The sequence below is a fragment of the Streptomyces sp. NPDC093089 genome (assembly GCF_044754405.1).
Classification (GTDB): domain Bacteria; phylum Actinomycetota; class Actinomycetes; order Streptomycetales; family Streptomycetaceae; genus Streptomyces.
Genome location: NZ_JBIVPA010000003.1, coordinates 228552 through 286222 on the forward strand (window position 1 = coordinate 228552; position 57671 = coordinate 286222).

Annotated in this window: 40 protein-coding genes and 2 pseudogenes (2 of these 42 cut by a window edge); 19 read left to right on the forward strand and 23 right to left on the reverse strand. The window is 72.1% G+C overall.

The window, feature by feature from the left end; all coding sequences use genetic code 11:
• Window positions 1-627, forward strand: partial view of an SAM-dependent methyltransferase gene (locus ACIQFX_RS07980; protein ID WP_402459932.1) — the 3' portion only. It extends 333 nt beyond the left edge of the window; only the last 627 of its 960 coding nucleotides appear in the window; the start codon falls outside the window, past its left edge; it ends in the stop codon at window positions 625-627.
• A 66-nt stretch (window positions 628-693) separates the two neighbouring features.
• On the opposite strand, the gene ACIQFX_RS07985 is transcribed toward ACIQFX_RS07980, so the two are convergent.
• Entirely contained in the window at window positions 694-1227 is a 534-nt protein-coding gene (locus ACIQFX_RS07985; RefSeq protein ID WP_402459934.1) for an EF-hand domain-containing protein, read from the reverse strand.
• A gap of 1051 nt (window positions 1228-2278) precedes the next feature.
• Here ACIQFX_RS07985 and ACIQFX_RS07990 point away from each other — a divergent pair.
• The 7 genes from ACIQFX_RS07990 (at window position 2279) to ACIQFX_RS08020 (ending at window position 11862) form a co-directional block, all read left to right on the forward strand.
• Window positions 2279-6187: a Pls/PosA family non-ribosomal peptide synthetase gene (locus ACIQFX_RS07990; RefSeq protein WP_402459937.1), complete on the forward strand. Its 3909-nt coding sequence runs from the start codon at window positions 2279-2281 to the stop codon at window positions 6185-6187.
• Between the two features lie 44 nt (window positions 6188-6231).
• Window positions 6232-7611 (forward strand): M1 family metallopeptidase, encoded by a 1380-nt coding sequence (locus tag ACIQFX_RS07995; RefSeq protein ID WP_402459938.1) that lies wholly within the window; start codon window positions 6232-6234, stop codon window positions 7609-7611.
• On the forward strand, window positions 7523-8494 hold the full coding sequence (locus ACIQFX_RS08000; protein ID WP_402459939.1) for an alpha/beta hydrolase: 972 nt from the start codon (window positions 7523-7525) through the stop codon (window positions 8492-8494). The genes ACIQFX_RS07995 and ACIQFX_RS08000 overlap by 89 nt, the downstream gene beginning before the upstream one ends.
• 94 nt (window positions 8495-8588) lie before the next feature.
• A complete protein-coding gene (locus tag ACIQFX_RS08005; RefSeq protein WP_402459940.1) occupies window positions 8589-9083 on the forward strand; it encodes a hypothetical protein in 495 nt (164 codons plus the stop codon).
• A gap of 661 nt (window positions 9084-9744) precedes the next feature.
• Window positions 9745-10329: a helix-turn-helix transcriptional regulator gene (locus ACIQFX_RS08010; protein WP_402459942.1), complete on the forward strand. Its 585-nt coding sequence runs from the start codon at window positions 9745-9747 to the stop codon at window positions 10327-10329.
• 195 nt (window positions 10330-10524) lie between these two features.
• Window positions 10525-10968 carry an SRPBCC family protein gene (locus tag ACIQFX_RS08015; protein ID WP_402460681.1) on the forward strand — a complete coding sequence of 148 codons (444 nt, stop codon included), beginning with the start codon at window positions 10525-10527 and terminating at the stop codon, window positions 10966-10968.
• Between the two features lie 249 nt (window positions 10969-11217).
• Complete coding sequence (locus ACIQFX_RS08020) at window positions 11218-11862, forward strand: dihydrofolate reductase family protein (RefSeq protein WP_376481490.1); 645 nt, start codon at window positions 11218-11220, stop codon at window positions 11860-11862.
• Between the two features lie 188 nt (window positions 11863-12050).
• Here ACIQFX_RS08020 and ACIQFX_RS08025 read toward each other — a convergent pair whose 3' ends face one another.
• Window positions 12051-13373 carry a DUF2254 domain-containing protein gene (locus tag ACIQFX_RS08025; RefSeq protein WP_402459945.1) on the reverse strand — a complete coding sequence of 441 codons (1323 nt, stop codon included), beginning with the start codon at window positions 13371-13373 and terminating at the stop codon, window positions 12051-12053.
• Between the two features lie 318 nt (window positions 13374-13691).
• Between ACIQFX_RS08025 and ACIQFX_RS08030 the strand changes: the two genes are divergently transcribed.
• Window positions 13692-14333, forward strand: a complete 642-nt coding sequence (locus ACIQFX_RS08030) for a universal stress protein (protein WP_402459947.1) — start codon at window positions 13692-13694, stop codon at window positions 14331-14333.
• A 205-nt stretch (window positions 14334-14538) separates the two neighbouring features.
• Here ACIQFX_RS08030 and ACIQFX_RS08035 read toward each other — a convergent pair whose 3' ends face one another.
• Window positions 14539-15150, reverse strand: coding sequence for a hypothetical protein (locus ACIQFX_RS08035; protein WP_402459949.1), 612 nt, complete (start codon window positions 15148-15150; stop codon window positions 14539-14541).
• Between the two features lie 746 nt (window positions 15151-15896).
• Here ACIQFX_RS08035 and ACIQFX_RS08040 point away from each other — a divergent pair.
• Window positions 15897-17747, forward strand: a complete 1851-nt coding sequence (locus tag ACIQFX_RS08040) for a glycoside hydrolase family 15 protein (protein ID WP_402459951.1) — start codon at window positions 15897-15899, stop codon at window positions 17745-17747.
• 12 nt (window positions 17748-17759) lie between these two features.
• Here the strand turns inward: ACIQFX_RS08040 and ACIQFX_RS08045 are convergent, their stop codons facing one another.
• From ACIQFX_RS08045 to ACIQFX_RS08075, 7 genes and pseudogenes are all read right to left on the reverse strand, one after another.
• Window positions 17760-19535 carry a cation:proton antiporter gene (locus ACIQFX_RS08045; RefSeq protein WP_402459953.1) on the reverse strand — a complete coding sequence of 592 codons (1776 nt, stop codon included), beginning with the start codon at window positions 19533-19535 and terminating at the stop codon, window positions 17760-17762.
• Between the two features lie 61 nt (window positions 19536-19596).
• Entirely contained in the window at window positions 19597-20655 is a 1059-nt protein-coding gene (locus tag ACIQFX_RS08050; RefSeq protein ID WP_402459955.1) for a cytochrome d ubiquinol oxidase subunit II, read from the reverse strand.
• Complete coding sequence (locus ACIQFX_RS08055; RefSeq protein ID WP_402459957.1) at window positions 20652-22133, reverse strand: cytochrome ubiquinol oxidase subunit I; 1482 nt, start codon at window positions 22131-22133, stop codon at window positions 20652-20654. Before ACIQFX_RS08055 ends, ACIQFX_RS08050 begins: the two co-directional genes overlap by 4 nt.
• 42 nt (window positions 22134-22175) lie before the next feature.
• Window positions 22176-23015 carry an SDR family oxidoreductase gene (locus ACIQFX_RS08060; protein WP_402459959.1) on the reverse strand — a complete coding sequence of 280 codons (840 nt, stop codon included), beginning with the start codon at window positions 23013-23015 and terminating at the stop codon, window positions 22176-22178.
• A gap of 170 nt (window positions 23016-23185) precedes the next feature.
• The gene (locus ACIQFX_RS08065; RefSeq protein WP_402459961.1) at window positions 23186-23329 is read right to left on the reverse strand and encodes a hypothetical protein; all 144 of its coding nucleotides are present in this window, start codon (window positions 23327-23329) and stop codon (window positions 23186-23188) included.
• A gap of 24 nt (window positions 23330-23353) precedes the next feature.
• Window positions 23354-24883 carry a gluconokinase, GntK/IdnK-type gene (locus ACIQFX_RS08070; protein WP_402460683.1) on the reverse strand — a complete coding sequence of 510 codons (1530 nt, stop codon included), beginning with the start codon at window positions 24881-24883 and terminating at the stop codon, window positions 23354-23356.
• A 1149-nt stretch (window positions 24884-26032) separates the two neighbouring features.
• A pseudogene (locus ACIQFX_RS08075) lies at window positions 26033-26671 on the reverse strand (cation:proton antiporter); the annotation flags it as partial.
• Between the two features lie 439 nt (window positions 26672-27110).
• Between ACIQFX_RS08075 and ACIQFX_RS08080 the strand changes: the two are divergent.
• On the forward strand, window positions 27111-27299 hold the full coding sequence (locus tag ACIQFX_RS08080; protein WP_402459963.1) for a hypothetical protein: 189 nt from the start codon (window positions 27111-27113) through the stop codon (window positions 27297-27299).
• A gap of 28 nt (window positions 27300-27327) precedes the next feature.
• Here ACIQFX_RS08080 and ACIQFX_RS08085 read toward each other — a convergent pair.
• From ACIQFX_RS08085 to ACIQFX_RS08100, 4 genes and pseudogenes are all read right to left on the reverse strand, one after another.
• Window positions 27328-28763: pseudogene (locus ACIQFX_RS08085) on the reverse strand (DUF2252 domain-containing protein).
• Between the two features lie 201 nt (window positions 28764-28964).
• Window positions 28965-29363, reverse strand: a complete 399-nt coding sequence (locus tag ACIQFX_RS08090) for an amidohydrolase family protein (RefSeq protein WP_402460685.1) — start codon at window positions 29361-29363, stop codon at window positions 28965-28967.
• Window positions 29306-29548 (reverse strand): hypothetical protein, encoded by a 243-nt coding sequence (locus ACIQFX_RS08095; protein WP_402460725.1) that lies wholly within the window; start codon window positions 29546-29548, stop codon window positions 29306-29308. The genes ACIQFX_RS08090 and ACIQFX_RS08095 overlap by 58 nt, the downstream gene beginning before the upstream one ends.
• Before the next feature lie 54 nt (window positions 29549-29602).
• Complete coding sequence (locus ACIQFX_RS08100) at window positions 29603-30577, reverse strand: hypothetical protein (RefSeq protein WP_402459965.1); 975 nt, start codon at window positions 30575-30577, stop codon at window positions 29603-29605.
• Window positions 30578-31053: 476 nt separating this feature from the next.
• Here ACIQFX_RS08100 and ACIQFX_RS08105 point away from each other — a divergent pair, with 476 nt between their 5' ends.
• The gene (locus ACIQFX_RS08105) at window positions 31054-31383 is read left to right on the forward strand and encodes a hypothetical protein (protein ID WP_402459967.1); all 330 of its coding nucleotides are present in this window, start codon (window positions 31054-31056) and stop codon (window positions 31381-31383) included.
• A 200-nt stretch (window positions 31384-31583) separates the two neighbouring features.
• Here the strand turns inward: ACIQFX_RS08105 and ACIQFX_RS08110 are convergent, their stop codons facing one another.
• Window positions 31584-32948: a chloride channel protein gene (locus tag ACIQFX_RS08110; RefSeq protein WP_402459968.1), complete on the reverse strand. Its 1365-nt coding sequence runs from the start codon at window positions 32946-32948 to the stop codon at window positions 31584-31586.
• A gap of 357 nt (window positions 32949-33305) precedes the next feature.
• Between ACIQFX_RS08110 and ACIQFX_RS08115 the strand changes: the two genes are divergently transcribed.
• Entirely contained in the window at window positions 33306-37040 is a 3735-nt protein-coding gene (locus ACIQFX_RS08115; RefSeq protein ID WP_402459970.1) for a S8 family peptidase, read from the forward strand.
• Between the two features lie 137 nt (window positions 37041-37177).
• Entirely contained in the window at window positions 37178-38176 is a 999-nt protein-coding gene (locus tag ACIQFX_RS08120) for a helix-turn-helix domain-containing protein (protein WP_402459972.1), read from the forward strand.
• 809 nt (window positions 38177-38985) lie between these two features.
• Here the strand turns inward: ACIQFX_RS08120 and ACIQFX_RS08125 are convergent.
• Both ACIQFX_RS08125 and ACIQFX_RS08130 read right to left on the reverse strand, forming a co-directional pair.
• Window positions 38986-40509 (reverse strand): aldehyde dehydrogenase family protein, encoded by a 1524-nt coding sequence (locus ACIQFX_RS08125; RefSeq protein WP_402459974.1) that lies wholly within the window; start codon window positions 40507-40509, stop codon window positions 38986-38988.
• Window positions 40510-40553: 44 nt separating this feature from the next.
• Window positions 40554-41792, reverse strand: coding sequence for a GAF domain-containing protein (locus tag ACIQFX_RS08130; RefSeq protein ID WP_402460687.1), 1239 nt, complete (start codon window positions 41790-41792; stop codon window positions 40554-40556).
• A 270-nt stretch (window positions 41793-42062) separates the two neighbouring features.
• Between ACIQFX_RS08130 and ACIQFX_RS08135 the strand changes: the two genes are divergently transcribed.
• Window positions 42063-42917 (forward strand): bifunctional 5,10-methylenetetrahydrofolate dehydrogenase/5,10-methenyltetrahydrofolate cyclohydrolase, encoded by an 855-nt coding sequence (locus ACIQFX_RS08135; protein ID WP_402459976.1) that lies wholly within the window; start codon window positions 42063-42065, stop codon window positions 42915-42917.
• 151 nt (window positions 42918-43068) lie between these two features.
• Here the strand turns inward: ACIQFX_RS08135 and ACIQFX_RS08140 are convergent, their stop codons facing one another.
• Together ACIQFX_RS08140 and ACIQFX_RS08145 are read right to left on the reverse strand one after the other, a co-directional pair.
• Window positions 43069-44568 (reverse strand): SWF or SNF family helicase, encoded by a 1500-nt coding sequence (locus ACIQFX_RS08140; protein WP_402459978.1) that lies wholly within the window; start codon window positions 44566-44568, stop codon window positions 43069-43071.
• Entirely contained in the window at window positions 44565-47567 is a 3003-nt protein-coding gene (locus tag ACIQFX_RS08145; protein ID WP_402459979.1) for an SNF2-related protein, read from the reverse strand. Before ACIQFX_RS08145 ends, ACIQFX_RS08140 begins: the two co-directional genes overlap by 4 nt.
• A 274-nt stretch (window positions 47568-47841) precedes the next feature.
• On the opposite strand from ACIQFX_RS08145, the gene ACIQFX_RS08150 reads away from it, so the two are divergent.
• On the forward strand, window positions 47842-48990 hold the full coding sequence (locus ACIQFX_RS08150; protein WP_402459981.1) for a fatty acid desaturase family protein: 1149 nt from the start codon (window positions 47842-47844) through the stop codon (window positions 48988-48990).
• A gap of 133 nt (window positions 48991-49123) precedes the next feature.
• On the opposite strand, the gene ACIQFX_RS08155 is transcribed toward ACIQFX_RS08150, so the two are convergent.
• On the reverse strand, window positions 49124-50500 hold the full coding sequence (locus tag ACIQFX_RS08155) for a tannase/feruloyl esterase family alpha/beta hydrolase (RefSeq protein ID WP_402459983.1): 1377 nt from the start codon (window positions 50498-50500) through the stop codon (window positions 49124-49126).
• A gap of 159 nt (window positions 50501-50659) precedes the next feature.
• On the opposite strand from ACIQFX_RS08155, the gene ACIQFX_RS08160 reads away from it, so the two are divergent.
• Window positions 50660-51256: an HD domain-containing protein gene (locus ACIQFX_RS08160; protein ID WP_402459985.1), complete on the forward strand. Its 597-nt coding sequence runs from the start codon at window positions 50660-50662 to the stop codon at window positions 51254-51256.
• A gap of 87 nt (window positions 51257-51343) precedes the next feature.
• Here the strand turns inward: ACIQFX_RS08160 and ACIQFX_RS08165 are convergent, their stop codons facing one another.
• The 3 genes from ACIQFX_RS08165 to ACIQFX_RS08175 form a co-directional block, all read right to left on the reverse strand.
• Complete coding sequence (locus tag ACIQFX_RS08165; protein ID WP_402459987.1) at window positions 51344-52288, reverse strand: hypothetical protein; 945 nt, start codon at window positions 52286-52288, stop codon at window positions 51344-51346.
• Window positions 52289-52386: 98 nt separating this feature from the next.
• Window positions 52387-52722, reverse strand: coding sequence for a hypothetical protein (locus tag ACIQFX_RS08170; protein WP_402459989.1), 336 nt, complete (start codon window positions 52720-52722; stop codon window positions 52387-52389).
• A gap of 136 nt (window positions 52723-52858) precedes the next feature.
• Window positions 52859-53503, reverse strand: coding sequence for a class I SAM-dependent methyltransferase (locus ACIQFX_RS08175; protein WP_402459991.1), 645 nt, complete (start codon window positions 53501-53503; stop codon window positions 52859-52861).
• Between the two features lie 151 nt (window positions 53504-53654).
• On the opposite strand from ACIQFX_RS08175, the gene ACIQFX_RS08180 reads away from it, so the two are divergent.
• Both ACIQFX_RS08180 and ACIQFX_RS08185 read left to right on the forward strand, forming a co-directional pair.
• On the forward strand, window positions 53655-54491 hold the full coding sequence (locus ACIQFX_RS08180) for an MHYT domain-containing protein (protein ID WP_402459993.1): 837 nt from the start codon (window positions 53655-53657) through the stop codon (window positions 54489-54491).
• Window positions 54492-54681: 190 nt separating this feature from the next.
• Window positions 54682-57671, forward strand: the 5' portion of a protein-coding gene (locus tag ACIQFX_RS08185) for a nitrate- and nitrite sensing domain-containing protein (protein ID WP_402459995.1). It continues 361 nt past the right edge of the window; the window shows 2990 of its 3351 coding nt (coding positions 1-2990); its start codon is at window positions 54682-54684; its stop codon lies beyond the right edge, outside the window.

Genomic DNA, 57671 nt, shown 5'->3' on the forward strand with positions numbered 1-57671 from the left:
GGGTCGGTCCTCGACGGTTTCCGTCAAGTGGTCCTGCTGGGCGCGGGACTGGACACGCGTGCCTTCCGGCTGGACCTTCCGTCCGACTGCGTGGTCTTCGAGATCGACAGGGCGGGTGTGCTGGCCTTCAAGCACCAGGTGCTCACGGACCTGTCGGCCGCGCCGAGGGTGAAGCGCGTCCCCGTACCGGTCGACCTACGCGCGGACTGGGTCACCGCGCTGACCTCCACCGGCTTCGACCCGGCCGTACCGAGTGTCTGGCTGGCCGAGGGGCTGCTGTTCTACCTGCCGAGCCCCGCCGAGACGTACCTCATCGACGCGGTGGACCGGCTGACCACCGGGGGCGGCGCCCTGGCCTTCGAGGCCAAGCTGGAGAAGGACCTGCTGGCCTACCGCGACAGCGCGATCTACACGGCCACGCGGGAACAGATCGGCATCGACCTGCTCGACCTCTTCGACCTGGGACCGCGCCCCGACTCGGCGGGCCACCTGACGGCCAAGGGCTGGTCCACGTCGATGCGCACGCCCTTCGACTACACCCGCCGGCACGGACGCGGCCCCCTCCCCGAGCCGAACGACGCCTTGGAGGGGAACCGGTGGGTCTTCGCCCGAAAGCCCGGGCCGTGACGCCCTTCGGGCCGGCGGTGCCCCGGGGCGGCCGACTCCGCCCCGGGCACTCGCGACGCGGCCGTGTCACATGGCCGGGGCGCCCACCAGCCGGTCGCCGGGAATCCCGGCCAGGTCCGGTGCGTAGTAGTCCTCGATGCCGGCGGCCCACGTGGCCACGGTGATGCGGTCCTCGGCGTCCGGGGCGAAGGCGTCGAAGAGCGCGTGGATGTTCGCCTCCTCGAAGCCGATCGCCGTCATCAGCGACACGAAGAGCGGGCGCTCGATCAGGCCGTCCCCGTCCGGGTCGCCGAGTGCGGAGAGAGCCTCGGCGAACTCGGTGACCGTGGGGCCGAAGCGCTTGGGGTCGAGTACGAAGGGGCGGAACTCGTCGACGGTGATCACGCCGTCACCGTTGGCGTCCAGCTCGGTGGCCAGCGTCGTCCACCAGCGGCGGAACGCGGTCCGGATGGCCTCCTTGGCTCCCGCGTCCGATGCGACCGCCGCCTCCAGAACGCGTCCCGTCATGAGGTCGAAGTCGCCGGAGTCGATGACTCCGTTGCCGTTGGCGTCGAAGAGGGAGAAGACCAGCTCGACCCGCTTGGCGGCCTCAGTACGCATGTTCGTCACCTGTCTCGTGCGGCCCGTCGGTCCCGGGCCTGGCTTGATGAGTGCTTCTACGTAACCGTGCTGGGGGGAGTGCCGTGACGGTGAGGCGGTCGCCGTTACCGGAAGGAGTGAGTTCACCGACAATCAGTCCCGGCGGCTCGGACCGGTCACCTGTGATCCAGGGTGATGCCTCCGCGTCATTTACGGGAGGAGGCGTGCTTGCTGGCAGCGTTTCCACTGGTGAGCCGGCCCTTCGTGGGGTCGGGGTGTGGCTACGCGCCGTTTCGGAGGGGTCTCTGGGCGAGTGCGCCTACGTCGCGGCCTTGCGCGTTCGCGCCCGTGACACCTCGCGGATCTCGTCCTCGACCGGTTGTGCGCTGTCGTGCCAACCCCTGGGCGCAGGAGGCCAACGCGGTCGGTCGGGTCGCTCGTAGCGTGAAGAAGTGCCGAGCCGCGGAGGTGGCGGGCACGTTACCGACTGCTTCGAGAGGACCCCTCATGTTCGACTCCATGGCACAGGCCCACCGGCCGACCGGCACCAACTCCTGTACCCGTTCCCCGGGAACGGACCCGGCCACCCGGCGTGACCGGCTTCTCCGGCTGGGCGCGCCGTCCGCTGCGGCGACCGGGCTGACGGCGACCGTCGCGCTGGCCGCCTTCACATTCCTCGTGGTGCACCTGTCCGGGGTTCGCCGGCCAGGTGCCGAACGGACTTGACGCGCCTTGCGTCACTCGGGGTCCGCGGTCTGCCAGTCGAGGCCGGGGCCTTCCGTGTGCCGTCTGGTTTTGAGGTCCGTGGCGCCTTCCGTCACGAGTGTCGGGTCCGGTGACGACGGGTCACCGAGCACGGATGTCGACGGCAGTGCGCTACCAGGCTTTGGCCGGAACCCCACGGAGAGCAGTCGCTTTACCGGATTTCCTCGGCAACGCGCAAGGGATTCGACAAGGAATTCCCCGTCGGCGCACTAGACTGGCGGGCTGTTTGGCGCCGGATCGGAACAACCCGGGCAGACCCGGGCTCCACCGGCGACCCGGACGTTCCGGGAGCGAGACGCGAGGGCCGATGTCAGCCACACCTGAGCGCGGTGAACTCACTCTGCTCGACAACGGGGAGACGCACGAAGAGTCCGGCAAAGCGGCCCGGTTCTCCGCCGGGCCCGCCGCCCCGCCCCGTACGCTCGTCGACATCCTCGACGCGACCGTCCTGGCGTACCCCGACGAACTCGCCCTAGACGACGGCTCCGCCCAGCTGACCTATCACGCGCTGGCAGCCGAGGTCGAGCGGCGGCGCCGCGCCCTCGCCGCAGCCGGGGTCGGGCTCGGCGACCGGGTCGGCGTACGCGTGCCCTCCGGGACCAACGAGCTGTACGTGGCCATCCTCGCCGTGCTCGCCGCGGGGGCCGCCTACGTGCCGGTCGACGCCGAGGACCCGGACGAGCGGGCCGACCTGGTCTTCGGCGAGGCCGGGGTGCGCGCGGTGCTCGGCGCCGGACAGTCCGTCGAGGTCACCGGGGACCCCGAGCCCGGCCACGCCCCCGCTGCCCGCCCCGGGCCTGAGCACGATGCGTGGATCATCTTCACCTCAGGCTCCACCGGCATGCCCAAGGGCGTCGCCGTCGGCCACCGCAGCGCCGCCGCCTTCGTGGACGCCGAGGCCGCGCTCTTCCTCAGCGAGGAACCGATCGGACCCGGCGACCGGGTCATGGCCGGGCTGTCGGTCGCGTTCGACGCCTCCTGCGAGGAGATGTGGCTGGCCTGGCGCCACGGGGCCTGCCTCGTGCCCGTCCCGCGCTCCCAGGTACGCAGTGGCGCCGACCTCGGTCCCTGGCTGGTGGAACAGGAGATCACGGTGGTCTCCACCGTGCCGACCCTGGCCGCGCTCTGGGAGCCGGAGGACCTGGGCGAGGTCCGGTTGCTGATCTTCGGTGGGGAGGCCTGCCCGCCCGAACTGACCCAGCGCCTGGTGACCGAGGGGCGCGAGGTCTGGAACACGTACGGTCCCACCGAGGCCACCGTCGTCGCCTGCGCTTCGCTCCTGACCGGTGGGGAACCGATCCGCATCGGTCTTCCGCTGAACGGATGGGAAATGGCAGTCGTCGACGAGTCCGGCGAGCCGGTGCCCATGGGCGGCAGCGGCCAGCTCGTGATCGGCGGCGTCGGCCTGGCCCGCTACCTCGACCCCGCGAAGGACGCCGAGAAGTACGCCCCGCTCGCCTCCCTCGGCTGGCACCGCGCCTACCGCAGCGGCGACCTCGTCCGCGCGGAGCCGGAGGGGCTCGTCTTCCTCGGCCGGGGCGACGAGCAGATCAAACTCGGTGGACGCCGCATCGAACTGGGCGAGGTGGACGCGGCGCTCCAGGCCCTGCCCGGCGTCGCCGGAGCGGCCGCCGCCGTCCGCACCGCGCGCAGCGGCAACCAGCTCCTTGTCGGCTACCTCGTCACAAAGGAGGGATGGGACCATGCCGCGGCGGTCGAGCGGCTGCGCGCCGAGCTGCCGGCGGCCCTCGTGCCGCTCCTCGCGCCGGTCGACGACCTGCCGACCCGTACCTCCGGGAAGGTGGACCGGAACGCGCTGCCCTGGCCGGTGCCCGACCTGGAGTCCACCGGCTCCGCCGAGCAGCTCTACGGCACCGAGGCCTGGCTCGCCGAGCGGTGGAGCGAGACCCTGGGCGTGACGGTCACCCGTGCCGACGACGACTTCTTCGCGATCGGCGGTGGCAGCCTTGCCGCCGCCCAGCTCACCACGCGGCTGCGCGCCCGCTACCCGAGCGCAGCCGTGGTCGACATCTACCAGCAACCCACCCTGCGCAAGCTCGCCCGCCACCTCGAGCAGTCCGTACAGGTCGGCGGCGCGGCCCGGACCGTCGCTCCCGTCCCGCTCCGGTTCCAGGTGACACAGTCGCTGCTCCTGCTCCCGCTGTTCACTCTGGTCGGACTGCGCTGGACGGTGGCGCTCCTCGCCCTGGGCAACGTCCTGCACCGGTTCGGGTCCTACCCCTGGGCGCCCACCGCCTCCTGGTGGCTCGTCGCCGTCGGCGCCACCCTGCTCTACAGCCCGCCCGGCCGGCTGGCCCTCGCGGCCGGCGGCGCACGCATCCTGCTGCGCGGGGTCGAGCCGGGACGCTACCCGCGCGGCGGAAGTGTGCACCTGCGGCTGTGGACGGCCGAACGACTGGCCGACCATGTCGGCGCGACCTCCCTCACCGGGGCCTGGCTGGAACGCTACGCACGGGCCCTCGGTGCCAAGATCGGCCCGGAAGTCGACCTGCACTCCCTGCCTCCGGTGACCGGCATGCTCAAGCTCGGACGCGGCTGCGCCGTGGAGTCCGAGGTGGATCTGAACGGGCACTGGCTGGACGGGGACCGGCTGGAGATCGGCCCGGTCAAGGTCGGCGCGGGCGCGGTCGTCGGCACCCGCAGCGTGCTCTTCCCGGGCGCGCGGGTCGGCAAGCGGGCCGAGGTGGCCCCGGGTTCCGCCGTGACCGGGCAGATCCCGACCGGTCAGCGCTGGGCCGGAGTACCGGCCGTAAAGCTCGGCAAGTCCAAGCGGAACTGGCCCAAGGAGCGCCCGCCGCGTGCCTTCCGCTGGCGCGCCGTGTACGGAGCGACCGGCTTCTGTCTCCCACTCCTGACCGTGCTCGCCGCCCTGCCGGCGCTGCTCGTCGTCAGCCTGTTCGTACCCGCGGACGCCCGGCTCGCCGAGGCCCTGCGCAGCGCGCTGACGGCCGTGGTGCCAGGAGCGCTCGCCTTCGGGTTCGTGTACGCGCTGCTCCTGCTCGTCTCGGTGCGTCTGCTCAGCCTCGGGCTGCGGACCGGGACCCATCCGACGCACAGCCGGGTCGGCTGGCAGGCCTGGACCGTCACGCAGTTGATGGACCTCTCCCGGGAGACCCTGTTCCCGTTGTACGCGGGGCTGGTCACTCCCGTGTGGCTACGGCTGCTCGGCATGAAGATCGGCCGGGGCGCCGAGGTGTCCACAGTGCTCGCGCTCCCGAGCCTGACGACCGTGGGTGACGGCGCTTTCCTCGCCGACGACACCCTGACCGCTCCTTGCGAACTGGGCGGAGGCTGGGTCCGCATCGGACATTCCGAGATCGGCCGCCGGGCGTTTCTCGGCAACTCCGGAATGACCGCGCCGGGCCGTAGCGTGCCCGACGAGGGGCTGGTCGGCGTCCTGTCAGCCACTCCGAAGAAGGCCAAGAAGGGCAGTTCCTACCTGGGCCTGCCGCCGGTCAAGCTGCCGCGATCCGCGGCCGGCGCGGATCGGAGCCGTACCTACGACCCGCCCGCCCATCTGCTGTGGGCCCGGGGCCTGGTGGAGCTGTGCCGGCTCGTCCCGGTGTTCTGCTCGGCCGCGCTCTCCGTCCTGACCGCGGCCGCGTTGTGCGCCCTGGTCGCGACGAGTGGCGTCGGGGCGGTGGGGGCCGCGGCGCTGTCCGGAGTGGTCCTGCTCGCCGCCGGGGCGACCGCCGGGGTGGTCTCCGTGGCCGGGAAATGGCTGCTGGTGGGCCGGCACCGAACGGGGGAGCACCCGTTGTGGAGCGGCTTCGTCTGGCGCAACGAACTGTCCGACACGTTCGTCGAGGTCCTGGCCGTGCCCTGGCTCGCCGGTTCGGTGCCGGGGACGCCGGTCCTCACCCTGTGGCTGCGTGCTCTGGGGGCCCGGATCGGCCGGGGCGTGTGGTGCGAGAGCCACTGGCTTCCCGAGACCGACCTGGTGCGGCTGGGCGACGCCGTCACCGTGAACCGCGGCAGTGTGTTGCAGACCCATCTCTTCCACGACCGGATCTTGAGGACGGATACTGTGGTCCTCCGCGAAGGCGCCACCCTGGGCCCGAACGGCATCGTCCTGCCCGGAAGCACGGTCGGGGCCCGCAGCACACTGGGACCCGCCTCTCTCGTGATGGCCGGGGAATCCGTCCCCGCCGACACCCGCTGGCTGGGCAATCCGATCGAGGCGTGGCGGTCCTGAAGGGGCTACGGCGTACGAGCACAGTGCAGGGAGCGGAAGCGGCAGTGAGCGGCCAGAGGACAACGGCGTCGGACTCGTACTTCCCGGCCAGCGGCGATCCCCGATACCGCGTGCACCGGTACGAAATCGCCCTGGACTACCGCCCCGGCCCCAACCGGCTGGCCGGAACGGCCCGGCTCAGCGCGATCGTCGGCCGGGCGCAGCTCACCGAGTTCGCCCTCGACCTGGCCGAGTTCAAGGTCGGCCGGGTCCAGGTGAACGGCCGGGTGCCCCGCTACACCCACCGGGGCGGCAAACTGCGCATCCGGCCGGCCAAGCCCCTCGCCGCCGGCGTCGCCTTCACCGTGGAGGTGCACTGGTCGGGCAACCCCAGGCCGGTACGCAGCCCCTGGGGCGGCCTCGGCTGGGAGGAGCTGTCCGACGGCGCGCTCGTCGCGAGCCAGCCGGTCGGCGCGCCTTCCTGGTACCCGTGCAACGACCGGCCCGCCGACAAAGCCTCCTACCTGCTCTCGGTCAACACCCCTTCTGCGTACGCGGTGGTGGCCGGCGGCCGGCTGCTGACGCGGACGACCAAGGCCTCCACGACCACCTGGGTGTACGAGCAGACCGCCCCGACCTCCAGCTACCTGGTCGGCCTGTCCATCGGCATGTACCAGACCGTGCTGCTCGGCGACCCCGGACTCGGCGGTGTTCCGCAGAGCGCCCACGTACCGGCGCATCTGCTGCCGAAGTTCTCCCGGGACTTCGCCCGGCAGCCTGCGATGATGCAGCTCTTCGAGGAACTGTTCGGCCCCTACCCCCTGGGCGAGTACGCGGTCGTCGTCGCCGACGAGGACCTGGACGTGCCGGTGGAGGCCCAGGGGCTGGCCCTGTTCGGAGCCAACCATGTGGACGGCGTGCGGGGTTCGGAGCGGCTCATCGCCCATGAGCTCGCGCACCAGTGGTTCGGCAACAGCGTGACCATCGCCGACTGGCGACACATCTGGCTGAACGAGGGCTTCGCGAAGTACGCCGAATGGCTCTGGTCGGAGCGCTCCGGTGGTCGCACCGCGCATGAACTGGCACTTGCCGCACACCGATTGCTGGCCGCGCAGCCGCAGGACCTGGTGCTGGCCGACCCCGGCCGCAAGCTGATGTTCGACGACCGCCTGTACCAGCGTGGGGGCCTGGCGTTGCACGCGATCCGCTGCGCGCTGGGTGACGGGGCGTTCTTCCGCATGCTGCGCGACTGGGCCGGCGTGAACCGCCACGGCGTGGTGACCACCGCGGGCTTCGCCGCCCATGTGGCCCGCTACGCGGCCGCCCCGCTGGACGGCCTGCTCTCGTCCTGGCTCCATGAGCCCTCCCTCCCCCCGCTGCCCGCCCCGCCGATCCCGGCCCGCCCCGGGAATCCGCCCACGATCGGCGGGCCGAGAGGAGTGTGAGACGAGCCGAGTCGAGGACGCCGGGGGTGGAGACCGCCTCCACGTGGCGCCCGTCGGGCCGACGAGGCCGGTGGGATTCCGGGTCTTCCGGCCGCGCGGCGTTTCCGCGCGGTCGCCCTTCGTCCTTTACGTCCACGGAGGACGGTGGATGCTCGGGGACGCGCACACCCACGCCCGGCTCATCGGTGAACCGGCGCGCGGAGCGGGGATCACGGCAGGCGTCCCCGAATGCAGTCGCACCCCCGAGGCGCGACACCCCGTCCCGATCGAGGAGTGTCACGCCCTGCTGACACGGACCGTCGATAACGCCGAGCGGCTGGGCCTGGACGCGGACCGGGTCGCGGTCGCCGGTGACTGCGCCGGGGCGACTCTGGCGACCACACTCGCGAGGGTGGCGAAGGAGAGCGGCGGTCCCGGCATCCAGGCGCAACTGCTCTGCTACCCGTTGACCGACGCCCGTTGCGCCACCCCCTCCCAGCGGCGCTTCGCCACCGGACACCTGCTCACCCGAGCAGCCCTGCGTGAGTACTGGCTGATCTTCGCGGGCGGCGCAGTACTGCTCGACGAGCCGATGGTGTCGCCCCTGAGGGCGAGCCTTGAGCAGCTCAGCGGCCTGCCGTCCGTACTGGTCGTCACCGCGGAGGCCGATGTGGCGCGCGACGATGCCGAGGAGTACGCGGAGCGAATCCGGGGATCGGGCGTCGACGTGACGACCGTACGGTTCCAGGGCACGGTGCATGACTTCGTGTCGCTCGAAGCCCTCCGCGACAGCGTCCCCGCTCGCGCGGCCGTACGGATGGGTGGGGCCTTTCTCCAGAAGCACCTGAACGGTGAACGGCCCGGCTCACCGTCGGGTCCGTCGTCGGACCAGTCGACCGACTGATGCGTGGGCACGGGAGCGACAGCAGGCTGATGCCATGCCGAGCGAGATGAGAAGGCCTCCCGAGAGCGATGACCGGCGGCGGGGCGCAGCCGTCATGACACCGAGCGGACGCGTGCTGTCGACCAGGACGGTCCCGCTCCACGAGAGTCTCGACTACTGGCACGGCGCTGTCCTCGCGCAGCTCGTGGGCATGGACATTGCCACGGACGGCGGCACCTGCGACGCCGAGATGCGTGCCGACCGCCTCGGCGGCCTGCGCGTCACCACGGTCGAGTGCGACCTCGGAACGGTCCACCGGTCACCCCGGTACATCGCCCGCGGGGACGGTCGGGAGGTCTTCGTCGCCGTCCTCGCCAGCGGCCGCGCCCACGTGGAACAGGACGGCCGCACCATGGAGATGCGCCCCGGTGACGCCGCCTTCTTCGAGACTGTCCGCCCGTTCCGTACCCATTTTCCCTATCGCTTTCAGCTGGACATCTTCGCCGTGTCTCGTGACCGTCCCGGTCTGTCCGAGGCTGAGCTGCACCGGATCACGGCGCGGACGCTGCGCCCGACTCAGGGACTCACGGCCTCGTCTCCCCGTTCCTGAGTCGCCTGGCGAACATCCGGCGGGCGTACGAGCAGCCGGTCGCCGATCAGCTCGCCGACAACGCCGTGGACCTGCTGTCCGTCGTGGCGACCGAGCAGCTGGGCCGACACTCGAGGGAACTGCCCGGTGCCGAGCGGGTCCTGCTGCTGAGTGTGCAGCGGTTCATCCGCTGGAACCTGGAGTCCCCGGGCCTCACACCAGGGACCGTCGCCAGGGCCCACGGCATCTCGGTCCGCACCTGCACCGCCTGTTTCAGGCCGAAGGCACCTCGATGGGCCGCTGGACGCGCGGGCTGTGCCTCCAGGGGTGCCGGCGGGAGTTGTCGGGCGTCCTCCAGGGCGCGGGAGGGGCCTCGGGCGCCGGGGCGACTCCGGGGGCGGTCGCGCGCAGCTGGGGCTCCACCGGACCGGCCGCTTTCGCGCGGGCCTTCCGACGGGAGTACGGCATGTCACCCACCGAGTGGCTGCGGGGCGAATGGTCCCGGCACTCCCCGCAGGGACCGCGGTGACATGACGGGACGCTCACACCTGGCGCCCACCCCGGCGCACCTGGTCTTCTCGACCGGGACGATGCCTCCCGAGGACCGGTCGGCCGCCTGGCGGCGTGCCCTGTCGGAGTGCTACGTCCCCGTGGAAGCCGGCATAGGAGCGGCTCCGGAGGAGTGGCCGCCTCTCTCACCGCGTACCGGACGGGCGCACTCCAGATCGCTGCCGAGACGTCGGGCGAGACGCCGGCGCTGCTGCTCCCGCTCGTGCACGGCCTCGTACGGGAGGCTCTCGGCCACGCTTCCCCGTACGGGCGCGAGGACCTCGCCCGTACCGTCGTGGGTCTCCTCGCCGCGTTGGCGGCGCACCAGGCGGCCGCTGCCCATCGGCAGGGGGATGCACCGTGCCCCACCTCCACGATCGAGCGGATCAAGGCCACGGCCGGGGCCCGGCTCGGCGGGCCTGAGCTGTCACCGCGCGTGCTCGCCGAGGAGCACCACATCTCCCCGCGCCATCTCCACGGGCTCTTCCAGGCCGAGGGCACCACGTTCGGCCGCCGGGTACGCGGGCGCCGCCTTTCGGGATGCCGTGCGGAGCTCGCACGCACCGACAGGGACCACCTCCCGGTGTCCGTGGTGGCCGCCCGATGGGGGTTCACCAGCCCAGCCCACTTCAGCAAGGCGTTCCGGGCGGCGTACGGGGAGCCGCCGAGCCGTTGGCGTGAGAGCGCCCGCGCCCGGCGGAACTCCGCGACGCCCTGACGGTGACCTGGTAACGGAGTCAGTCGAGCAGAATGGCGCGCAGGTTCGGTACGAGGTGCCGGATATCGGCGCAGCGTGGAGACGTGCACGGGGGACCGGCACCCACCCCGCTGCCCTGCGGCCGGGAGGCAGCAGTCGGATCTCTCTGGGATCCTGGCCGTGAAGCGTGCGCCGGGCACACAGCGAGGAGACGCAATGTCCGGAGAGTTCGAGTCCAGCGTCGAGGTCGACCGCCCGGTGGAGGAAGTCTTCGCCTACCTCGTCGACGGCCGCAACGATCCCGAGTTCAGCCCCAGGGTCCTGGAGATCACGAAGACTCCGGACGGCCCTACCACTGTCGGGACGGTCTTCCGCAGCACCGTGAAGGACGCCGGGATGAAGACCTCCCGCGAGTTCCGCATCACCAGCCTGGACGTGCCACGCACGATCCGCTGGAGTGAGCAGAGCAAGAACCTCATCACGGCCGAGGGAGGCTATGACCTCGAACCGCTGTCTGACGGCCGCACCCGGGTGCGGATCTTCAACGTGCTCGAAGGCCACGGACTTGGCCGAATCCTGCTGGGACCGGCGCTTCGCGCGGCTCGTAAAGATGCTCCCGACTTCGGTCTCCGGATCAAGGCCGCCGTCGAGCGGTCCTGACCCAGCGGCGGCCCGAGGCCGCGTGACATGCAGCTCCTGGAGCGAGGGTTCGCCCTCGAACGGTTCTTGTCGATGGGGATGTGAACCCGGCGACCAGTTCCGGTTTGGGCAGTGGTGGGCGAGATCGGACGAGCGTCCGCCCGACTGATGACCGTGCCGGAGGTGAACATCGCCGCTGTGAGGCCGACGCCCGGCGGCCGCCCACGAGTCGATCCCTGACGGACGTAAACGACTCACCAGGAGTAAGCCATGGGCCTCATCCAGATCGAACTGTTCGCGACCCTCGACCTCGTCGCGCAGGCGCCCGGCGGCCCGGATGAGGACCCCGTGGGCTTCCCGTTCGGCGGCTGGCAGGCGCCCCTGCTGGACGAGGTCGCCGGGGCGCAGATCCTGGCCGCGTACGAAGGCACGGATGCTCTCCTGCTCGGCCGGCGGACGTACGACATCTTCGCCGCCTACTGGCCGCACCAGGAGGGGGGCGAGGACAACGAAATCGCCACGCTCTTCAACAGGGTGCCGAAGTACGTGGCCTCGCGCGGAACGCCCGACCTCTCGTGGGCCGGGTCCACGCATCTCGGCCCGGACCTCGCCGACGCCGTGCGCGAGATCCGAGACCGGCACGAGCACGTGAAGGTCGTCGGGAGCCTGAACCTCGTGCAGACCCTTCTGCGCGAGAAGCTGTTCGACCGTCTCGACCTCTGGCTGCACCCCATCGTGCTCGGAGTGGGGAAGACGGTGTTCGACGCTGGCGCGGTGCCCAGCAACCTCACACTCCTCGCACCTCCGGTAGCCAGCCCGAAGGGCACCGTGTTCCTGCGCTACGGGCTTGCCGACGGCATGCCCGCCACGGGAGACATGAGCGCACCCGATCGCGGTGTTGGAAGCGACGACTGAAGCCCCTTGGATCCGTGTACGGCGAGGGGCGCCTGACGCATGTTTCACCAGGTCAGAAGCCCCATTCCCTGCCTCTGGAAGAATCCGGGCTTCTTCGGCGAGTAGCTGACCAGCAGATTCTTCGTCTGCTGGTGGTACAACATCGGCATGTGCCTGATCAGCGGAAACGATCGCCAGCGGGCATGAAGTCAGCCATGTGGTCCGGGAATGGTCCGGTTTCCGGTCGCGGCAGGGTGTTGCCCGCCGATGCCCTGGTGGTCGGCCTGCTCCGCGATGGCCCGGCGGGCGGGGTCGGCGAACTCGCGCTCGATCGCCTCCTGCAGGAGGAGCGACTGCGTGCGCACGGAGGAGTGCTGCGACGGCGGCAGGGCGTCGAGCAGGCCGTCGAGCATGGCCCGGAGCCTGCGGCAGATCTGCACGGACGAACCGCCGTAGTCACGGATCTCGCAGACGGCGAGCTCGAGGTAGTTGTCCCAGTCCCGGCCCGGGAGCACCAGCCGGGCGTCCCCGTCGCGATCGGCCAGTACGTAACGTCCGGGCAGCCGCGCGCCGCCGACCGTGTGCAGGAACCACTCGATGTAGTTGAGGACCTGCACCGCGGTCGTCGGGTCGTTCACCGCGGGAGAGAGGGCCCTGATCGCGATGTCCACGAGGACCCGGAGCGCGAAGGCGGGATCCTGTTCGATCGTGCGCTCGGCCCCGAGGGCGACGAAACTGTTCACCCGTTCCGGGTCGGGTCTGGACGTGCCCCCACGGACCTCCACCAGCACGGTTCCGGGCGGTACGAAGTCCCCGATCAGCCGGGTCACCACGAAGACGCAGTCGTGGCGGGCCGCCTCCGCGATCAGACCGCGCACGTCGAAGGCCTGAATGGCCCCGCCGCGCACGGTACGGATCTGCAGCACCGAACCGTCGGACGGTACGGCTCCGTCTCCGCGGGGCGCGGCGCCCCGGATCGCCGCGGCGCCTTCGGTGAAGACGGTCTCTCCCATGCGGGCGACCAACTCCGCGATGGCCACCGGCCGGAGACTGTGGGTGAACCGGTTGAGGTAGACGAGCAGGAGTACCAGGCTCACGGCCACCGCCGCGCCGGCCAGGGTGACCCCGAGGTCGGGGACCGATGCGGATTCGATGCTGCGCAGCAGGGAGAAGGCGAATGAGAACGTCCCCGTGAAGGTCGCCAGAACCGCCTTCTGCAGCCGGTCCCGGTACCACAGGCGCATGTACCGGGGGGAAAGGGTTCCCGTGGCCTGCTGCACCACCAGCACGCCGATCGTGACGACGAACCCGAGCAGCGCCACCATCGCGCCCACGATGGCGGTGAGCACGCCGCTCGCGGTCGCGGCGGAGTAGTGCCAGCCGCTCGGCGGCCAGTCCGCGCTGTCGACGGCGAGGGCGGCCTCGGCGAGAAGGGCGCCGAGGACGAGACCGATCATCGGCACGATCCACAGGCTGGCCTTGACGTACTGCCGCAACCTGAACCTGTCCGCCCAGGACGTCATGACACCCATGCCCAGGCCCTTCGCGGGAGGAGGAGGTGCGCTCGAGGCACGACCGACGCCGGGTTCCCTCGACGGGTTCCCTCCCTCTCACGGTAGGGCGATTCCCGGCCCCGCGCGCAGCGGACACGGAAAGCCGTGGACCCGCTTGCACCGGACGCAGACGCTGGACTGCGAAAGGACGGGCGTAGCAGTGGCATCCGCCAGACGGGGCACTTCGTCAGCGTCGCCGAACGCTCCAGGCACCATCGATTCAGCGGCTCGGTAGCTTCGTGACCAGGTGCCCTCGCACACGGATGCCCTTAGGCGCCCCTGCGATGCCGTTCGGCGATGGTCCGAGGCGAGGAGAGCAGCGTGTCCCTACCTGTCACTGCGGGAGTGGACGGCTCTCAAGGAAGCACGGCGGCGTTGGACTGGGCCGCCGCCGAGGCGGAACTGCGCGACGGTGGTCTACGGCTGGTGTACGCCACACGGTGGGCGGAGCATCAGCTGGGGGCGATGAAGGTGTCGCACGAAGACCGTGCCGGCGCGGCGGAGAGCGTGCTCGCCGTTACCGGGCGACACGTCGGTTCTCGGCATCCGGACCTCGCCCTGACCGCCGACGAGGTCGAGGACGCCCCCGTCAGCGTGTTGCTCGCCGCTGCCGAGGCGGAGCTGCTCGTCGTGGGCTCTCACGGGTTGGGTAGCGTCCGCGGCTTCATCATCGGTTCCGTGGGACAGGAGGTCGTCGCCGAAGCAGAGCGCCCGGTGGTTCTCGTTCGGTGGTGCACTGCAGGCCTTCGAACGACCCTAGGTTCTGAGCTGCGGCCCTTCGGCGCGGGTGGTGACCGGCGTGCCCTTGCGGTCGATCCGGTCACCGAAGTGACCGAAGACGACGCCACCGAGCTGTCGGGACGGGAAGCCGACCCAGAAGGTCGCGAAGGAGGCGAGCACGCCCGCGGCCGGCGACACCCCGGGGTCGTACAGGGCTGAGCCTTGTACGGGGGCGCTCACCCCTGTACGGCTCGGCCGTGTACGGCGCCCCGGCCCCGTACAGCCCCGTCGCCCGCAGCCTTGTCCTCAGGCGGTGTACGAAGGCGGAGTCCGCCACGCAGGGCCAGACCGCCGCCGAGCGCGATCAGGTGCGCCTCCGGGCCGAGGGCGGCACCGAGCGGGAGGCTGGCGAACGCCGCGATGATCACCCCGGGCAAGGCGCTGGCCGAGGCCTCGCCGGCGTGCAGGCCGTACGTCGGGACGTGGCCGCCAGCGCCGGCAGATGGGTCACCAGCAGGCCCACGACGATTCCGGCCACGGCGAGCAGGGGCAGCGGCCACCAGGCCGGTGGAGTGTCCCAGCCCAGTGCCCTCGGCAGGTCCGCCCACATCACGTGTTCGAGGTCGTGCAGGCCGGCGAGGAACCAGAAGGCAGCCAGCGAGAGGGGGACGCCGATGAGCGCGCTGAACACCAGGACCTTGCGATGGGCGGGCTTCCGCAGGAGGTCCCGCAATCGGTCGGCCTCCACGGGCTCTTCGGAGGGGGCCGCGGTGGACAGGGCTTCCACGGAGCGCAGCCGCGGGTACGGCGATCCGATGATGCTGACGGCTTGAAGGGCCAGCAGTGCGCCGATCGCCATGATCCCCAGGACCAGCACGGTGCCCGTGTGTTGGTCGAGGTCTCTGTCGAGGGGCAGCAGGAAGTAGGCCGTGGTGGCCGCCGTCACCACGGCCGCTGAACGCAGGAGGGGCAGGAGCAGGCGAACGCGCCGGGGACGGATCCGGCGGCCCTGTTCGCCTTCCCGCGGTGCGCTCACGGGGACCGAGGCTCCTTCCCGGCGACGAACCCGGCCACGCCGAGCGTCGTTGGCACCGGCCAGGGCTGGGCTTCCATACGGATCTCCTGCAGAGCGGTCCGCGGGTGGCCGCGAGCGGCGGAGCGTCCGTCGCCCGCCCAGCAAAGGTGCTCTCGCCGGGTCTCGCGACCGGAGCGACGCCGCATGTCCTCGTCCGGCGGCCGATGCGTCGTGTGGCGCCACCGAAGGACTTCGGCCCGATCGCGCTTGAGGATCTTCCCCGTGGCGTTGGTGGGCAGGACATCGAGGAACTCCGCCGGACGGGGTACTTGCGGCCCGCCGTCCGCTCCTTGCGCCGGCCGGTCAGCGCGTCCTTGGACGGCGTCGTTCCCAGAGCGAGCACCAGCATCACGACGTGCCGGGCCGCCGGTGCGGAACCAGCCGTCGCCGTCGTCGCGGAATGGTGCCCGCCACTGGGCGGCCAGCCCGTGCTGTCGGCGGTGAGGGCGAGCTCGGCGGGAAGGGTGCCGAGGACGAGACCGATCATCGGCACGATGCGCAGGCCGGCCCTGACGTATTGCCTCGCAGCCATCTGAATCTGGCTTCCCGAGCCGGCGCAGCGGCGGTCCCCGCCGGCTCCGGGCGGCGCCCTCGCCAGGACGGGCAGACACGGTCGGCCTAAGCTGATCGGGTGCCGCTCCGGTCCACTCCGTCCGGGGAGTGACGGTGCCCCGATTGTGGTCGACGGGGGCTGAAAGGGGTCCACCATGGACGACTATCCCCTGATCGAGGACCACGGTCTCATCGGTGATCTGCAGACCGCGGCCCTCGTGACGACCGATGCGACGATCGACTGGTTCTGCTGTCCGCGGTTCGACTCGCCCAGCGTTTTCGGCGCCTTGCTCGACCGGAACAAGGGCGGCCACTTCACCGTGCGGCCTGTCGCCGACACGTACACGACGAAGCAGCTCTATCATCCGGACACCGCCGTCCTGGTGACGCGCTTCATGACCGAGGCCGGGGCGGGGGAGGTCGTGGACTTCATGCCGGTGACCGGAACCACCGCGACCGACCGGCACCGCATCGTCCGCATGCTCCGCTGCGTACGGGGCAGCATGACGTTCGAAGGGGAGATCGCCCCGCGCTTCGACTACGGCCGCAAGCCGCACGAACTGCACATCTCCGAGCGTGGCGCCCTGTTCCGCTCGGAGGACCTGGACCTGGCCGTCCACGCCGTCCGTGAGCCGGAGGAAGAGCGGCTGCTGGCCATCCTCCCGGGCGACAACGACGACCTGCGCTTCTCCTTGAGCCTGCGGGCGGGGCAGCAGCGCGGCCTGGTCATGGAATCCGCCCCCGACGGGCCTCCGCGCGAGGTGCGCCTGGAGGAGTTCGAGCGCCTCTTCCACGAGACGGTCCGCTTCTGGCGCTCCTGGCTGGGACAGTCCACCTACTCCGGCCGTTGGCGGGAGGCGGTGGAACGGTCGGCCATCACGCTGAAGCTCATGACCTACGCGCCGACCGGCGCCCTGGTCGCCGCACCCACGGCGGGGCTCCCCGAGCAACTGGGCGGGGAGCGCAACTGGGACTACCGGTTCACCTGGATCCGGGACGCCTCGTTCTCGGTGTACGCCCTGCTGGGGATGGGATTCAAGGAAGAGGCGTCCGCGTTCATCAACTGGCTGCACGCGCGGGTGAAGCAGGAGGTCGGCCAGGAGAACGGTTCCGGGCCGCTGAACATCATGTACCGGGTCGACGGCTCGGCGGACCTGGTCGAGGAGACCCTCGGCCACTGGGAGGGGTACCGCGGCTCCGCTCCGGTCCGCATCGGCAACGGAGCGGCGACGCAGCTCCAGTTGGACATCTACGGCGAGGCCCTCGACAGCATCTACTTCGCACACGAGCACGGCATGCACCTCGACCACGGTGGCTGGAAGGCCCTGCACACCCTGCTCGACTGGCTGGTCGACCACTGGGACCAGCCCGGCGAAGGTCTCTGGGAGACGCGCGGGGGCCGGAAGGACTTCACCTACGGTCGCGTCATGTCCTGGGTGGCCTTCGACCGCGCCCTGCGGATCGCCTACGACGACGGTCGTCCCGCGGCCGGCGGACGCTGGGTCGACGCACGGGACGAGATCTACGCGCAGGTGTACGACCGCGGCTGGGACCCGGGGAAGCAGGCCTTCGTACAGCACTACGGCGACGACGTGCTCGACTCGTCGCTGCTGCGCATGCCGACGGTCGGCTTCATCACCCCCGACGACCCGATGTGGAAGTCCACCCTGGACGCGATGGAGCGCGAACTGGTCAGTGACAGCCTCGTCTACCGCTACAACCCCGAGGCGTCGCCCGACGGGCTGCGCGGTTCCGAGGGAACCTTCTCCCTGTGCACGTTCATGTACGTCGACGCCCTGGCCCGGGCCGGACGCACCGACATGGCCAGGCTGGTGCTGGAGAAGATGCTCACCTACGCCAACCACCTGGGGCTGTACTCCGAGGAGATCGACCTGACGGGACGGCAGTTGGGCAACTTTCCCCAGGCCTTCACCCATCTGGCCCTCATCGACGCAGCGATCACCCTGGACTCGATGCTCCGAGAGCCGCGGCGCGCCGGACCGTAGGCCGTGGGGCCCTCAGGGCGATGCTGCGGTCGTCGCGGGCCCGAGGAGGACGACGGTGTCACCCTCCTGCGGCACGGTCTCCCGTCTCTCCGTGACGGGATCCAGCCGGTGGTCCGCCCGCACCACGAAGAGCGTGTCGTACTCCGGCGGCAGCGGGGCGGCGGCCGGCTGCACCACGAACCGGGCACCCCGTCCGTAGCGTTCCGCGAGGACGTGCCGGACCAGGGAGCGGCCGAAGAGGATGTCGCCGCCGGTGTAGGGAGCGACCACGCCGTGGCTGTCGTGCGGTGGCCCCACCCGGTAGACGGGACCCTCGACGTTGTCCTGCATCACGATCGAGGCGAGCGCGTTGAAGTCGTCGTCGTCGGTGGCCAGGAAGACGGCCGTCACGCCCTCCAGACGAGCCCCGGGGTTGATGGCCGTGGCCAGCAGATCGCCCTTGGCGAGGTCGAGGCCCGCCTGTTTGATCTCCTCGCGTTCTTCGTCGAGTCCCGCCCACATCAGCACGTCGAGGCCGGCGGATCTCAGGGCCCTGCCCAGGTCGACCACCCACGGCTCGCCGCCCACCAGGAGGACGCGCGTGCCCTCCGCTCTGACGACGCCCAGCCGTCTGGCCACCGGGGCCGCCGTCAGCGAGTACAGGAGAACGGTTCCCACGATCACCAGGAAGGTGACGGGAAGGATCTCCTCGGCCCCGGTGACCCCCCGCTGCACCAGGCCGGCGGAGAAGGCCGAGGCCGTCGCTGCCGCGACGATGCCGCGTGGGTCCATCCACCCGACGAAGGCACGCTCCCCCCGTGAGAGATCCGTGCGCGCCGCGGCGCCGAAGGCCACGATCGGCCGGACGACCAGGACGAGGATCGCGATCAGTCCGAGCCCAGGGAGGAGTACCGGCACCAGGGACGCCGGGGACACGGTGGAGGAGATGGAGATGAACAGCAGTCCGATGATCAGCTGGACCAGAGTCTCCAGGAAGGGCCGGCGCGAGGGCATGTCGAAGCCGCGGATGTTGGAGACGGCCAGTCCCGCCAGGATGGCGGCGATGAGCCCGGTGTCGTCCCGCACGACGTCACAGCCCGCCGATACGCCGATCACGATGGCGAGCTGTGCCAGCGTTCCGAGGGTCTCGCCGAGTCGCAGGGTGCGCAGGGTGAACCACAGCAGAGCGGTTCCCACGACTCCGCCCACCATCCCGACGGCGAGGCTGAGTGCGAACTGACCCAGCTGGTAACCCCGACCGATGTCGATGCGGTGTGACGAGGCGACCGCGTGGAAGGTGAGGGCGCCGAGGATGGCGCCGATCGGGTCGGTCAGCGTCCCTTCCCAGATCAGGATGCGCCGTACCTTGTCGCTCGGCCGCACGAAGTCGAGGATCGGCCCCACGACCGTGGGCCCGGAGACGACGAGGATCATGCCGAGCATCGCGGCCACGCGCAGGGGCATGTCGAACATCGCCGGTGCCACCGCGCCGGTGACGAGGAAGGTGAGCAGCACGCCGTACACGAGCAGCCTGCCCACGATCCCTCGGGTGTGGTGGGCGAGCTTGCGCAGGTCGAGTCCCAGCCCGGCGTCGTAGAGGATCACCGCGACGGACAGCGACACGAGGGCGGAGAAGTCCGGACCCAGCAGTCTGTCCGGGTGGACGACGTCGGTGATCGCGCCGGCGGCGAACCCGACGGGAAGCAGGATGATCAGGGCGGGGACGCGCAGCTTGCTGGCCAGGATCTGCGATCCGGTGGCGAGCACCACCGTCAGGGCGAGGCCGAGAAGGATCTCGTCGTCGGTCACAGCGGCTTCCTTCCTCGGAGTCCGGGCGTGAGGGGCGTCCAGGACGCGTGCGAACGGGCGATCAGAGGTCGGGTGCCGCGTCGTCACCCGTGGTGCCGCTCCCCTTGCGCAGCTCGGTGTCGGTGAGCTCTTCGAGCTCACCGTGGGTGTCGAGCCAGTAGAGGAGGACCACGGCCGGCATGACCACGACCAGGGCCACCAGGGTGACGATCGCCAGCCACGTCAGCGTGGCGGGCGCGCCTGCGGCGTCGGCCACGGTCAGCGAGGTCGGCAGCAGATAGGGGCGCTGGGCCATACCCCAGGCGACGACGGCCGACGCGACGACGCCGATCGCCGTGACACGCATCCAGGTGCTCGGAGGCCGTAGGAGCATCACCAGGGTGGCGAGGGCGGCTGCTCCGGCCAGGACGACGAAGAACAGCCCGAGGCCGTGGGTGAGTCCGTGCCACACGTAGGGGGCGTCCTCGTGGGTGACGAACGCGGTGACCACTGCCAGGACGGTGAGCGCGGCGAGACAGCTCAGCGCCCGCCGCCTGAAGTAGCCGACCAGATCGGGCGCGTCGAACCTGCGGGCGTCCCCGGTGAGGAACACCGCCCCGAGGAACGCCGTGGTGACGATGGCGACCAGCCCGAACACGAGCGACGTCGGGCTGGTCCAGATGTCGGCCGAGGCCTCGGTGCCGGGAGCCACGCGTTCCGACGCGACCCCGCCGACGGCGGCCCCGAGGAAGAACGGCGTGACGACGGACGCCACCGCGAACAGGGCACCGTACAACCGTCGGCCGGCGAGCCGTCGGGTCGGCTTGCGGAAGGCGAATCCGGCGCCCCGCAGGACCATGCCCACGACGGCCAGGGCGAGGGGGAGCCACATCGCGGAGAACACGGTCTGGAACAGGACGGGGAAACCGGTCCACATGATGACGAGGACGAAGATCAACCAGACGTTGTTGACCTCCCAGACGGGGGCCATGGCGTGGTCGATGAGCCACCGGGGCCGCCGGCCGCGTTCCGTCCCGCCGGCCGTCAGGTCCCAGAAGCCGGCCCCGTAGTCGGTACCACCGGCGCAGGCGTACGCGGTCACGGCCAGGAGCAGCACCACGGCGATGAGGTCGGCGGTCACGAGCGGTCACCCCCGGGCCGCCCGGCTCCGTCTCCGGTGGGAGGGGCGTCTCCCACGGGAAGGGGGGCTCGCGGCCCGTAGGGGAGGTCGTCCTCCGGCGGACGGCCCGTCCCTGCGGCGGCCTGCTGCCGGTCGGCGAGGCGCCACCGCGTGCGCATCTTCAGCAGGATGACGAGGAACGAGCCGAAGAGGAACACGTACACCGCCATCACCACGCCGAGCATGATCCACAGGGTGGTGGAGCGGGTCGAGGTCACGGCCTCGGCGACCCGCATGTTCTGGTACACGATCCAGGGCTGGCGTCCCACCTCAGTGGCGATCCAGCCGCATTCGACGGCCACCACGGAGGCCACGCCCGCACAGGCGGCCGCTCGGTAGAACCACGCCGAGGCGGGCAGTCGGCGGTGCCTCAACCAGACGAACCCGTACCAGAGGGCGAGCAGCACCAGCACGGATCCGATCAGGACCATGGTGTCGAAGGCCCAGTGGGCGATGGTCGCCTGGGTGGCCGTCGGCCGCTGGTCGGCCGGGACGGAGGTCAGTCCGACCACCTCGGTGTCCGGGCTGAACCCGGCAAGGACCGAGTCGAGCAGGGGGATCTTGATGCCGCCCGAGACGGTGCCGTCCTCCTGCAGGCGCCCGAAGAGGTACTCCGGTACCCGGGTGTCGGTCTTCCAGACGATCTCCATGGCTGCGAACTTCACCGGCTGCTTGTGGAACACCGACCTGGCGATGGAGTCGCCGAGGACGAACTGCACCGGGGTGGCGACGGCGGCGATGGTGAACGGAACGGCGAAGCCGAGCCGGTGGTAGCGGTCCCGGCGGCCGCGCAGCCAGCCCGTGGCGTAGACGCCGGCCACCATGAACCCGGCAGTGATGATCATCGCGACGACGAAGTGCCAGTACTGCGGGCCGAACATCGGCGTGAAGATCGCCTTCCAGACGTCCACGTCGACCGGATTGCCCTCGGAGTCGAGCGAGAAGCCCTGCGGCGTGTTCATCCACGCGTTGGCGGCCAGGATGCCGAACGCTCCGAGCAGCGCGGCGAACGGCAGGGGCAGCCCGAGGAGGAAATGCGTCCGCGGTTTCAGCCTCCGCCATCCGTACAGGTAGATGGCGATGAGCACGGCCTCCAGGAAGAAGGCCCAGGCCTCGACGCCGAATCCGACGCCGAAGACGTCACCCCACCGCCCCATCAGGCCGGGCCACAGCAGACCGAACTCGAACGAGAGCACCGTGCCGGTGACGATGCCGAGTGCGAACTGCACCGCCATGACGGCCGACCAGCGCCGTGCCAGGAGCAGTGCCGTGGCGTCCTTGTGGCGCAGTCCGCGGTAGTGCATGACCAGGGTGATGAAGGGGAAGGCCACGCCGAGCGGTACCAGGATGATGTGGGAGGCCAGGGTGAAGGCCATGAGTTCCCGGGCCGGCAGCAGTTGGGCCGGGGCATCCGCCAGCAGGTGGAGCGACGTGGACATGCAAGCCTTCGCTGTTCGTGGACGTGACAGGCCGGGAGACGGTCACCCGCCGGTGGCGAATCCGGGGAAGAGCGTCATGCCGCCGTCGACGTACAGCGTGGTCCCCACCACGTAGTCCATGAGGTCGGACGCGAGCGCGACGACGGCGTTCGCGATGTCCTCGGGGTCGCCGATGCGGTCGTACGGGATGAGCCGCAGCAGGTCCTTCTGCGCTTCCGGCGTCTCCCAGGCCGCGCGGTTGATCGGCGTCCTGATCGCTCCCGGGGCCACCGCGTTCACGCGGATCTTCTCGGGTGCGAGCTCCTGGGCCAGGGTCTGCATCATCATCTGCACGCCGCCCTTGGACGACGCGTAGTTCACGTGCCCCGCCCAGGGGATGACCTGGTGCACCGAACTCATGCAGATGATCTTCCCGGCGGCCTTGGACACCTCGGGGTTCACGCCCCGGCGCCGGAACTCCTTGGTCGCCTCCCGGGCGCACAGGAACTGACCGGTGAGATTCACGTCGATGACCTTCTGCCACTGGGCGAGGGTCATCTCCGTGAGCGCGGAGTCACGCTGCAGTCCCGCGTTGGCCACGAGGATGTCGATGGTGCCGAACTCCTTCACCATCCGGTCCGTCATGGCGACGACCTGGTCCTCCTGGGACACGTCGGCCTCGTAGGCCGCCGAGCGGACCCCGAACGAGGCGATCTCCTCGGCCACCTCCTCGGCGGCCTCGCGGCCCGCCACGTAGTTCACGACCACGTCGGCTCCGGCTCGGCCCAGGGCGATGGCCGTGGCCTTGCCGATGCCCGAATTGGCCCCGGTGACCAGAGCCTTCTGGCCGTGCAGCAAACGCGCCGGGATCACGCTCTGCGGCGCTCCCACCGTGGAATCCATGCCGTCCTGCCTCCTCGCTGCGCGGTCGCCCTGCGCCCGGGGCCGGGGTGGCCGGGCAGCTCACGCAATCACCCGATGAGGCGGTCGGCATCTCCTCCGCATCGTCTTTGGACCGTTGAGCCCAGCGTCTTCGTCCGGACGGACCACCTACGGGCCCGGCCGCGCCGATCTCATCCCAGCCGGACCTCCGAGGCGGCCGCCACCACCCGCTCAGGTGTGAGATGGCGGAGCGCGCCGCACCGGCCGTCCACCGCCGGCGGCGCCGCCCGGCTCCGGAGCCGCTCGTAGAGCGCCCGGAAATCGTGCGCGGTCATGTCGCCCGTCCTCGACGGACGGTGTCACGCGTACCCCCAAGGGCTCAGCCCCCAGCGGAGCACGTGGGTCGCGCCCGGCTGCAGGACGGTGAGGTCCGTGCCGCTCCGGAAGGCGTCCGGTGGACAGGACATCGCCTCCAAGGCGACTCCCCGTCGCCGGCGCTCGGGTTCGGCCAGGGTGTCGCCCGTGTACACCTGCACCCAGCGAGTGCCCTCGCCCAGCCACAGATCGACGCCCCGCCGCCCGGAGGGGTGCGCCAGCCGCACGATCGCCCGCCCGTCGGGATCGCGGTCGAGTCCGGTGAAGGCGGTGTCCAGTCGCAGGTCGCCGATGGGGCGGGCGGTGCGGAAGTCGTACGGGGTGCCCTCGACGGGCTCCTGGCCGATCGGCAGGCCCCTGTCGTCGGTACGCAGCAGGGTCCGGGCCGGAACGGTCAGCACGGCGCTGTCGACGAGTTCGGTGCCGACCGTGAGGTAGGGATGCTGGCCCACCCCGTAAGGCGCGGGATCGGTACCGGTGTTGGTGGCCCGGACCGCCGTCCCGAGCCCGTCGGCCCCCAGCCGGTACTCGACACGGACATCGAGGAGGAACGGATATCCGGGCTGGGGACAGAGCGTCGTGCCCAGCGTCACCGAGTCAGCGGTGCGGGCGAGCAGTTCCCACAGGGTCCAGCGAAGCAGTCCGTGGATCGCGTTGCCCTTCTCCACCTCGGTCAGGGGGAGTTGCAGATCCCTGCCGTCGAAGCGGTAGCGTCCGCCGCCCACGCGGTTCGGCCAGGGGACGAGCAGTTGCCCGCGCCCGCCCGTGACGGTGGACCCCGTGGAGAACCCGTCGAGCAGCGGTCGGCCGTTCACGACGTAGTCGCGCAGGGCGCCGCCCAGCTGGACCACTTCCGCGCTCTGCTCTTCCCGGACCAACCGCCACGACGCGCCCGTGAGGCTGGGGGACGCGGAAGAACTCTCGCGTACGACGGCGCGGACGGCCCGCTCCGGGCCCGGCCCGTCCGCCGGAACCCCGACACCGGAGTCCCGGCGCATCAGCGACAGCACGGCTGTGACGACGGCCTCCGGAGGCTGGTCGATCTCCACCACCACCGGGTGCTCGTCGGGCTCCGGCTCCTGGAGGACCGCGAGCTGGCTGTCCAGCAGGGCCGCCGGGAAGAAATGACCGTGCCGCGAGGCCAGCCGGGACTCCAGCCGCTCGCGCGAGCCGTGCAGGTACACCAGAACAGTGTCGGGCCGCCCTGCCAGCAGCTTGTCCCGGTAGTGACGCTTGAGCGCCGAGCAGGTGACGACGGCCCGCTGACCGGTCGCGGTCGCCCGGTCCATCCACTCCCTGATCGCTTCGAGCCACGGCTCCCGGTCGCTGTCCGTGAGGGCATGGCCGGCAGCCATCTTGGCGCGGTCGGCCTCGGAGTGGAACTCGTCCGCGTCCCGGTACGCCCAACCCAGCCGCTCGGCGAGAAGACGACCCACCGTGGACTTGCCCGACCCGGCGACGCCGACGACGAGAACCAGTCGCGGCGACCCATCTGTCGTTTCTTCGCGAGCCATGGTCTGACAGGCTCCTCCATGTCGTCTGCCCGCCGAGACGTCTCCGTCCGGCGGGTCGGATATCTCCAATCTGGCCCCCGTCGTCCCCCGGCGCATGTCGGTACCCGCGACCTGCCACGTCTTTCCGCCCGGAATCGCGTGGTTCACGACTGACAAGCCTTTGCCGTGGCGAGGACTTGCCGTCATGGGACGTTCACGACGGCGTTCCCCGGTCGACAGACCCATGCCATGGAATCCCCTTCCCGTCCTTCCGCTTTCCGGCGCAGACGCCGGGAGCTGATCGCGGCGGTCATCGCGGTGCCCCTGCCGGGCCTCGACGCTCGTCGTTCCGCAGGCACCCGCACAAGCCGCTCGGGCCAAGCCCACCGCTCCCGCCAAGCCCTCGGCGACCCACCAGGTCGCCCTGGTCACCGGGGACGTCGACACGGTCACCACGACCGCCGACGGCGAGCAGATCGCCGACGTCGACCGGCCCGACAGCGCCGTCGGCTCCACGACCTGACCCGGGACCACCCCGGCCAGGTGCCGGACCGCGCCCTGGTCTACAAGCCGAGCGAGCGTGACCTCGCCCGGATCGACGCCCGCTACTACGCGGCGGCGGGCGGCCGGCTCGCGGAAGGCCACCGGCCCGACTTCAGCCTCAGCCCGTCCTTCGGCATGCCCGAGCTCGAGTGGCACCCGGGCACCCGCACGGAGTGGGTGACCCCGGGCCAGGTCCGGAGGGATTTCCACACACAGGGCGTCGACGGACCGCCGCCGTGGTCGATGGTGTCGGGCGACAACACGTACGCCGAGGGCAGCACCACCCGCCTGGACCGGTTCGCCCCGGCGACCCGGCCCGCCCGGAGGGAGTCCTTCGGCGCCTACGACTCCCGCCGGCAGAACTGCATGACGTGGAACGTGCAGGCCTGGGCCTCCGCCGGCGACACCAGGCCGGGCTCGCGGACGGACGGATGCCGCTGTCTCAGTCTCCGACCGGTCCGGCCGACCGAGCCTGCCGCGTGCCGGAGTGTCGGGTACGGGGGTGCCCTCGCGCAGGTCACGAGATGCGGCTGCGGCCTTCTCGTGCCAGTGGCCGTGGCGCTCGGCGAGGGACACGGCCGAGACGCCGTGCAGGAGGACGCTGAGACCGACGGTGATCGCGACGACGCTCCCCAGCATTTCCACCCCGGGGACGGGATCCTCCACCACCAGCAGCGCCAGGACCACGGAGGCCGGACCACGCGGCCCGAACCAGCCGATGTACGCCACGGTCGGCAGCCGCAGCCCGCTCCCGGCGAGGGAGAGAGCCACCGGCAGCATCCTGACCACGGTGAGGCTGCGCACCGCGTACAGGACGATCCGCCAGCTCAAGTGCTCCAGCGCGGGGCCGAGCAGCACGGCTCCGAAGACGAGAAGACTGACCGCGGCCAGGAGTTCGCCGAGGTCCTCGGTGAATTCGGCCGTGTGGTCGGAGTTCTGCTTGTCGACCCCGGTCGAGTGCTGCCGCATGGCGAACCCGCAGGCGAACCCGGCGACCCACGCGGCGATGAAGCCGCTGCGGTCCGTCACCACGGCAAGTTCGTACGCCCCGGCCGCCACGGCCGGCAGATAGAGGCGACGCCATGCCCGAGTGATCCATCCCTTGGCCCTGGACCACTGCAGGAGTGCGCCGTCCAGCCATCCGACCAGCAATCCCAGCGCGGTGCTCAGGACCAGAGCCTGCCAGAAGACGCCGACCACTCCTTCCTCCGCGTACTGGGTGCCGGGGATGGCTGCCAGGAACAGGAGGAGGAAGGGCAGGACCATGCCGTCGTTCAGGCCGCTCTCGACATTCAGTCCGTGACGCGCGAGCGCCGGAACGCGAGGGTGGGTGATCGCCTGTCCTGCCGAGAGCGGCGTCGGTCGGGGCGAGAACGGCACCGACTGCGGCGCCTGCCCAAGCACCACTACTCATGCCCCAGACCTCCGGATGATCGCCCGTGGGCCCCCTTCTACAGGTCGGCGATCCCCGCTCTGCCGACGTCGACGGGGGACACGCCGGACAGCGCCGTGCGGAACGACGGGTCGACGTCGGCCCCGTAGACGTGTGCGAGCACGGCGTAGCCAAGACTCGCCGGTACGGTCCGCCCGGGCGTGCCGTCTCCCGGTGGAGCATGTCGATGACCACGGCGGGTACTCCTCCTCGGCCCTCTGGCCGACCAGAGCGATCTCTCCTCCCCCTGCACGTGGAAGGAGAGCTCCGACCGTGCCTAGTGCGACGTCCTGGAACACCGGCGACAACTTCAGCCCCGCCGTATCCGGGGCCACCGCCGAGACGACTCGCCAGTGGAACGGCTTCAAGGCCGAACTGCGCACCGCCTCCCCGGACCACCGACGCGGCGAGCAGATGACCTGCGCCCTCGTCCACGACAAGCCGACTTCGAGCTGCCCCTGAGCGACATGGCGAGGCTGCCATCCGCGGCTCAGGACGCCGGCAGTTCCTCCGCGGGCAGCCGGCCTGCGCGCACCGCGTCCACCAGGGCCTGGTGGTCTCGCTCGTTCTGGTCGGCGTACGCCTCCGCGAAGGTGGCGAGGGCTCGGTCGAACGAGTCGCCGCCGCCCAGATACGCGGCGATCGCGATGCGGTCGCCGGACCGCGCGTGCGCACGAGCCCGTGTGACCCCGCACAGTTCGCCGAACGCCTGCATGTCCTTCGGCCGCATCCTCTCCGGCACGGCGATGCCTTTCCAGTCGCGCAACTGGCGGACGTAGAAGTCGCGCTTCTTGCCGTCGATCCCGTCCACTCGCTCCCAGCCGAGGAAGATGTCGCTCGTGGCCTGCATCAGCCGCTGGCCCGACACCACCCGCTCGCCCTGGTTGCGGTACCGGCTCGCGCCGACGTGTGCGGCCAGCACGGAGGCGTCGGCCTCCTTGGCCTGGAGGAAGAGCGGGTCCTGGTCGTCCCGGCCGAGCAGGAGGAAGATCCAGCACCGGGTGCCGACGCTGCCGACGCCGACCACCTTGTGGGCGACGTCCGCCAGTCGGTAGTCCTCCAGGAGGGTGCGCCGGTCGGAAGCGAGAGTGCGGCCGTACCGCTCGATCAGGCCGCGGAACTGGCGCTCGAGCGTGGCGCGCTCGACGTCCGGCAGCAGGTCGCCGACCGGGACGAGCAGTGGGGGGTCCGCCGAGATCCTGGGCCGATCGTCGACCGTCTCGGTGAGCTCGTCGAAAGCCTGCAGGCTGTCGCGGGTACGGGCCTTCGCCAGCGCGTGGGCCAGGTTCCTCCGACCGTGCTTCGTCGCATGGAGCCGGCCCGCTGCCGGGGACTCGAGGAGGTCCGCATCGATCTTCGCGTACCAGACGTCGATGGTGCGCATCCCCGCGAAGCGGATCATGGCCTCGCGATACGAACGAACCGTCGAACGGACGATTCGGGCACGCTCGGTGTCGTCGAAGTCGTTCGCCCGCCCCGCGATGACGAAGCTCGCGGAGAGCCGCTTGACGTCCCACTCCCAGGGGCCCGGCTGTGTCTCGTCGAAGTCGTCGATGTCGAACATCAGCTGCCGCTCCGGTGAGGCGAGCAGGTGGAAGTTCAGAAGGTGGGCGTCCCCGCACAGCTGGGCCGTGAGTCCCGAGCGCGGGGTGCCGGCCAGGTCGGATGCCATGATCGCGGCAGCCCCCCGGTAGAAACGGAACGGGATTCCGTCATCCGGCCGTAGCGGATAGGCACGAGTTCGGCCACTCGTGCCGCGGACTGCGCCTCCAGGATCGCCAGGGGATCCGTCCTCCCGGGCGACGGCTTGTACACGGCGTGGCCCGACCGCGGCGAGCGGCGCCGGGCCTTCCTGCCGAGGGTCGCGCGTTCCTTGGGTGTGGCGTGGGCCGCCGCGCGCATCGCAGAGGTCGGGTTCTGAGGCATTGAGGACTCTCCTGCCTGGTGCTGTGGCTGTCCGGGATGTCCGGCACAGGGCAAGCGGGAGCCTGAACGGCTCGGCAGCCTCCTCCGACGTCGGGCCGCGCCCGGCGTCGATGCCGGGCGGGCCGTCCGCTCTCAGCCCGGGCCTCGATCTCGGCATCCGCGATGGCGACGGCGAGTGCCGTGGCGGAACTCCCTTCAACCCTAGGTCGCATCCCGGCCTCTCGCCTGGGAGGCACGGCAGCGGGCTCGCGCTGCGGTCCGGCGGCGGCCCCCCTGCCACCGCAGCTTGGCCGCCACGCCGATCAGCACGAGGTCGATCAGCGGGGACTCGATGTGCGGGATGTCGTCGACCGGTACGGCGAAGTAGTCGTGGGACAGGACGGCGAAATCCGCGAACCGTCCTTCGCCTAGGACGGCCTTGTGTTCCTCCTCGCCGGTGAGCCGCGCCCCGCCGAGGGTGTACAGCTCCAGGGCCTGCTCCCGGGAGATCGACTGGCGGGCGGGTGTAGGGCCGCCCCGCCGACGGTGCGGCCGGTGGCCAGTCAGCGCAGGGTGGGCGCGGACGTAGTCCGGAACGCGCAGGTGCCGGGTGTCGTACAGGGTTCGGAGGCGCTGTGCCGGTCGCCGAGCCGGGCCGTGATGAGAGCACGTAGCAGTTCGATGCCCGGCCGGCCTGCCGCTTCCATGCTGTCCATGGAAGCGGGGGCGGGGCGGGCCTGGTGACGGGCGATGCGCCGTAGGCAAGGGGCGGTGAGGTCGGCGAGCGGGTCCTCCGTCTCGTACACGCTGACCGACCCGGACTCGGTCGGCGGGAGCCTGTACGAGGGGCGCCTGCCCCGTCAGGGGCAGGCGCTGGCAGGGTCGTCGTGGACGAGAGCGCAGATCATCTGGGCGCCGCGCCGGTGATCGGGGTACGTCTTGAGCAGGTCGGCCTTGAAATCGTTCCACTGGCGCGTGATCTCGGCGGTTGCTCCGGCCGTGGCGTGCCGGAAGTTGTCGTCCGTCTCGGAGCGGGCTGATGTGGCGGTGTCCTTGTTCAGCGCGCGGTTGTGGGAGACGCGGCCTTCGCAGTCGGCGGGTTTGACACCCGTCGAATCGACATCGGTGTAGCAGCCTGTGGTGAGGTCGACGGGAATGAGGGCGCGTGCGTCCCGGGTCCAGTCGGCGTCCTTCATGGCGCTGTAGCGGCCTATGGCGAGGAACGGCGCGACCTCGGTGCGCTCCAGTCCGGGTGGGTTTTCGAGCCCGACCTGACCAGGGGCGGCCCGGTCCGTCCAGTTGGAGTGCGAGTAGAAGTCCTCGATCTGGTGCCAGCCGCGGCCGAGCTGTTCGAGGACGTCGCACTTGGCCCGTTGGGGTTTCTCGTCCCATGTGCAGTGCGAGGCCAGGTCGCTCTGGTCGGCGCGCACCTTGCCGTGGGCGTCGACGAGGCCGTCGGCGGCCTCGACCGCGTTGCGGAAGCGGGTTACGGAGGTACGGATGCACGCGAGGAGCTCGGTGGTCGCCTCGTCCCGAGTGCGGGGGTAGGCGGGGGCGTAGCGGGGCTCGAGGTAGTCGGCGTTGTCGCAGTGCAGGGGGCCGACATCGAAGTATGGAGGGTGGTCGTTGGCGTTGATCGCCCCGTCGCGGGCATCGGCCATCTCGGTCAGCGTCATCGGCTGCCAGGGCAGTGCGGCCCTGGTGATGTCCTCGTGGTTGCCGCCGGTGAAGGCAGGGGCGGGGCCGGTCGGCACGGTGGCCAGAACGGCCGTCAGGATGGCCGCGAGCGTTGCGCAGGCCGTTCGGGGCAGGCCGGGCGGCAGACGGTGGGACATACGGGCTCCAGGCGTACTGAGGGCGTGGGCCGGCAGGGGAGCGTAGTCGAAGTAGGGCAGGCCGCAGGGTGGGGCAGCGCTGTCCCCGAGATCCTTCGTGGATGCGGGGCGAACGCGGTGGCAGCGTCGGTCCAGGCGCGGATGGGTTCCGAAGCTCTCCTGGTCGGCGCCTGCAAGAGGGCCCCTTGAGCGGGATCCCGGTCATGGTCTGGTGCGCTGGGCACGCAGGCCGTCGAACGGTTCCCCGGGAGCGGGAGTACAGCCATGCCTCCATGCTGCGCGTCCGCCCTCAGCCCCGCGACGCCGGCGCCCTCCTGCGCTCGGCGACGGTGGTGCGGTCGGTGGGGAGGGGTGGCGTAGCGGGTGAGGATCACGGTGACGACCGCGGGAGCGAGATCCAGGGCTGACGCCGCCACCACCCGGTGCCACGATGGAGGGGCAGAGGCTTTGCTGCCGGGCGCTTCAGGGAGGCAACCATGAGCCGCGAGTATCACTTTCATTGCGAGTACGCCGGCTGCTCGGTCACCGTGGGCCTGCGGATGGGTGGCACGCGGGAGCTGGAGCTCCTCGTGGACGGGAAGCAGGTCGCCACCGCCCGCGCCCATGGTCACCACGCCCAGACGACGGTGCTGACCACGATCCTGCCCACCGACCCGCCTCGCGGCATCGATGTCGAGGTGACGCTCCCGGGCATGCTCGGCGGCGATCCGGCCAGCACGCTGCTCGCCGGTGGCGAGCGCAGGCCCATGCCCGCCCGGGAGGTGCCCCGGCGGGCGCGGGCGACGGAGGCCGACTGGTACTCCTGACCGTGTCGGGGCGCCCCGGCTCGGCCGGGGTGGGCTCGCCGCAGGCAGCTCTGCAAGCCGGGGTCTGGGCAGGGGGGCCAAGCCCCTGTCCGGCTGGACTGATCGGTGCCAGGAAGGCACGCTGAGTGTGCGCTGCGGATTGTGTCAATCCCCGGGAAGTCTTGCGAATCGCGCGGGCCCATGGTGTACCTGACGGTAGATCACCGCGCCGGCGCTCCTTCGTGAGCGGGAGCCTGCGCCCCGCCGGTCGGTGGCGGGCTGAGCCGCTTCGACACGACATAGGCGACGACGACGGTGACGATGACGAGCGGCATGACGGTGAGGCCCTGCGATCCCAGCAGCAGGGTGGCCAACAGCACCGAGGTCAGAGGGAGCCCGAGCATGGTGACCGACATGGCTCCGATCCCCATCGCGAACGCAGGGGTGAGCCCCAGCCCAGGAAGGTGTGACAGTGCGATACCGCCCGCCGCACCCAGGAACATCGCCGGGAAGATCGGACCTCCCCTGAACGCGCTCAGTGAGGCGCAGTACGCCAGTCCCTTGCACGCGACGAGCAGGGTCAACGTACCGACGGAGTATTCCGCGCTGTTCGCGATCAGCGGGCCGAGGGCGGTCTCCCCCGAGTACAGCACCTCGGTCGCGGCTTTCCCTGTGCCTTCGGCGTAGGCGATGGCGAGCCCTGCGACCACCAGCCCCATCAGGACGGTGGCGGTCACCCGGCGCCGCTCGACACGGGGCTGCGCCAGGAGGGCGAGCCGCCGGATGCCCGTGCCGACGAGGGCCGCCACCAGTCCGATGACGAGTGCCCAGCCGAACTCGGCGACATCGGGCGTGTCGGCGTGCGGGACCTCCGGAAGTGCCAGGGAGTACGTGCCGAGACCGGTCCAGTTGTCCAGGCCGGTGAAGACGAGCGAGCCGATGCCGGCGGCGAGCAGGCCCGGCACCAGGACGACCCCGAGCATCGGCCCGCCGATTCCCGACGCCTCCATGAGGAGGAACGCCCCGGTGATGGGTGACCCGAGCAGAGTGCTGACCGCAGCGAAGCTTCCGGCCGCGCCGACCACGGCCCCGCCCCGCTCCGGCAGGTCCGGCTTGACCAGGCGTACGAGCCAGACGGCCGCGCCGCTGCCGAGGGCGATGAGCGGTGCCTCGGGGCCGATGACGGCACCGAGGGCCAACGAGGCCACGGCGGCGAGGAAGATGCCGGGAAGTTCGAGCGGCTTCGGTGCGCCGGCCATCGACAGCCCCTCCGCGGGCTTGTGACCGCCGATTCCGGGCAGGTATCGGATGGTCGCTCCGACCAGCAGACCTGCGACACCCAGCAGCGGCAGGGGCCACCAGGGAGGGGTTGCCTGGAAGCCCAGCGCCTTGGGCAGGTCGGTGTAGGTCCACGGCTGGAGTTCGTTGACCAGTGCGAGGAAGCCGTACGCGGCTGCGGAGATCGGCACTCCGAGCGCCGCCGCCATGACCAGGAGCCCGACGTAACCGCGGGTCCTGACCAGGGCGAAGGGATCCGGCGGCGGCTTGCCCGGTGCTCCGACGGGACTGTCGGCCGACACGCGCATCAGCTCCTTGGCTCGACATTCGTCGGGATCGCGGCGATTCGCCGGCGTCTTCCTGACGTGGTATCACGTGGCGGGCACCGCACCGAGCGGGCTCACCGCCTTTGTGCGGCGGTGGAGTGACGGCCGCTCAGGCGGACCGAGGTCCTCGTCGGGCGGCTCGCCCGATGGGGCCTGCGCCGTCGGTGAGCCGGTTCCGCCCCGGGTACGCGGCCATGCGGCCACCGCAGGACGCCCGCCCGGGGCTCGTCATGCTCCGTCCGGAATCCCACGATTCACGGCTGGCAAGCCTTTGCCATGGCGAGGACTTGCCGTCGTGAGGTCTTCACGACGGCGTTCACTGGTCGATAGACCCATGGCATGTCTTCCCCCTCTCATGCTTCCGCCTTCCGGCGCGGCCGCTGGCGGCTGATCTCGGTCGCCACCGCGGTGCCGCTGCTGGCGTCGGGGCTTGCGGTCCTGCAAGCGCCCGCACAAGCCACTCCGAGCAAGCCCACCGTTCCTGCCAAGCCCTCGGCTACCCACAAGGTCACCCTGGTCACCGGCGACGTCGTCACCGTCACCACGACGGCCGACGGCAAGCAGATCGCCGAAGTCGACCGGCCGGACAGCGCCGTCGGCGGCGTGAAGCTCCAGGAGATCAAGGGCGACCTGTTCGTCATCCCGGACGAGGCGGCGCCGCTGCTGGGCACGGACAAGCTGGACCGACGGCTGTTCAACGTCACCGACCTGATCGAGATGGGCTACGACGACGCGAAGTCGTCCGCGGTCCCGCTGATCGCGACGTACACCCGGCCGAAGTCCCGCGTGGCCGTCGAGCCCACGGCCCCCCGGGGCAGCAAGCTGACCCGAAAGCTCAAGGGCATCCGCGGTGCCGCGCTCAGCACCGAGAAGCGGCAGACCCGCACCTTCTGGAACACCGTCGCGCCGCAGGGCAGTCCGTCGCTGGGCGCGGGCGTGGCGAAGCTGTGGCTCGACGGTCGCGTGAAGGCCAGTCTGAAGGAGAGCGTGCCGCTGATCGGCGCGCCCGAGGCCTGGGCGGCCGGCTACAACGGCAAGGGCGTCAAGGTCGCGGTGCTCGACACCGGCATCGACGTCAACCACCCCGACTTCGCCGGCCTGATCGACGGCACGGCGAGCTTCGTGCCGGGGGAGGCCATCACCGACGTCAACGGGCACGGCTCGCATGTCGCCGGCACGATCGTCGGTTCGGGCGCCGCCTCCGGGGGCGACAACAAGGGCGTCGCCCCCGGCGCCGACCTGTTCGTCGGCAAGGTGCTCGGCGGCGCCGAGGGCTACGGTCAGGACTCCTGGGTCATGGCCGGCATGCAGTGGGCCGCCGAGTCCGGCGCGGACGTCGTCAACATGAGCCTCGGCGACTCCTACCCGACGGACGGCAGCGACCCGATGTCGCAGACCGTCGACGCGCTGTCCGCCCAGTACGGCACGCTGTTCGTCATAGCCGCCGGCAACTCCGGCCCGGAGAGCATCTCCGCCCCGGGCGCGGCTGCCTCGGCGCTGACGGTGGCCGCTACGGACAAGCAGGACCGGCTCGCGTCCTTCTCCAGCACCGGCCCGCTGGCCTACTCCGGCGGCATGAAACCGGACATCGCGGCGCCCGGCGTGGACATCACCGCGGCCCGTTCGCAGGAGATGACCGACGGCGGCGAGGGCCTCTACCGCACCATCAGTGGCACCTCGATGGCCACCCCGCACGTGGTCGGCGCGGCGGCGATCCTGGCCCAGCAGCACCCGGACTGGACCGGCGCGCAGCTCAAGGAACACCTGATGAGCACCGCCAAGGGCCTGGACGGCGGGTACTCGCCGTACGAGGTCGGCACCGGCCGTCTCGACGTGGCCGCCGCCGTGCGCACCACGGTCCGCGGCACCGGGTCGCTCTTCTTCGGCAACTACACCTGGCCGCACGAGCCGAGCGACGGCGCCGTCACCAAGGACCTGACCTTCACCAACTCGGGTTCCGCCGACGTCACGCTCAACGTGGCACTGACCGACGACGGCGGCGGGTTCACGCTGGGAGCCACCACGGTGACCGTCCCGGCGGGCGGCACCGCCGCGGTCCCGGTGACCGGTGACCCGCGGACCGCCTCGGCGGGCCGGCACGTCGGCTACGTGACAGCCACCGACGCGGCCACCGGGCAGCCGGTGACCCGCACGTCCGTGGGGCTGCTCAAGGAGGAGGAGCGCTACGACCTGAACATCAAGCTGGTCGGCCGGGACGGCAAGCCCGCCGCCGGCTGGGTCACGGTCAACCTGGCCGGCGACTTCTGGCCGTGGAACGTCTACGTCGACGGCTCGACCACCATGCGCATGGCACCCGGCCACTACAGCGTCGCGGCGTACGTCGACGTGGCCGGAGAGAAGGCGGACCGCTCGGGTCTGGCCGTGCTGGTCGACCCGGAGACCGTGCTCGAGGACGGCTCCGCGGACGTAGTGCTCGACGCGAGGAAGGCGCGCCTGCTGCAGACCGAGGCGCCGCAGCGCACTGAGGACCGCCAGCGCAAGGTCGACTTCAACATCCACTACAAGGGCCTCGACCCGTTCATGGACTACCGCAGTGCGTACGTGCTGCCGCCGACGTACGACGACGTCTACGTCGCGCCGACGGAGCCGATGAAGCAAGGCGAGTTCATGCTGACCACCCGCTGGCGCAAGGGCGAGCCGCAGCTCAGCCTGAGCACCATGGGCGGCCGGCTCCAGTTCGAGGCAATGGTGCAGGCGGGCAGCGCCCTGGGCACCGCCACGGACACGCTGGACGCCGTCTACGCGGGCAACGGCGCGGCGGCCTCATACGAGCAGGTCAAGGCCAAGGGCAAGGCCGTCGTCATCGAGCGCAGCGACGACGTCTCGCCGCAGGAGCGCACCGAGGCCGCGGTCGAGGCCGGTGCGAAGGCGCTGATCGTGGTGAACGACGGTGTCGGCGCCCTGATGGAGTACGTCGGCGAGTCGGCCATCCCGGTCGCCACCGTGCACCGCGACGCGGGCAAGGCCCTCATCTCGACGGCCAAGGCAGGCATCTTCAAGCTGACCGCGAAGCAGACCGAGTACACGCCTTTCGTCTATGACCTCACCCGGGAGTACGCCGGCCAGGTTCCGGACCGGGCCCTGGTCTACAAGCCGACCAAGGCGGACCTCGCCCGGATCGACGCGCGCTACTACTCGGCCACGGACGGCCAGTCGGCGCAGGGCTACCGCTCCGACTTCACCCTCAGCCCGTCCTTCAACTTCCCCGAGCGCGAGTGGCACCCGGGTACCCGCATCGAGTGGGTGAGCCCGGGCCAGGTCTGGAGGGAGTTCCACGCGCAGGGCGTCGACGGAACCCTGCCGTGGGTGATGGTGTCGGGCGACAATACGTACGCCAAGGGCAGCACCACCCGGCTGGACTGGTTCGCACCGGCGACCCGGCCCGGCCAGAGCGAGTCCTTCGGTGTGTACAACTCCCGCTGGCAGAACTACATGACCTGGAACGTGCAGGCATGGGCCTCCGCCAGCGACACCATGCGGCTGGGCGGCTTCCTGCAGTGGGGTGAGACGCCGACCCACCTGCAGGTCTTCCAGGGCGACAGGCTGATCCACGACAACCCGTACAGCACGGACATGCAGTGGGTGGAGGTGCCGGCGGGCAACCTGCCCTACCGCGCCGTCCTCGACGCGGAGCGGCCTGGTGACGTCTTCCGGCTGTCGACGCGCACCCACACCGAGTGGACGTTCATGTCCGACACCGTCGACTCGGACTTCTTCGAGCCGTTCCCGGTGCTGAACCTGGACTACCGGCTGGAGTCGGACCTGCACGGCGACGTCAAGGCCAACGCGACCCAGCAGATCGCACTCAAGCCGGTGTCCATGGGCCGCGGCACCGTGTCGGGCACCGTCACCACGGTGAAGCTCGACGTCTCGTACGACGACGGCGCCACCTGGCAGAAGGTGACCGTGACCAAGGGCGCCGACGGCTACTGGACGGGTTCGTTGAGGACGGCCAAGAAGCCCGGCGGCTTCATCTCGGTCCGCGCGAGCGCCGAGACGGACAGCGGTTTCAGCGTCAAGAACGAGATCATCCGGGCGTTCGGCCTGCGATGAACCGCACTGTCGGGCCCCGGGGAGGTGACTCCCCGGGGCCCTTCCCCTCGCACCTGCTCCCACCAGGGACTATTCAGGGTCTGCCGCCATGGCGCATACTCTCCCCCCTGCGGCAAGCGGAAGAGAGTCGATCGCCGATGTTGGATGTTCTGGGCCTCGAACCCGATGACGAGCGCGTCTACCGGGCGCTGCTCGGACGCCCGAACTCCACCGCGATCCTGCTGTCCGACCAGCTCGACCTCCCGCACGCTCACGTCGACAAGGCCTTGTCCCGCCTGGTGGAGTGGGGACTCGTGACCAGGTCGGCGGACGAGCAGTTCACCGCCGCACCGCCGGCCATGGCCCTCGGCGCTCTCATCAGCCAGCGCCGGGACGGGCTGCGCATGGCCGAGCATGCCCTGGTGACCTTCGCCGAGGAACACCGGGCGGCGATGACCGGGAGCAGCATCAGCGATCTCATCGAGGTCGTCACGGGCGTCGACGCCATCCGCCATCGCTTCCTCCAGGTACAGCAGGCAGCCCGTACGCAGGTTCGCTCCTTCATCACCGCACCGTTCGTCGCCCTGCCGCCCGACGAGAACACGGCCGAACCCATGGCCATCGGCCGCGGCGTGCAGTTCCGGGCGGTACTGGACCGGGCCGTGCTGGCAGAGCCGGGCATCCTCGACGACGCGATCGATTCCCTGCGCAAGGGCGTGCAACTGCGTGTCGCCGACCAGCTGCCGATGAAGCTCGTGCTCGCCGACGCCGACCTCGGCCTCGTCCCGCTCGCGGTCACACCGGACGGGGAGCCCGGCGCCGCGCTGCTGCACCGCAGCGGACTGCTGGACGCGCTGGACGCTCTGTTCGAGACGGTATGGCGCAGTGCCGACCCGCTCGCGCTGTCGGCCACGGTCGGAGCATCCGAACCCACCGTCGAGGTCGGTCCGCAGGGCCCGACCGAGCTCGACCGCAGGATCCTCGCGCTGCTCCTGGCCGGCCTGACGGATTTGGCGGCCGCGACACAACTCGGTCTGTCACCGCGCACGCTGCACCGGCGCCTGCGTCATCTCATGGACATGGCCGGAGTCCGGACCCGGATGCAGCTCGGCGCCTGCGCGGTGCGAAACGGCTGGGCGGAGCCCCTTCCCACGTGACCGGCAAGCGCCGGCGTCGCCCGATGGGCGCGCCGGCGCGCACCACGGGAGCCGTCCGGCCGACGCGGTTGTCCTGTCGGCTCGTCAGGCGAGGACGGCCACCGCCATCGGGCCTCGCAGAAGGTCTCGTTCGCTGTCCTGCCCTCAGAAGGTACGGCTGGTCGGCGGGCGGGCGTCGGATCTCACGCGCGGTGCACGTCAGCGCCGGACCCGACCGCGAGAACAACTGGCCACCCGCACCCGCAGGCAGCTTCAACCCAGTCGGCGAGGGTGGAGAGGTTCGAGTCGAGGGCGGTCGCGGCGCCGGCTCCGACCAGTCCCCAGGGCTGCAGCAGCCACGCCAGACCGGCTGCCATGACCGGGGACGCGTTGTCGATCCGGGCGGCCCAGCGCGGCGGGCCGTGCGGGCGGGGCGGACGGCGGTGCCGGTATGCGCCGGGCCGTCAAGGCCAAGCGAACGTAGCCGCCGGCCGCATTGGGAAGCACTCGGCCATCGGGCGCAACGCCAAAGCGATCGATGTGATTTCGCAGTGTGCCCACGAACAACGGCGGTATCGGCACGGGACTCCAATCGGCTCATTGAGGAGTCGATGCAGGAGTGGAGCCGGCGTAGTGGGGACAGCAGCCCCACGGGCTGAGCCGCAATCTGGCCCGTGTATGGCCCGGAACTGCTGGTCAGGACTGGGAGACGGGTGGGGTGAACTGGGAGCAGAGGCGCATTTCGACGCTCCCCCTATGGGAGTGCTGGGCGCTCCAAGAAGGCGCCTGACCAGTGCGAAACCCCAGGTCAGGCGCCTTCTTTCGTTCCGCTAGAAGAAGCCGAGCTTCTTCGGGGAGTAGCTCACCAGCAGGTTCTTGGTCTGCTGGTAGTGGTCGAGCATCATGCGGTGGGTTTCGCGGCCGATGCCGGACTGCTTGTAGCCGCCGAAGGCGGCGTGGGCGGGGTAGGCGTGGTAGCAGTTGGTCCAGACGCGGCCGGCTTGGATGGCGCGGCCGGCGCGGTAGGCGGTGTTGGTGTCGCGGGTCCAGACGCCGGCGCCGAGGCCGTAGAGGGTGTCGTTGGCGGTGCGGACGGCGTCGTCGAAGTCGGAGAAGGAGGTGACGGCGACGACGGGGCCGAAGATCTCCTCCTGGAAGACGCGCATGCGGTTGTCGCCTTCGAAGATGGTGGGTTGGACGTAGTAGCCGCCCGCGAGTTCGCCGCCGTGCTCGACGACCTGGCCGCCGGTGAGGATCTTCGCGCCTTCCTGCTGGCCGATCTCCAGGTAGGAGAGGATCTTGGCGAGCTGGTCGGCGGAGGCCTGGGCGCCGATCATGGTGGTGGTGTCGAGAGGGTGGCCGGCCACGATGCGCTCGGTGCGGGTGACGGCGGCTTCGAGGAAGTCGGCGTAGTGGCCGCGCTGGACGAGGGCGCGGGAGGGGCAGGTGCAGACCTCACCCTGGTTGAGCGCGAACATCGTGAAGCCTTCGAGGGCCTTGTCGCGGAAGTCGTCGTCCGCGGCCCAGACGTCGTCGAAGAAGATGTTCGGGGACTTGCCGCCGAGTTCGAGGGTGACGGGCTTGAGGTTCTCGGAGGCGTACCCCATGATCAGCCGGCCCGTCGAGGTCTCGCCGGTGAAGGCGATCTTGGCGACGCGGGGTGAGGAGGCGAGCGGCTTGCCGGCTTCCTCGCCGTAGCCGTTGACGACGTTGAGGACGCCGGGCGGCAGGAGGTCGGCGACGAGGCTCAGCCAGAAGTGGACGGAGGCCGGGGTCTGTTCGGCCGGCTTGAGGACCACGGCGTTCCCGGCGGCGAGGGCGGGGGCCAGCTTCCAGACCGCCATGAGGATCGGGAAGTTCCACGGGATGATCTGCGCGACGACGCCGAGGGGCTCGTGGAAGTGGTACGCGACGGTGTCGTCGTCGATCTCGCTCAGGGAGCCCTCCTGGGCCCGCAGCGCGCCCGCGAAGTAGCGGAAGTGGTCGATCGCGAGCGGGATGTCCGCGGCGAGGGTCTCGCGGACGGGCTTGCCGTTGTCCCAGGTCTCGGCGACCGCGAGCGCCTCCAGGTTGCTCTCCATGCGGTCGGCGATCCGCAGCAGGACGGTCGCCCGCTCGGCCGGGGCGGTCCGGCCCCACGCGGGTGCGGCGGCGTGCGCCGCGTCCAGGGCGCGTTCCACGTCCTCGGCGGTGCCGCGGGCGACCTCCGTGAACGGGCGGCCGTCGACCGGGCTGGGGTTCTCGAAGTAGCGCCCGCCCGCCGGGGCGACGTACTCGCCTCCGATCCAGTGGTCGTAGCGGGCCTGGTACGACATGAGCGCGCCCTCGGTACCGGGTGCGGCGTAACGGGTCATGGGCATGGCCTCCCTGGGACGCGCCGGCCGTCCCTGGCCGGCGCTCACGGCCGAGTGTGGTGGCCCGTACGTTGCAAGTCCGTTGCACCGGTCGACAGTTCCGCCTCCAGGGAGTCGAGCCGCGCCCGTACGGGGGGAAGCTGCGGTGCCGGCACGGCGGCGCAGAGTGCCCGCCAGACCACCACGTCGTCCTCGCCCCACGTGCTGTACGCCCAGTCGGCGAGCAGGCCGGGGTCGCCCCGGTCCACCAGCGCGGCCCGCAGTCGCCCCGCGAGCCGTTCCCGGAGCCGTACGACGCCGGGCGCGGTCGACGAGGGGAGCAGCGGACCGGGGTACTCGGCGGCCGCCGCGGCGACCGCCCCGGAGGCCAGCCTCCGGTCCACCGCGGTGAAGTCAGCCTCCACGGTGCCCGCGAGCCGGTACGGGCGGGAGCGCAGCACGTCGGGGCCGAGCAGTGCGCGCAGCCGGGACAGCTCGGCCCGCAGCGTGACCGGGGTGACCGACTCGTCCTCGTACAGCAGGGTGAGCAGCCCGTCGCCGCTCACACCCTCCGGGCGGTGGGCGAGGAGCACCAGGATCTCGCTGTGCCGGCGACCGAGCCGCACCCGCCGACCGCCCACCGAGAGCACGGCCTCGTCCCGGCCCAGGGCCGACAGCCGCAGGTCCCCGGTCGCGGGGGCGGGTGCGAGCAGCGCCAGCTGGGACTCGGCCGCGCGTGCGACGGCCTGGACGAAGCCGAGGCTGTGCGGGTGCGCGAGGCCGGCCCCGCCCGTGATGTCGACCGCGCCGAGGACCCGCCCGGTGCGCGGGTCGTGCACGGGTGCCGCGGCGCAGGTCCAGGCCCGGACCGAGTGGCGGAAGTGCTCGGCGGCGACGACCTGCACCGGACGGTCGACGGCGAGGGCGGTCCCGGGCGCGTTCGTGCCCGCCGCCGACTCCGACCACCGCGCCCCGGCCACGAAGTTCATGCCGCGCGCCTTGCGGAGGGTGTCCGGATGGCCCTCGACCCACAGCATCCGCCCGGCCGCGTCGCAGACGGCGAGCAGGTGCTCGCCGTCCGTCGCGTACGCCCCCATCAGCTCCCGGATCACGGGCATCGCCGCCGCGAGCGGATGGCCGGCGCGGTACGCCGTGAGCTCGTCCTCCTCCAGCTCCACCCGCGCCGCCCCGTCGGGACTCACGCGCGCGCGTACGGAACGCCGCCAGGACGCGGCGACCACCGGCCGGGTGTCCCCGGCGACCGGACCTGGTTCCGCTTCCCCCGCCACCCACGCATCGCTCAACTCGGCCTCCCCGTCGAGGTCGTCACGGTCCGTCCCGGCCATCGTGCTGCCCGTGCGGGCCGCCGACAAGCGGCCGGACGGCGTCGGACGGGCACCCTGTCCGGGACCCGCCCCACGGCCCTCACGTAGAGTGGGGCTCGGGCCGTGACTGGCGCTTGAGGTGGATCACCACCGGGGAGCGGCCCGGCGGGGCGCGTCACGACGGCGCGGGCCCGCGACTGCCGTGCGCCTGGGCGAACCACCCGTCAGAGACGACGCCCAGGAGTCGCCATGTCCACCAGCACCGCCACCCTCATGGACGGTACGGCCCTCGCCCGCCGCACGGTCGAGGAGACCGCCGCCCGCGCCGCCGAGATCACCCGCCGCACCGGCGTCACCCCCTGCCTCGCGACCGTCCTCGTCGGCGCGGACCCCGCCTCCGTGACGTACGTGAAGATGAAGCAGAACCGCTGCGCGAAGGCCGGAATCCGCTCCAAGCACGTCGAGCTGCCCGCCGAGACCACGACGGAGGAGCTCGTCGCCGCGATCACCGCGCTGTCCGAGGACCCGGAGGTCCACGGCATCCTCCTCCAGCACCCGGTCGGCCCGCACATCGACGAGCGTGCCGCCTTCGAGGCCATCGCCCCGGAGAAGGACGTCGACGGCGTCACCATGGCTTCGTTCGCCGCCATGGGCTTCGGGCTCCCGGGCTTCGTCTCCTGCACGCCCGGCGGCATCATGCGCCTCCTCGACGCGTACGACGTCGAGCTGAGCGGCAAGCGGGCGGTCGTCGTCGGCCGCAGCGCGATCCTCGGCAAGCCGGCCGGTCTGCTCCTCCTCGGCCGCGACGCCACCGTCACCTACTGCCACTCGCGCACCGAGGACCTCTCCTCCGTCGTCCGCGAGGCCGACATCCTCGTGGCGGCCGTCGGCAAGCCGAACTTCATCAAGGGCGAGGACATCAAGCCGGGCGCCGTCGTCATCGACGCCGGCTACAACCCGGGCAACGTCGGCGACGTCGACTTCGCCTCCGCCGCCGAACGCGCCTCCCTCATCACCCCGGTACCCGGCGGCGTCGGCCCCATGACCATCGCCGTCCTCCTCGCCCAGACCGTGGAGGGCGCCGAGCGTCAGCTCGGCCTGTAGGCCGCCCGCGCGGCCCGGGCGGCCCCGGTCGACGCGCCGCGGCGGAAGCCGGCGCGCCCGACCGGGACCGCCACAGGGGGCCGTGGAAAGGGGCGCGGGACCGGGGAGGGGAACCGGTTCTTCGGCCCGCACCCCGGTCGGCGATACGCGCCTACGCTCCCTCGTCCGGGGCGCCGCCCGCCGCCCGAGGCGTCTGCGCCGTCGCGAGGGCGACGGCCGGGTCACGGTCCGCAGGCCCCGCCGGGGACCATTGAACGCCCTCCTTGGCGTACGGCCACCAGCGACCGTCGGCGCCGAGCCGGAGCTGCGCCTCCGCACCCACGGCCGTCCACCGGGCGCCCGAGCGCCGCAGTACGGGCCGCTCGTCGTCCTCCCAGGCCTCCGCCAGCCGCGCGCCGGCCCGGACGAGTTCTTCCGCGTCCGGTGCCCACTCCTCCTCCAGTACGGAGAGGGCGGCGGCACCCCCGAGCCGCCACGCGCGCGTGGCCAGGTCCAGTTCCGCCGACGTCCTGCCGGAACCAGTGGCGAGTCGTGCCCTGATCCACGACACGGGCGAGCCCGCCGCGAGCCGTACGGCATCCTGGGCGGTCGTCAGCCGGGACCCGGCCGGATGCTCGCCGGCAGACCCGGACCCGGATACCGTCCATGACCCGGATACCGCCGATGACCCGGACCCGGACCCGGAGGTGGCCGAGGCCTCCGGGGACCCGAGCGCGGCGACCAGCATCCGGTGGGCACGGGCCGCCGCGTCCGCCGCGAGGAACTCCAGCGCGGTCGGGTCGACACCCGGCTCGGGATCGGTTTCCGTGTCCAGGCCGGGCGGTACGCCGGGGGAGGCGACGGCGACCGGAGGGGTGGGCAGCGGCGGGAGGAGGAACCCGTCCGCGTACGCCTCGGCCGCCGACACGCCCGGCATGCCACCCGCACCGGCCGGGGCGTTCGCCGCCGGCGTGTCGTCCCGGCTCCCGCCGCCGCGCGCCGACGCGCCGGAGGCACGCGCGGCACTGCGCGCCTGGAGCTGGTCGAGGAGGGTGCGTTCGCCGCGCCCCCGCATCAGCAGCAGGACGAAGGGGTCCTCGTCGAGCAGGCGCGCGACCAGGTAGCAGAGCGCCGACGTGTGGGGGCAGTGGTCCCAGGCCTCGCAGCCGCACTCCGGGTCGAGGTCGCCGATGCCGGGCAGCAGGTCGAGGCCGGCCGCCGCCGCGTCCTCCACCAGGTGGGGCGGCATCTCGCGGTCGAGGAGCGCGGCGATGTGCCCCGCGCTGTCCACGGCGAGGTCGAGCAGCCGCTCCCACTCGTCCTCGGAGAGCTCCCGCACGAGGACGTCGCTGCGGTACGCCGTACCGTCCCGGTCCTTGACGATCGCCGTGAGCCGCCCGGGCCGCACCGTCACGGCCCCCACGGCTCCCGCGCGCGCGTGCCGGCGTCCGGCCTTGAGCTGCACGTTGTCGAGCGCGGTGTCCTCCAGGGCCTTGAGCCAGGCCCGGCCCCACCAGGTCCGGGCGAACGCCGAGCCCTGCGTCGGCGGCAGCGCCGCGAACGTCCGCTCGTCGCCGCCGTGGCCACCGCCCGGCGCGCCACCGTGCCCGCCGAGGGAGCCGTCGGCGTGTCCGTACCCGGTCCCGTGCCCGGTGTCGCTCGTGTCGCTCATCGTCCGTCCCCTCGCAGTCGCACCAGCTCCGCCAGTTCGGCGTCGGTCAGTTCGGTCAGCTCCCGCGGGGCGTCCGAACCCGTCCCGAGCACGCTGTCCGCGAGCTCCTTCTTGCGGTCGAGCATGGCCGCGATCCGGTCCTCGACCGTGCCCTCGGCGATGAGGCGGTGCACCTGGACCGGGCGATCCTGCCCGATCCGGTACGCGCGGTCGGTGGCCTGCGCCTCGACGGCGGGGTTCCACCAGCGGTCGTAGTGCACGACGTGCTCGGCCCGGGTGAGGTTGAGCCCCGTCCCGGCGGCCTTCAGGGAGAGGAGGAAGACGGGGACGTCACCGTCCTGGAAGCGGGCGACCATCGCCTCCCGCTCGGCGACCGACGTGCCGCCGTGCAGGAACTGCGTCCGCACGCCCCGCGCCGCCAGGTGCGTCTCCAGGAGCCGGGCCATCCCCACGTACTGGGTGAAGACCAGGGTGCGCGCCCCTTCGGCGAGGATCGTGTCGAGCAGCTCGTCGAGCAGCTCCAGCTTGCCCGAGCGGCCCTCGATCCTCGGCCGCTCCTCCTTGAGGTACTGGGCGGGATGGTTGCAGATCTGCTTGAGCGCGGTCAGCAGCTGCATGACGAGGCCCCGGCGCTCCATGCCGTCGGCGGCGGCGATCGCCTCCAGGGTCTCCCGCACCACCGCCTCGTACAGTCCGGCCTGCTCCGGCGTCAGGGAGACGGCGCGGTCGGTCTCCGTCTTCGGCGGCAGTTCGGGCGCGATGCCGGGGTCGGACTTGCGGCGGCGCAGCAGGAACGGGCGGACGAGGGCGGCGAGGCGTTCGGCGGCGGCCGGGTCCGCACCGCCCTCGACGGCGGTGGCGAACCGGGTCCGGAACGCACCCAGGCTGCCGAGCAGCCCCGGTGTGGTCCAGTCGAGGATCGCCCACAGCTCCGAAAGGTTGTTCTCCACGGGCGTGCCGGACAGCGCCACGCGTGCGCGTGCCCCGATGGTCCGCAACTGCCTGGCCGTCGCCGAGTACGGGTTCTTGACGTGCTGCGCCTCGTCCGCGACGACGAGCCCCCAGTTCCGCGCGGCGAGCCGCTCGGCGTCGAGCCGCATGGTGCCGTACGTGGTGAGGACGAACCCGCCGTCGGCGAGCTCCTCCAGGTCGCGGGTGGCGCCGTGGAAGCGGCGGACCGGAGTGCCGGGCGCGAACTTCTCGATCTCCCGCTGCCAGTTGCCCATGAGGGAGGTGGGGCAGACGACGAGCGTGGGGCCCGCGGAGGCCGGGTCGGTCTGCCGGTGCAGGTGGAGTGCGATGACGGTGATCGTCTTGCCGAGGCCCATGTCGTCGGCGAGGCAGCCGCCGAGGCCGAGCGAGGTCATCCGGTGGAGCCAGTCGAGCCCGCGCAGCTGGTAGTCCCGCAGGGTCGCGGTGAGCGCGGCGGGCTGAGTGATCTCGGGCCGGCCGCCGTCGGGGTCGGCCAGCCGCTCCCGCAGCCGCTCCAGCCATCCGGTCGCCGCCACTTCGACGGCGCGCCCGTCGACCTCGGTCGTTCCGGTGAGAACGGCCGCGAGGGCGTCGACCGGGGTCACCTTGCGGTCCTGCTGCGTCCTCGCCCGGCGCACCTCGGCAGGGTCGACGAGGACCCAGCGGTCGCGCAGCCGGACGAGCGGCCGTCCGGCCTCGGCGATGCCGTCGAGCTCGGCCCGGGTCAGCTCGTGGTCGCCGACGGCGAAGCGCCAGTGGAAACCGAGCAGGGCGTCCGCGGACAGGAAGGAGGGGAGGGACGAGGAGAAGGACGCGGCGGAGGGCGAGGAGTCGGACGGGGAGGAGTCGGAGGAGGGTTCGGACGGGGAGGCGGACCAGGGGAAGGCGGTGGGGTGGTCACCCGCCCCCTCCCGGCCCGCGTCCGCGGGGCCGATCGTCGCGCTGGCGGTCAGCCGGTCCGAGAGTTCGCGCGGCCAGTGGACCTGGACGCCCGTCGCCGCGAGGGCGAGGGCGGCCGGTCCCAGGAGTTCCGCGACCTCCTCGTCGGCGAGTTCGACGGTGTCGGGGACGGCCGCGGAGAGCAGCGGGGCCAGCGGGGGCCAGGCGCGCGCCGCGCGCCGCAGGGCGAGCAGCGCGTCCATGCGGGCGCGTGGCCCGAAGGCCGCTCCCGTAGGGCCGGAGCCCGCCCAGACCTCCGCCGCGTCGGCGACGAGGGTCGGGTCGGCGACGCCGTGCAGCTGGAGCACCGCGCGGAAGGCCGGCGCGTCGTGTGCCTCGGCGGTGAAGCCGGGCAGTTCGAGGCGGAGCGAGAGCCGGACCCCCGCGTTGTGCACGGCCGCCACATCGGCGGCCCACACCCGCTGTTCGGGGATCGGCTGTGGCTCGTCGGCGGCGAAGGCGGGGCCGCCGGCCGCCAGCGAAGCGGCCGGGGTACGGGGGAGGGTGTCCGCGACCGCGTCCACGAAGGCGCGGAGCAGCGCCTCGGGCTCGGGCAGCAGCAGCGGTTCGTCCGGGGACAGCGGAACGGCGTGGGCCACGGGGGGCATCGACGCGGCGAGCGTGCGGAGTTCCGCCAGCTCCCGCGGACCGAGCGGGCCGACGCGCCAGGCGTCCAGGTCCCCGGCGGTGAGGCCGGGCAGGAGGAGGCCGCGGGAGGCGAGGTCGAGGGCGAGGAGCGACGCGGCGCCCCAGAAGGCCGCGGCCGGAGAAGCGGTGTCCGAGAACCGCGCGCGGAGGAGCAGCGGCAGCGCGTCCCGTACGGACACGGTGCAGGCGGGGACGGCCACGGCCTGGAGGTCGTCCTCGTCCACGACCGTCAGCTCGACGTGCGGCGATGCCTCGACCGGCAGGGCCTCGCCCTCCGGTGACCAGAAGGCGATCCGGCCGGCGCGGGGCGGATCGGCGGGAAGGAAGACGGCGGCGTGGCGGGCGAGTGCGGCGGAGTGCCCGAGGGCGGTCTCCTGAACGGGAGGCGGAGTGGGAGCGGGTTCGCGGGCCGAGTCATGGGGTCCGTGCGACAGCGACAACGCATTCCTCAAATTTGACTACCTGGGGACCGAGCGGCCGAGGCTACCTGACCGTCCGGTCTTGACGCGCCATCATCCCGCGTGATCCGCCTCACAGTCGACGGGGGTAGGGCTGGCCCCACCCCCGTCCCCGGGATCGCCCCCTCCTGGGGACGGGTGGTGACGCCATGGCCCCGGGTGATCACGGATCCGTACGTTCTCGGTAGGCGCCCAGCGGCCGAACGCGAGCCGAGCCGGGAGGCCCTGCCCCGTCCGACAGAAACCGGAGCCCCACATGTCCCAGGCCACCGTCCTGCCCCCGGCCGCCGCGCCGCCCGTGGCGCTCCCCTCCGCCACCACTGCTTCCTCCGCCACCACCGTTCCCACCGTCACCACCGGGAAGCCCGGCCGCGCCAGGGGCGCCAGTGAGTTCACCCCGCTCCTGCGGACGGTCAGGGAACAGGGCCTGCTCGAACACCGCCCCGGTTGGTACGCCCGCGGCATCGCCGTCAACCTGCTCGGCATCGCCGCCGTCGTGGCGGGCCTCGCCCTGATCGGCCCGTCCTGGTGGGCGCTCCTGCTCGCCGTCCCCCTCGCCCTGCTGTCCGCCCGCGCCGCGTTCGTCGGCCACGACGCCGGCCACGCCCAGATCACCGCGGACCGCAGGGCGAGCAGGATCATCCAGCTCGTCCACGCCAACCTGCTCCTCGGCATGAGCCGCGAGTGGTGGAACGACAAGCACAACCGCCACCACGCCAACCCCAACCACCTCGACAAGGATCCGGACGTCGCCGCGGACATCCTCGTCTTCGCCGAGCACCAGACGACGGGCCGCACCGGCCTCCGCGGGTTCCTCACCCGCCACCAGGCCTGGCTCTTCTTCCCGCTGACGACGCTGGAGGGCATCGCGCTGAAGGTGTACGGCGTGCGGTCCCTGCTGGCGAAGGACGGCCCGTGCCGCACCCGCCGCGACCGGCTCGTCGAAGGCGGCCTGCTCCTCGCCCACTTCGCCGGCTACACGGCCCTGCTCCTCACCCTTCTCACCCCCGCCCAGGCCCTGGTCTTCGCGCTCGTCCACCAGATGCTCCTCGGCGTGCACCTGGGCATGGCCTTCGCCCCCAACCACAAGGGCATGGAGCGGCCGGACGAGCACGAGGACGGCGACAGCTGGGGCCATCTGCGCCGGCAGGTCCTCACCTCGCGCAACATCCGCGGCGGCGCGCTGACCGACTGGTTCCTCGGCGGGCTCAACTACCAGGTCGAGCACCACCTCTTCCCGAGCATGCCGCGCCCCCACCTCCGGCTGGCCCAGCCCGCCGTCAAGGCCCACTGCGCGGCGCTCGGCATCCCGTACACGGAGACGGGCTTCGTCGACTCGTACCGGCAGGCCCTCGGTCATCTGCACGAGGTCGGCGCGCCGCTCCGGGTCGAGGGCGCGGAGTAGGGCCGGGACCAGGCGCGATGTGATCATGGGTCCGGGGGTGGGCCCCGGCGACCCGATCGCGGTCGAACTGTCGGCGGAGCCGCACCTCCCGTTGGAGCGCGTCTGATCCCTCGGGCCCGCCCGAGGCCCCCGCTCACTCCTCCAGAGCGCAGGAGTCGACCACGTCACCGCCCGCCGGCCGCGCGATCGTGCGGTCCGCGGGCGGAGCCGTACCCTCCTCGACCCAGCGCGTCAGCGCGTCGAACGCGGAGCGGTAGCACGGCAGGATCGGACGCAGCCGGTCCGGATAGGTGTCGTACAGGCCGTCGGTGTGGGTCCCGCCCTGCACCGTGTAGTAGCGGTGCAGCCCGCCCCGCCCGCGCGCGTCGATCATCCCCGCGTACACGTCGGAGTCGGTGGCGATGGGCAGCAGGGTGTCGAGGTCGCCGTGCAGGGTGATGAGCGGCTTGCCGATCCGGCCGGTCAGCGCGACCTTCGCGACCGCGCGGTGGACCGCCGCCGGCCGGGAGGCGTAGTCGTACGAGGCGTCCGAGACACAGGGCGCGAGGATCTGCTCCACCGTGCCGCCGATGGCGGAGCCCGGGCAGGCGGGGTCGTACGAGGGGTCGAACTCGGCCCGGAACATCTTCTGCGTCAGTCCCCAGTACGCCTTCTCGTGGTACGGCCACAGGAAGCGCGAGCCGGGCGCGAAGCCCGCCGCGATCAGGTCTTCGTCGGTGGCCAGGCCCTGGGACCTGGCCACCGTGACCGGCAGGCTGGTCAGGAGGTTGGGGCCGCGGGTGGTCCAGAGCACGCCCTCCCAGTCGACCCCGCCGTCGTACAGCTCGGGCCGGTTCTCCAGCTGCCAGCGCGTCAGGTAGCCGGCGTTGGAGATGCCCGTCATGTACGTGCGCCCGGGGGCCTTCCCGTACCGCTGCCGCACGGCCTTCTTGGCGGCCCGCGTCAGTTCGGTCACCCGACGGTTCCACTCGGCGACCGCGTCGCCCGGAGCCTGCCCGTCGGTGAAGAAGTTCGGGCCGGTGTTGCCCTTGTCCGTGGCCGCGTAGGCGAAGCCCTGCGCGAGGACCCGGTCGGAGATGAGCGCGTCCGTCGAGTACTGGCGCCGCGTGCCCGGCGCGCCGGTGACGACGAGCCCGCCGTTCCAGTGGTCGGGCAGCCGGATCACGAACTGCGCGTCGTGCGACCAGCCGTGGGTGGCGTTGAACCGCGAGTCGTCGGGGAAGTAGCCGTCGATCTGCACGCCCGGCACGCCCGAGGGGTTACGGGTCCCCTTCGCGGCCAGACCCGCCTGGTCCGCCATGTCGGTGTACGGCGTGCCGGCCAGCCCCGCCGTCGTCAGGTCCGCCAGGCACGCGGTCTGCTGGAACTCGGCACCGGGCACATGGAGACGGTCCTGCCGCGCGCAGTGCGCGGCGGCGCCCGTTTCGGCCCCGGCGGGGCTCGCGGGAGCGAGGACGGTGACCCCGGTCAGCAGCGCGGCGAACAGGGAGACGCCTGGGAACAGGCGCATGATGGGCCTCCGAGGGGACGACGTGACGTGTACAGCGCCACATCGTGCGGCGCGCCCCCACCGCTGGACCATGGTTTGGAACCACACCCCGGGCCGTCGCCTCATGTGGGGTGCCGAAGGGGTGCCGGTCGCCAGGCGGGCACTCGTTACGCTGCGGGGATGGAGATTCCCACGACGGACGAGATCCGCGCGCTGCACCTGAAGTACGCGCCCGACGAAGCGGCCTTCGAGCGCGTCTTCACCCACTGCGAGATCGTGTGGAAGGTGGCCCAGCAGTTGCTGCCGCGAGCGGACCGGGGCGTCGACCCCGAGCTCGTGCGCGCGGGATGCCTCCTCCACGACATCGGGGTCTACCGCCTGTACGACACCGACGGACGGCGCGACGGCCGGAGCTACCTCCTGCACGGGATGCTCGGCCACGACCTCCTCGCGTCCGAAGGGCTTCCGGAGGTGCTGTGCCGCTTCTGCTCGTGCCACACGGGTGTCGGCCTCACCAAGGAGGACGTCCTCAAGCAGGGCCTTCCCCTGCCCCCGGCCGACTACGTGGCGGTCACACCGGAGGAGCGCCTCGTGATGTACGCGGACAAGTTCCACAGCAAGAGCACGCCGCCGAGGTTCGTGTCCCCGGAGACGTACACGGTGGCCGTGAGCCGGTTCGGCGAGGACAAGGTAGCGGCGTTCGGGGCGCTGCGGACCGTGTTCGGCGACCCCGAACTCGACGGTCTCGCCGCCGCGTACGGGCACGCCGTGACCTGACGGGCCGGTGGTGTACGGCAGGCCGTGCCCCGACGTCGGCGTACGGCAGGCGTGACTCGACGTGCCGCACGCACCCTTCTGCAACGCTCAGGACGGGCGTACGGCCATCGCGGCGAGTCCTTCGAGGAGGGCGGCCAGCTGCGGGCTCCTGGGCACCGGCAGCACCTCGCGGGGCGCCTCGTCGAGGAGCACGAAGGCCATGTCGTCGGACCGGGCGGCCAGCGACCAGCCGGGGCCGTCCGCGCGGAGCACGCACGGACCGTCCTTCGGATCGGCGTCGGCCCGGACCCGCCCGATCGGCGGCGCCTCCTCCAGGTAGCCGCCGAGTTCCGCCAAGGCACGCCTGACACCGTCGTACGGGTCGGGGCCGCCGGCGGGGGACGACGCGTCGGCCTCCGAGGACCGGACTCCCGGCGCCCCGGTGCCACCCGTTCCCGCCCGGTCGTCGGATGCTTCCTGATGCGATGTCGGCCGGTCGGGGGATGCTTCCCCGCCGTCCGCCCCCGCCCGGTCCGCGGGTGCTTCGTCATCGTCCGTCCGGGACCGCCAGGCGGCCCACTGGAGCGCCACCTCGTCGGCGCCCAGACGGCGCTGGGCCGGTCCCCACTCCGTGCCGGAGGGCGGGACCAGCGGGTCGGGGTCGCCGGCCTGCGGCTCCGGGTCGTGCGGGGCCGGCACGCCGGGGGCGCGGCTGGCCAGGTCGAGCGGCCAGCCCGGCAGGCCGGTCACCACCGAACGCTCGTCGGGCGACAGGTCGTACGCCATGCCGCAGTCCCAGGAGGAGATGGCGACGGCGACGAGCGACACGTCGTCGACGACCACCGTCCACCGCGCGCCGAGCCCGTCCTGGCCGAACACGAGCCCGTACCCCTCCGCGTACGGTTGGAGCCCCAGCGCGGCGCAGGCCGCCGGGTAGTCGTCCCCGAGCACGCTCAGGAAGCGCTCGGGCGTCAGCAGTGCCGCGGTCAGCACGAACAACGCGTCCGCGTCGCCCTCGGCCCCTGCCTCGGCGATCGGGTCCGTCCCAGCCACGGCAGCCTCCCCATCCGGTCGTCGGCGCACCTTAACCAGTGAGTAACCCGCGCGTCGAGGGCTCCGCCATGGAACCTCGCCCCCTGGGGTCCCGCCGGTCAGGCGTCTCCCACAGGCCGGTGCGGCGCCTCCGCACGCAGGCCGAGCAGGGAACGGGCCACGGCGCCCGGTGTCTCGTTCCGCTCCCGCGCGAGGGTGAGGACGGCCCGGCAGGCCAGCTCGTTGACGCCGAAGGTGAGCATGCCGGGCGAGACCCAGCTCGCGGCCTCCTCCGCGCGGGCCGGGTCGTCCTCGGCGCACGCCGCCACGTACACGGCCGCCGCTTCGAACAGGTTGTGCCCCTGCCGGGCGCGCGGCGGCGCCGGCGCGGCGGCCGAGGGGGCCCGCCGTGCGGAGGGGAGGAGTCTGCGCAGTCTTTCCGGTACTCGTGCCACGGCCCGCCGCCTCTCCCGGGCACGACTGCCCGGCATGTCCACGGTAGACAGTGAAGTGCCGTGACAGAAGGGCGCGTTGGCACCCGCGATCCAGGAGCGGCGCCGGAGCCGGGAAGGTCACTCGGGGACGGGCGGCTCAGGCCTCGCGTACGGCCAGGGCCAGGTAGCGCGTGTCCTCGTCGACGTAGCTGACGAGCCGCCAGCCGGCTTCGGCGAGCACCGGGCGCAGCCGGGGCTCGGCGCGGAGGTCGTCCGGTGTGATCTGCCGGCCGTGACGGGCCGCGAGGGCGGCTCGGCCGATCGGGTGGAAGAGCGCCAGTCGGCCGCCGGGACGGACGACGCGGGCCAGTTCGCGCAGGTCGGCGACCGGGTCGGCCAGGTGGGAGACGAGTCCCGCGCCGAACACGGCGTCCAGGGCGCCGTCGCGCACCGGGAGCCGGCCGACGTCCGCGAGCAGCAGGGCCGCGGTCCCGTCCGCACCGCCGTTCCCGTCCCCGTCGCTCACGACGTTCCGGCCGCCGCGACCGGCCAGGACGGCCTGCTCGAGCATTTCCGGGGTGAGGTCGGCGCCCAGTACGGTGCCGGTGGGGCCGACGGCGGCACGGAGCGGCGGGAGGGCCCGGCCGGTCCCGCAGCCGGCGTCGAGCACGGCGTCCCCGGGGCGCAGGACCAGCTCTCCGACGGCGGCGGCGTACGCGGGTCCGTCGTCCGGGAACCGGCTGTCCCAGTCGGCGGCCCGGGCGCCGAAGAACTCTCGTACGTGTGTGGGGTCATCGCTCATGCGCTCATGATCGCGCACTCGGAGGGGTGAACGTTCTGTGTCCACGTTCGAGCTCGGCGTGATCGTTCGGGACCATCTCTCTGTCATATTCCATCAGCTTTCGAAATGCGCCCCTGGTGCGCCCCCCGTTGCGCACTAGCGTCCCGGAGCCATGGGACACCTGGACCACGCCACCTTCGGCTGGCTGACACCCGTGCTGTCGTACGCGATGGCCTGCATCGGCGCCGCCCTCGGGCTGCGCTGCACCGTACGGGCGCTCGACGCGACCGGACGGTCACGGCGGAACTGGCTGCTCACCGCCGCCTCCGCGATCGGCACCGGCATCTGGACGATGCACTTCGTCGCGATGCTCGGCTTCGGCGTCACCGGCACCGACATCCGGTACGACGTGCCGCTCACCATCCTCAGCCTCGTCATCGCGATGGCCGTCGTCGGCGTCGGGGTGTTCGCCGTCGGCTACGGACGGGACCGGGTCCGCTCGCTCCTGATCGGCGGACTGACCACGGGCATCGGCGTGGCGAGCATGCACTACATGGGCATGGCCGCCCTCCGGCTCCACGGCCGGGTCACGTACGACCCCGTCCTCGTCGCCCTCTCGGTCCTGATCGCGGTCGTCGCCGCCACCGCGGCGCTGTGGGCGGCCCTCAACATCCACGCGCCCGCCGCGGTCGCCGTCGCCTCGCTCGTGATGGGCGCGGCCGTCAGCAGCATGCACTACACCGGGATGCTCGCGGTGGGCGTCGAGGTCGTCCCCTCCGCCCAGGTCCTCTCCGGGGCCACGGTCATGCAGTTCGTCTTCCCGCTCGCCGTCGGCCTCGGCTCGTACCTCTTCATCACCTCCGCCTTCGTGGCCCTGTCCCCGACGGCCAGGGAGCGCGCCGCGTACGCCTCCGCCGGGCGCCTGACCGAACCGGACGAGCGCGCCGTGGACGTCGCACCGCCCGGTTTCCGCACCGCCGAACCCGCCGCCCGGACCACGACGAACTGACCTCACGCCCACGAACTGGCCCCGCACCCACGACCGATCCCCCCGGACCTCCACGAGTCGGCCGGCACCCACGACCGAACCGGCCCCCACAGCCGGTGCCGCACCCACGACCGACCCCACCTCCCACCCCGCACCACCACCGCGCACGACCCACCGCACCAGAGCACGAAGCAGCCGGAACGAGGAGGCCATGCGAACTCCCCGCAAGACCAAGGGCGCCGAGGCCACACCGCCTCAGGCCGCCGCACGCGGGCGGCGCGCACACGCCGGGCCGCCCGCCGACGAGCCGGAGCCGCACACCCCGGACGCCGCCGCGACCACGGGCCGCACGCCCGCCGAGGGACCCTCCACCGAGACGCCTGCCAGGCCCTCCGCCCGGCACGCCGACCCGGCCGGGCCGCAGGGCGACCCGCGTTCCGACTCCGCCGCGGGCCCCGCCTCAGCGAGCCGCGCTCCAGGGAGCCGGGCCTCCGCGAATGCCGCCTTCGGGGGCCTCTCCGGCGCGCCCGGCCCGCACGGTGCCGAGGGTCGGCACGTGCGCCACGGCCTGCGCCCCCGCACGGTCCGCGCCAAGATCGTGTCGCTCCTGATGGTCCCGGTCGTCTCGCTCCTCGCCCTGTGGGGATTCGCCACCGTCACCACCGCTCAGGACGTCGTCGAACTCCGCCGCCTCCAGCGCGTCGACGCCGAGATCCGCGAGCCCGTGTCCGCCGCCCTCGCCGCCCTCCAGGACGAACGGCGCGCCGCCGTACGACAGGTCGCGGCACCCGGCGCCGCCAGGGCCGCCGAGCTCAAGGACCGGATCCGCCGCACGGACGAGGCCGTGGACCGGCTCCGCCTGGACGACACCCACACCGTCGGCGACACCGGGGACCTGCCCGACGAGGTCGCGGGCCGGGTCGGCGCCTTCGTCGGCAGGGTCGAGGGGCTCGCCAAGCTCCGCACCGCGGCGACCGAGGGCCGGGCCGACTGGGACCAGGTGTACGAGGAGTACACCCGTGCCGTCTCCGCGGCCTTCGCCGTCGGCGGCGCCCTCGCCGGCATCCAGGACGGCGGGCAGGGGTCCGACGCGCGCGTACTCCTCGAATTCGGCACGGCCGGCGAGATGCTCTCGCGCGAGGACGCCCTCCTCACCTCCGCCCATCTCACCGGCCTGCTCACCGACGACAGGCTCCGTGCCTTCTCCGGCGCCGTCGACATCCGGCGCACCCTCATCGCCTCGGCCACCGCCGACCTGCCCGCCGACGCCCGCGCCGACTGGGCCGCGCTCGCCGGCGGCGGCGACCACGCCCGGCTGACGCGGGCCGAGGACCGCGTCGCCGCCGCGAGCCCCGGCCGCCCCGCGGCCCAGGCGGTCACCTCGGCCGACTGGGACGACACCCTCGTCGCCGTACGCCGTGGACTCACCGCGATCGAGACCGACGCCCGCACCGCGGCGGCCGACCGTGCCGACCCGTTCGGCGGCGGCGCCCTCAGCGCCGGTGGCGCCGCCGTCGTCCTCGGCCTCGCCGCCGTCGCCGCCTCCCTCGTCATCTCCGTCCGGATCGGCCGAGGCCTCGTCGTCGAGCTCGTGAGCCTCCGCAACACCGCCCTCGGCATCGCCCGGCGCAAACTCCCCTCCGCCATGCGCCGGCTGCGCGCGGGCGAGGAGATCGACGTCCAGGCGGAGGCCCCGCCGGGGCCCGTCTCCCAGGACGAGATCGGCCAGGTCGGCGAGGCCCTCACCACCGTCCACCGCGCGGCGCTGTCCGCCGCCGTCGAACGCGCCGAACTCGCCAGCGGCATCTCGGGCGTCTTCGTCAACCTCGCCCGCCGCAGCCAGGTCCTCGTCCACCGCCAGCTCAACCTCCTGGACAGCATGGAGCGGCGCGCCGACGACCCCAACGAGCTCGGGGACCTCTTCCGCCTCGACCACCTCACCACCCGCATGCGGCGCCACGCCGAGAGCCTGATCATCCTCTCCGGCGCCGCACCTGGCCGGGCCTGGCGCATGCCCGTTCCCCTGACCAACGTCGTCCGGGCCGCCGTCTCCGAAATCGAGGACTACGCGCGCGTGGAGGTGCGCAGACTGCCCGAGACGGCCGTCGTCGGCGGTGCCGTCGCCGACCTCACCCACCTCCTGGCCGAACTCATCGAGAACGCCGCGCAGTTCTCCCCGCCCCACACCAAGGTGCGCGTCAGCGGCGAGCCCGTCGGCAACGGATACGCCCTGGAGATCGAGGACCGGGGGCTCGGCATGGGCAAGGAGACCCTCGCCGAGGCCAACGACCGCATCGCCCGGTCCGAGGCGCTCGACCTCTTCGACAGCGACCGCCTCGGCCTCTTCGTCGTCAGCAGGCTCTCCGCCCGCCACGACATCAAGGTCCACCTCCGGACCTCCCCGTACGGCGGCACCACGGCCGTCGTCCTGCTCCCCACAGACCTGCTCCAGGGCGCACTCCCGCCCGGCCGCGGCACACCCGCGACCGGCCCGGGCCCCGACGGCCCGCACACCCGGGGCGCGCACGCCGCCGACCCGCGGACGCCGGGCTCCGGCGCGGCGGACCGGGCCGCCGGTGACCCGCGGAAGGACAGCGCGCGCGCCGCGCGGGAACACGACGAGGCACAGCGCGCCGAGGCCCGCCGCTTCGGCCGGCCGCCGGGACCGCGTACGCCGGAGCAGGCCGGGCCGCCCACCCCGGCCGCCCCCGCGCTCGAGAAGGGTGCCCCGATGCGGCCCGTCGGCCCCCCTGTGGGTCCCGTCGTGGCACCGCGCCGGAGCGACCCGCGGCCACCGACCGGTGCACGGCCCGGAAGCACGCCCCCCGGAGCGGACGGATCCCGGCCTTCCCGGACGTCGTCCCCGCCACCGGCCGTGCCTTCGCCCCGCCCGCAGCCGTTGCCGCGCCCGACCGCCGTGCCCGCGCTGGCCGCGGGACCCGACACCGGGAACCCGCCCGCCGAGGTCACCGCGCTGCGCCCGCGGGGCGCCGCCGTACCGCCGTCGCCGGGGGAGCGCCCGCCCGGCGCGCCCGCCGGTCCCGCCGGACCCGAAGGCCACGACGAACCCGGGGCCGGACTGCCCCGCCGGGTACGCCAGGCGAGCCTCGTCCCGCAGCTGCGCGAGGCGCCCGCCCCGGAGCCCGTCGCCGTCCCGGCCGCCGCGGCGGACCCCCGGACGCCGGAACGGGTCAGGGACCG

Bases quoted from the DNA above. Each gene is read 5' to 3' on its own strand.
- ACIQFX_RS07985 (WP_402459934.1), bottom strand. From the start codon at position 1,227: ATGCGTACTGAGGCCGCCAAGCGGGTCGAGCTGGTCTTCTCCCTCTTC.
- ACIQFX_RS07990 (WP_402459937.1), top strand. From the start codon at position 2,279: ATGTCAGCCACACCTGAGCGCGGTGAACTCACTCTGCTCGACAACGGG.
- ACIQFX_RS08000 (WP_402459939.1), top strand. From the start codon at position 7,523: ATGAGCCCTCCCTCCCCCCGCTGCCCGCCCCGCCGATCCCGGCCCGCC.
- ACIQFX_RS08005 (WP_402459940.1), top strand. From the start codon at position 8,589: ATGACACCGAGCGGACGCGTGCTGTCGACCAGGACGGTCCCGCTCCAC.
- ACIQFX_RS08015 (WP_402460681.1), top strand. From the start codon at position 10,525: ATGTCCGGAGAGTTCGAGTCCAGCGTCGAGGTCGACCGCCCGGTGGAG.
- ACIQFX_RS08020 (WP_376481490.1), top strand. From the start codon at position 11,218: ATGGGCCTCATCCAGATCGAACTGTTCGCGACCCTCGACCTCGTCGCG.
- ACIQFX_RS08025 (WP_402459945.1), bottom strand. From the start codon at position 13,373: ATGGGTGTCATGACGTCCTGGGCGGACAGGTTCAGGTTGCGGCAGTAC.
- ACIQFX_RS08030 (WP_402459947.1), top strand. From the start codon at position 13,692: ATGGTCCGAGGCGAGGAGAGCAGCGTGTCCCTACCTGTCACTGCGGGA.
- ACIQFX_RS08040 (WP_402459951.1), top strand. From the start codon at position 15,897: ATGGACGACTATCCCCTGATCGAGGACCACGGTCTCATCGGTGATCTG.
- ACIQFX_RS08055 (WP_402459957.1), bottom strand. From the start codon at position 22,133: ATGTCCACGTCGCTCCACCTGCTGGCGGATGCCCCGGCCCAACTGCTG.
- ACIQFX_RS08060 (WP_402459959.1), bottom strand. From the start codon at position 23,015: ATGGATTCCACGGTGGGAGCGCCGCAGAGCGTGATCCCGGCGCGTTTG.
- ACIQFX_RS08065 (WP_402459961.1), bottom strand. From the start codon at position 23,329: ATGACCGCGCACGATTTCCGGGCGCTCTACGAGCGGCTCCGGAGCCGG.
- ACIQFX_RS08070 (WP_402460683.1), bottom strand. From the start codon at position 24,883: ATGGCTCGCGAAGAAACGACAGATGGGTCGCCGCGACTGGTTCTCGTC.
- ACIQFX_RS08100 (WP_402459965.1), bottom strand. From the start codon at position 30,577: ATGTCCCACCGTCTGCCGCCCGGCCTGCCCCGAACGGCCTGCGCAACG.
- ACIQFX_RS08105 (WP_402459967.1), top strand. From the start codon at position 31,054: ATGAGCCGCGAGTATCACTTTCATTGCGAGTACGCCGGCTGCTCGGTC.
- ACIQFX_RS08110 (WP_402459968.1), bottom strand. From the start codon at position 32,948: ATGCGCGTGTCGGCCGACAGTCCCGTCGGAGCACCGGGCAAGCCGCCG.
- ACIQFX_RS08115 (WP_402459970.1), top strand. From the start codon at position 33,306: ATGTCTTCCCCCTCTCATGCTTCCGCCTTCCGGCGCGGCCGCTGGCGG.
- ACIQFX_RS08120 (WP_402459972.1), top strand. From the start codon at position 37,178: ATGTTGGATGTTCTGGGCCTCGAACCCGATGACGAGCGCGTCTACCGG.
- ACIQFX_RS08125 (WP_402459974.1), bottom strand. From the start codon at position 40,509: ATGACCCGTTACGCCGCACCCGGTACCGAGGGCGCGCTCATGTCGTAC.
- ACIQFX_RS08135 (WP_402459976.1), top strand. From the start codon at position 42,063: ATGTCCACCAGCACCGCCACCCTCATGGACGGTACGGCCCTCGCCCGC.
- ACIQFX_RS08140 (WP_402459978.1), bottom strand. From the start codon at position 44,568: ATGAGCGACACGAGCGACACCGGGCACGGGACCGGGTACGGACACGCC.
- ACIQFX_RS08150 (WP_402459981.1), top strand. From the start codon at position 47,842: ATGTCCCAGGCCACCGTCCTGCCCCCGGCCGCCGCGCCGCCCGTGGCG.
- ACIQFX_RS08155 (WP_402459983.1), bottom strand. From the start codon at position 50,500: ATGCGCCTGTTCCCAGGCGTCTCCCTGTTCGCCGCGCTGCTGACCGGG.
- ACIQFX_RS08160 (WP_402459985.1), top strand. From the start codon at position 50,660: ATGGAGATTCCCACGACGGACGAGATCCGCGCGCTGCACCTGAAGTAC.
- ACIQFX_RS08175 (WP_402459991.1), bottom strand. From the start codon at position 53,503: ATGAGCGATGACCCCACACACGTACGAGAGTTCTTCGGCGCCCGGGCC.
- ACIQFX_RS08180 (WP_402459993.1), top strand. From the start codon at position 53,655: ATGGGACACCTGGACCACGCCACCTTCGGCTGGCTGACACCCGTGCTG.